The following is a 57,671-nucleotide window of genomic DNA, read 5'->3' as shown; positions in this document are numbered from 1 at the left end:
GCGCCACTGGAAGAACATGATCCCGTCGGCGCCGCGCGCGATCGACTGCGCGGTCTCGGCCACCAGGGCGCCCGGACGCTTGCCGGGATTCGCCGGACGCCAGTTCACGGCATCCGTCGCCTGTTCCCAGAGGAGCCACGGCACACCGGGCTTCAGCGAACGGACCAGGTCCCGCTGGAACGCGGCGTCGCGCACGCGGTTCGGATTCGCGGGGTCGGGGTAGCAGTCGTCGGCGATGACGTCCATGAACGGCGCCCACCGCCGGTAGTCAGCCGGCTTGAACGGGCCCATGAAGTTCGTCGTGATCGGCTGCGTGGCACCCGCCTCGAGCAGGATCTCGCGCTCCATGAGGTAGCACTCGAGCAGCATGTCGCTGGTGAACCGGCGCCAGTCGAGCATCGACGAGGGATTGTGGCTGTAGGGGGCGAGGCGCGGTGGGAAGATCTCGTCGAACGCGCCGTAGCGCTGCGACCAGAAGCTCGTGCCCCACGCGTCGTTGAGCGCCTCGACGGTGGCGTACCGGTTCTCGAGCCAGCCGCGGTACGCGTCGCGCGCGGCATCCGAGAAGTCCATCCAGAGGTGGCAGCCGAACTCGTTGCCCACATGCCACATCACCACGGCCGGGTGGTGAGCGTAGCGCTCGGCCAGGCGGCGCACCAGCTCGCCGGCCAGTCGCCGGTAGGTGGGCGAGCTCGGGGCGAAGTGCTGGCGGCTGCCCGGCCAGTACGACGCGCCGGACTCGTCGGCCGGCAGCGTGTCGGGGTAGGTCGCACTCACCCACGGCGGGGGAGAGGCGGTCGCCGTCGCGAGGTTCACGGCGATGCCGCCGGCGTGGAGCTTGTCGATGACGGTGTCGAGCCAGGCGAAGTCCCACACGTCCTCGGACGGCTGGATGCGCGACCACGCGAAGATGCCGAGACTCACGATGTTGACGCCGGCCTCGCGCATGAGGCGCACGTCGTCGTCCCACACCTCCTCGGGCCACTGGTCGGGGTTGTAATCGGCGCCGTACAGCACGTCGAGCAGCTCCTTCTGGCTGGTCTTGCTTCGAGAGGGGAGGTCAGCGGCGGCCGCGGCGCGCCGGAAGAGCGACGACCGCGAACACGGCGCAGCCGAGCCCGGCGATGATGAGCGGCGCGAGCATCCACGTCATGACGCCGACCAGCACCGCCGCGGCCGCGAGATACACGGCGGCGATCGGATCGGACGCGATGGACGACGGGATGCTGCGCACCGCCGCCCGCCAGCCGCCCTCGGGCGTCCACTCGCCCGAGGCGACCAGCAGCGCCACGGCGCCGATCACGAGGCCGGCCCAGCCGACGATCGAGATGAGGCCGCCGCCGGGGAGCGCCCCGGAGTTCGCGAGGTAGATGTCGAGCGTCAGCACGAACGTCAGGAGCACCGCGGCGAGGCCGACGACCAGGCCGCCGGGGAGCGCGCGGCGCCAGTCCTGCCAGAACGTCTTCACGTGCGACTGCTCCGCGTTCACATAGCGGCGCAGGTGACGGATGCCGGCGGCCAGCGCCGCGGGCAGCGTCACCACGAGGATCCCGGCCGCGGTGACCAGCAGGCCGGTCAGCAGCACCTCGCCGAAGAGCGCGAAGGCTCCCTTGGCGCCCGGGTAGCGGGCCGGAGCCCGCTCCTCGAGCGTCGGCCCGGCACCGGACGCGTCGGCACGACGCGCGGCGCGGAGTTCTCGGCGGTCCATCGTGTGTCCTAGCCCTTGAGGCCCTGCGTGGCCACGCCGTCCACGAGGAAGCGCTGGAACACGAGGAAGAAGAGGAGGACGGGAAGGAGCGCGATGAACGACGCGGTGACGGTGGCGCCGTAGTCGCTCACCGAGGTCTGGTCGTTGTACAGGCGCAGCGCGATCGGGAGCGGGTAGTTCTCGGGGCTCGTGAGGTAGAGGAGCGGTCCGAGGAAGTCGTTCCAGGCCCAGATGAACGCGAAGATCGAGCAGGTGATCAGGGCGGGCTTGATCAGCGGCAGGATGATCGACCAGAAGATGCGCACGTGTCCGGCGCCGTCGATGCGGGCGGCCTCGTCCATGTCGCGGGGCATCTGGCGGATGAACTGCACCAGCAGGAACACGAAGAACGCCTCGGTGGCGAGGAACTTCGGCAGCAGCAGCGGCCAGAACGTGTCGATCATGTCGAGGCGCTGGAAGATGATGTACTGCGGGATGATCACGACGTGGAACGGCAGCAGCAGCGTGCCGATCATCGCGGCGAACAGGATGCCGAGGCCCTTGAACTGGATGCGGGCGAACGCGTAGGCGGCCAGCGACGACGAGAGCAGCACGCCGATCACGGAGCCGACCGCGATGATGAAGCTGTTCAGGAAGAACCGCCACATCGGGACGCCGGCGATGCCCTCCATCACCTTCGCGTAGTTCGCGATGGTCGGGTTGTTCGGCAGCAGGCCCATGTTGGAGCCGAACTCGCTGTTGGGCTTGAACGTGGAGAAGAAGAGCCACACGAGCGGGTAGAGCACGACCGCGGTGACCGCGATGAGGACCACGAACCAGATCACGGTCTGCCAGGTGGAGCGCTTGACCTTGCGGCGCGGCTGCTGCGGGGTGGCGTCGAGCTGATTCTCGAGGGTGGCGATGGCGGGTTCGCCGAAGCTTGTGGTGCTCATCGGTTGTCTCCGGCGTAGTGGACCCAGGAGCGCTGGGTGCGGAAGAGGATCAAGGCGATGACGGCGACGACGATCAGCAGCACCCACGCGATGGCGGCGGCGTAGCCCATCTGGCCGTCCGAGAAGCCCCGCTTGTAGAGGTAGAGCGTGATGAAGTTCGTCATGCCGGCGGGACCGCCGGTGCCGTTGGAGATGATGTACGCCTGCGTGAACACCTGGAACGCGCCGATCAGGCCGAGCAGCAGGTTGAAGAAGATCACGGGCGACAGCATCGGCAGGGTGACCGCGCGGAAGCGGTGCCAGGGACCGGCGCCGTCCATCTCGGCCGCCTCGTACAGCTCCTTGGGGATCTGCTTCAGGCCGGCGAGGAAGATGACCATGGTGGCGCCGAACATCCAGATCGCCAGCAGGATCATCGCGGGGAGCACCAGCGCGGGGTTGCCGATCCAGCCGCCGAGGTTGATCCCGATGGCCGAGAGGGCGTCGTCGACGGGACCGTCGGAGGCGAACATCGCGCGCCACACGATCGCGACCGACACCGAGCCGCCGATGAGGGAGGGGGCGTAGAACGCGGAGCGGAAGAAGCCGGCGCCCTTGTCGCGGTAGTTCAGCAGCATCGCCACGCCCAGCGCGGCGGCCAGGGTGATCGGGGTGCCGACCAGCACGTAGATCAGCGTGATCTGCGCCGACTGGATGAACGCCGGGTCGTTCGTGAACATCCGGATGTAGTTGTCCAGGCCGATCCACTGGGGCGGCGCGAAGATGTTGTACTTCGTGAACGACAGGTACAGCGAGTACGCCATCGGGATGAGCGTGAGCCCGAAGAAGCCCACGAGCCACGGGACGAGGAACCCGTACCCCGCCAGCGTCTCCTTCACGGCGCGCTGGCGCTGACCCGGCCGATTGACGTGCTCAGGCCTGCTCCGGCGGAACAGGGACCGGCGTGAGGACTTCTCACCGGTCACGATGACTCTGGTCGCTGTGGTGCTCACGAGACTCTCCGATACGGGGGTGGTGGAGTGGTGTTCCGGGCCCGGGCGCATCGTACGCCCGGACCCGGAAAGCTGTCACTGGTTGAGGACGACGTCCATCTCGGCGAAGAACTGCGAGACCGCGTCATCCACGGTGACGGTGCCGAAGTTGAGTTCGGTGCCGAGCTGGCGGAACTTCTCCTCGAGCGTGCCGTAGCCGACGATCGGGACCGGCGGGGCGTCGCCGAGGCGGTCGGCGATCGAGGCCTCGTAGTCCTTGACCTGCTGGCTCAGCGGGTCGAGCTCGGCCGCGTCCAGGGCGGTCGACGAGGCCGGGAGGCCGCGGTTGGTGCCGAAGATCTCACCCGACTGGGGCGAGTTCACGAGGAAGTTGACGAGCGTGGCCGCCGCCTCGGGGTGCTCGGTGTTGGCCGAGATCGTGTGCAGCATGGACGGCTTCAGGTACAGGTCCTTCGCGCCCTCCTCGGTGACCGGCGGAGCGATGAGTCCGAGCTCGGTGTAGCCCTCGCCGAGACCGGCGAGATAGCCCGCGCCGAAGTTGTCCCACGTGAGCTCGCTCGCCGTCAGCGCGCTGTCGAAGGCGCCCTTCGGGGCGACCTCTTCGACGCGCTGCTGCGGGATGCCGATGCCGTCCTCGCGGATCGGTGCGCCGGACTCCCAGAACTCGGTGAGGCGCTTCTCGTCGAAGCCGGGCGTGCCGTCCTCGTTGAAGAGGTTCTTGCCCTCCGAGCGCAGCTGCAGCTCGAAGTTCTGGATGCGGCCGGTGTAGTCGCCGCCGCCCCAGAACTCGCCGCCGGCGCCGTCGGTGACCTCGCCCATCCAGTCGGTGTAGTCCTCCCACGAGCCGCCTTCGAACTCGTCGACGCCGGCCTTCTCGAGGAGGACGGGGTTGGTGAAGAGGCCCCAGGCGTTGGTGGAGGTCGTGATGCCGTAGGTGGTGTCGCCGACGACGCCGATGTTGAGGATGTTCTCGGGGAGCGGGTCGGTCTCGATGATGCTGCCGAGGTACGGGTCGAGGTCGAGGAGCAGGCCGTTCTCGGCATACTGGCGCAGGTACGAGTAGTCGAACTGCATGACGTCGGGGAGGTTGCCGCCGGCGGCCTCGGTCTGACGCTTCTCCCAGAACTCGGGGAAGGTGAGGAAGGTGGAGTTCACCGTGATGTTCGGGTACTCCTCGTTGAAGGCCGCGATGGCCTCGTTGTAGAGCCCGGCGCGCACGTCGTTGCCCCAGAACGCGAGGTCGAGGGTGACCTTCTCGTCCGGGTCGAATGTGGGTGCGGCGTCGGGGGTCTCGTCGCTGCCGCCGGCACAGCCGGCGAGCACGAGGGCGGCGCCCGCCGCGACCGCGGCGATGGCGAGTGCCCGCTTCTTGCTGAACATCCTTGTCCTCCTTGTGAACGTCTGCGTTCTCGGTCCCGCGACAGACGTTCGTCGTCTGTGTGTGCGGTGTAGGGGCGCTCTGTGGTGCAGATCCTGTGGTGCTGGAAAGCGCTTGCCCGCTACGGTACCTCGTCTAAAAACGTTTCGCAATACGTCCGGATGAGAATTTTGAACGATTCAGTAACACCGGCGATCTCGCGGCGATCGCGGCCTGTGCCCGGTCCCAGCCTCCCACGCGGCGCAGCCGCTCGGATCAGCGCTCGGCGACGAGCTCGCCGTCGACCATGCGCAGGCGTGCGACGTGGACGGCGCTGCGCCGATGACTGCGCTCGTCGGCGTCGGCCAGCTCGCTGCCGTCCCACCACGGGTGCGTGAAGAAGTACAGCCGCGCCTCGTCGCCGATCACGACGACCGAGCCGTGCCGCCCGATCTGGATCCCGTCCCGCGGAGCACCGCTCTCACCGAGGATGACGGCATCCCTCCCGCCTTGACGCTCCCACGTGACGGCGTCGGTGCTGCGGTAGACGGCCATGCCGCGCCACTCGTCTGTGAGGAGGAACCAGGTGCCCTCGAGCTCGAAGACGAACGGGCCCTCGTGCGGGCGTCCGCCGACGGCGGTGCCGTCGAGGCGCCAGGACTCGAGGTCGTCCGACACCGCGACCGCGGTCGTCGAGTCGGCTGCCTCGTCCTTGTACCAGAGCCGCCAGAGCCCGTCGGGGCACCGGGCCACGGCGGCATCGATCACGCGGTCGCTCGCGAGCGGGACGACCCCGCGGCGGGCCCAGGTGCGCAGGTCGTCCGAGAGGTACTCGACGATCCGGCGCTCGTGCCCCTCCCAGCGGGTGGGCACGCCGTCGATCTCGGTGAGGTACATGCGCCAGCGCGTGCCGTCGTGGATGACCTCGGGCGCCCAGTGCGTGCCGCCGACCGCGGCGGGCGGCGGTCCTCCGGCCAGGCTGAGGCCTGCAGCATCCGGTTCCAGCGTCCCGGTGTAGGTCCAGCGCAGGCCGTCGTCGCTGCGCGCGACGCCGACGCGCGTGCCGTGCACCCACGCGACGCCGTCGCCGGGATGCTCGTGCGTCGCGCGCCGCTGGGTGTAGAACAGCCACCAGCCGTCCGCGTTCCGCACCACCGTCGGATCGGTCGCGCCGTCGTAGACCGGATCGCGGTAGATCTCGCGGGGCGCCGCGGCGTCGGGATCGATCGAGGCGTCGACCGTCATCGCGCGGGACGCAGATCGATGACGGCACTCGCGAAGCTCGTGCGGTGCGTCGGGTGCGCGGCGAGGTCTGCGGGCGTCACCACCGTGCCGTCGGCATCGGCCGACGCGTAGATCGCGGCGACCAGCTCGATCGAGCGGGCCGGCGCCTCGGCCGTCGGCGGCAGCGGCGCGCCCGAGCGGAGGGCGTCGAACACGTCCCGCAGCAGGTAGACGTGGTCGCTGCGCTCCTCGGCGCCGGTGATCTCCCACGTCGCGGCCTCGGCGGCGTCCACGAAGGGCGCGGGGGTGATGCGCCAGTTCTCGTGACCGTGACCGTACAGGTGGTCGACGGTGATCGTGGCCTTCTCGGTGTCGATGCGGATCGAGCTCGTCTCGCGCGGCGACAGCGTGCTCGACACGACCTGCGCGACGACGCCGCCCTCGAACACGACGGTCGCCGTCGAGACGTCCTCGGTGTTCGTCTCGCGGTCGAGGCGCCAGAGCCGGCCCTCGACGCGCGTCCAGTCGCCGAGCAGGAACGCCAGCAGGTCGAGCTGGTGGATGGCGTGGCCGACGGTCGTGCCGCCGCCCTCGGTCTCCCACTTCCCGCGCCACGGCACCGCGAAGTAGTCCGCGTCGCGGTACCAGAGCGTCTGGCACTGCGCGACGAGCGGCCGGCCGAGCGCGCCGGAATCCAGCAGGCGCTTGACGTGCGCCGGGGCCGTGCCGGTGCGCTGCTGGAAGACCACCGCGAGCTGACGGCCGGCGGCGGCCGCAGCATCCGTCATCTGCTCCAGCTCCTCGAGGGACGGTGCCGGGGGCTTCTCGACCACCACGTGCGCGCCGGCGGCGAAGGCCGCGAGCGTCTGCGCGGGGTGGGCACCCGGAGGCGTGCAGATGTGGACGACGTCGGGGTGCTCGGCGGCGAGCAGCGCGTCGAGGTCGTCGTACACGGCGGGCGCGCCGTATGTCTCGGCGAAGGCGTCGGCCGACGCGCGGCTGAGGTCGGTGACCGCGACCAGCTCGGCGTGCGGGTAGGCGGCGATGGCTCGGATGTGCGAGTGGGCGATCGCTCCCGTGCCCACGATGGCGCAGCGGAGGGTCTCGGTCACGGTGGCTCCTTCGGGTGGATCGCGAACGGATGCTGCAGCCCCGCCGCACCCGCTCCTCCAGGGTAGGTCGTGGAACAGGAAAGCGCTATCCCGTTCTGCGGCCTCCGGTCAGCGCGGGAGGCCGGTCTGCGTCGCGTGGAGGTGGGCGTAGCGGCCGGCCGCCGCGACGAGCGCGTCGTGGCCGCCGACCTCGACGACCTCCCCGTGCTCGAGCACCATGATGCGGTCGGCCTGGCGGATCGTCGACAGCCGGTGCGCGACGACGAGCGTGGTGCGGCCCTGCATGAGGCGGTTGAGGGCCTCCTTGACGAGCTCCTCCGATTCGGGGTCGAGGGCCGACGTCGCCTCGTCGAGCAGCAGGATGCGGGGATCGCGCACCAGCGCCCGCGCGATCGCGAGCCGCTGCCGCTGTCCACCCGAGAGGCGCGCGCCACGCTCGCCGACGACCGTGTCCCAGCCGTCGGGCAGCCGGTCGACGAACTCGGCGGCGTTCGCATCGCGCAGGGCAGCGTGCAGGCGGTCGTCCGACACGTCGTCGAGGCCGTAGGCGATGTTCTCGCGGATCGTGCCTTCGAAGAGCACCGACTCCTGCGGCACGACCGACACCGACTGGCGCACGGTGCGCAGGTCGAGGTCCTGCATGTCGACGCCGTCGAGCAGGATGCGACCCGACGTCGGGCGCACGAAGCCGAGCACGAGGTTGAGCATCGTCGACTTGCCCGAGCCGGACGAGCCCACGAAGGCCACGGTCTCGCCGGGTGGGATGTCGAGCGAGACGTCGTGCACGGCATCGCGTTCCGCCTCGTCGTAGCGATGCGACACGTGCTGCAGCGCGAGGTGCCCGCCGACGTGGGCGACCGCGCGCTTGCCCTCGTTCTGCTCGAGGTCGGGCTCCTGCAGCACCTCCGAGATCGACCGCATCGACTCCATGCCGCGCGCGCCGACCGGGATCAGCATGAGCAGCTGGGTGAGGGCACCCGTCAGCAGCGTGAAATACGTCGACAGCAGCACCACCTCGCCCGGCGTGATGGGGAGGAGGCCGGTGAGCGAGAAGATCGCCGCGAGTACGAGGCATCCCACTCCCAAGAGCTGCATCGCGACCCACGAGATCGACGCGACATGGCCGTTCAGCATGTCGAGGTGCAGGCCCGCGCGGCGGACGCCCTCGGCGCCGGAGGCGACGCGCGTCACGGCGGTCTGCTCGAGGCCGTGCGCGCGGGTCACCGGAATGAGCGAGGCCATCTCGCCGACGCGTGCCGAGAGCGTCTCAACCTCGCGCCGGAACACCTCGTTGCGCTCGCGCGAGCGGTTGCGCAGGCCGTAGCGGATGCCGATGGCGATCGGGATCGCGAGCGCGTAGACCGGCAGGAACTGCGGCACGGCGATCGCGGTCATCGCGATGGCGCCGATCATGACCATGGTCGCCGACAGCAGCGGGTGGGTCACCTGCTGCAGCATGAGCTCGATGTTCTCCACATCGCGCACGACCTTGGTCTGCACGATCGACGAGCTGACGCGGGTGTGATAGCCGATCGAGAGGCTCTGCAGCCGCGCGGCGAGCGCGTTGCGGAGGTCCGCCCCGGTGTCGCGCACGACCGTCATGAAGTTGCGCGTGTAGACGATGTGCATCGGGTAGTTCTGCAGCAGCAGCACCGCCGCCACCGAGAACCAGATGAGCACCGTCGAGACCTCGCCGCCGGTCGCGACGATGTCGATGATCCGCGCGGTGACGACCGGCAGGAACCACAGCGGGATCTCTTTGCACGCGAACGCGAGGATCGCCAGCGTCATGCGGCCGGGCCGGCGCGCGAGCAGCTTCAGCACCGAGCGGCCGGGGCGGGGACTCTGGGCGATCGAGATGATGCGGATGGGCCCGGTAAACGCTTTCTGCGTCATGCCGACATGGTACTGGCGCGAACGATCAGTTCGGGCCGGTAGACCACATTTCCGGGCGCGGCGGCGGTGCCGCCACCGCTCGTGCCCGCGATTCTCGCCAGCAGCATCTCCGCGGCGGTGCGGCCCATCTCGCGGGCGGGCTGGCGCACGGAGGTCAGGGGCACGCCGGCGATGGCCGCGAACTCGATGTCGTCGTAGCCGACGACGGCGACGTCCTCGGGCACCCGCACGCCGCGCGAGATGAGGCCGTGCACGATGCCGATGGCGAGATGGTCGTTCGACGTGACGAGTCCGTCCGGGCGGTCGGCGGGGGAGCGGGCGGCGAGCTGCTCGCCGAACGCGACGCCGCGATCCGACATCGTGCGCTCGGTCCAGATCGGCTCGAGGGTCGCGCCCGGGCACGCCGCGACGGCGAGGCGCGCGCCCTGCAGCCGCTCCCGCACCTGACGGACCTCTTCGCGCGCGCCGACGAAGGCGAGCCGTCGACGTCCGGTCGCGAGCAGGTGCTCGGCGGCGAGGCGGCCTCCCGCCACGTCGTCGAACGACACCGAGGGGAGTTCCCCGGTGTCGTCGATCGCATCGACCAGGACGACGGGGATGCCGCGGCCCCGCAGTCTCTGCAGCCACGGCTCGAGGGGGCCGAACGGGCTCACGAGCGCCCCCTCGACCTGCACGCGCTCGAACAGCTCGAGGTGGTCGCGCTCCTTGGCGACGTCGTCGCTCGAGTTGCCGACGAGGACGCGCAGGCCCGCGGCCGAGGCGGCGTCCTCGGCGCCGGCGACCATGTCGGCGAAGAAGGGGTTCGCGATGTTGATGACCGTCATGCCGACGAGGCCGGAGCGTCCCGCCCGCAGCTGCTGCGCGGCCTGCAGCGGCACGTAGCCGAGCTGGTCGGCGGCGGAGCGCACACGGTCGACCAGTCGGTCGCTGACCATGTGCGGGCGGTTGAGTGCGTTCGAGACGGTGCTGATCGAGACGCCGGCGCGCTCGGCGACATCGCGGATGCCGACTCGCTTCATGTCGCCCGCTCCGTCCTGCTCGTCCCGCGCGCGGCCGGGATCGGGCGCCCCCGCGCGTCCGATCCGACTATGGTAGGCGCTTTCCTCCACGCGGGAGGCTCGCGCGAGCGCGCTCGATCGTTACCCCCGCGTTACGAGAAGACATTTGACGAATCGGCGGCTCCCGCCTACTCTTCAATCGAAGCGGTTCGAAATCGAAGCGGTTCGACGAACGAACCTCGGATCCCGCCCTCGATGGAGCGGCAGCCACGTACACGAAGGAGTGACATGGAACGTCATGCTCACCCGGCCTCAGCGGATGCCGCGAACCAGGGCACGCTCCGATGACCACGCAGGCGCAGTCGCAGGTCGTCTTCCAGGAGGCGGCGGTCCACAACCTCGACCAGAACGCGAAGAAGCGCCGCGGCCGGCGCCTCCGCCCCGCGGGCAGCCGGACGTCGTTCACGCTGTTCCTCTGCATCGTGCCGTTCCTGGTGCTCGCGTTCCTGTTCTCGTACCTCCCGCTGTACGGCTGGATCTACTCGCTCTACGACTACAAGCCGGCGCTCGGCCTCCAGGGCAGCGAGTTCGTGGGCCTGCAGTGGTTCCAGATGCTGGTCTCGTCTCCCACGCAGATGGCGCAGATCGGCCAGGTGCTCCTCAACACGCTGGCGATCAGCTTCCTCGGGATCGCGACATCCGTCCTCCCGCTCTTCTTCGCGATCCTCCTCAACGAGATCAAGGCGCCCTGGTTCCGCAACTCCGTGCAGACGCTCACCGCGCTCCCGAACTTCATCTCGTGGGTGCTCGTCTACATGATCGCGTTCTCGCTGTTCTCGAGCTCGGGGCTCGTCAACGACGTGCTCAACGACGCCGGGCTCATCACCACCCCGATCAAGTTCCTCGACAGCGACCAGAACGTCTGGATCACCATGACGCTGTGGAGCATCTGGAAGGGGCTCGGCTGGGGCGCGATCATCTACCTCGCCTCGATCGCCGGGATCGACCAGACGCTGTACGAATCGGCGCGCATCGACGGCGCCGGCCGCTTCCAGCTGATGCGGCACATCACGATCCCGCAGCTCATGCCGACCTACCTGGTGCTGCTGCTGCTGTCGATCGCGAACATCCTGAACAACGGCATGGAGCAGTACTACGTGTTCCAGAACGCGTTCAACAAGGAGTACATCCAGGTACTCGATCTGTACGTCTACAACATCGGCATGACCGGCAACAGCCTGTCGCTGGCCACCGCGATCGGCATGCTCAAGAGCCTCATCTCCGTCGCGCTCCTGCTCTCCGTCAACGCGATCTCCAAGCGCGTCCGCGGCGAATCGATCGTGTGAGAGGACCGGCGATCATGACCACCACGATGACCAAGACGCTCACCACCACCGACCGCAGCGACACCTCGGCGCGCTATCGGGGCTCGGCCGGCGACATCCTGTTCCGCATCGCGAACTACGCGCTCTTCGCGCTGTTCGCCGTCATCTGCGCGTACCCCTTCTACTACCTGATCATCAACTCGGTGAGCGCCAACGACATCTCGGCGCTCGGTGACGTGCGGCTCTGGCCGGTCGGCTTCCACCTGTCGAACTACGCGCAGGTGTTCCAGCTGCCGGGTCTGCCGATGGCGACCGTCGTCAGCATCGGGCGCACCGTGCTCGGCACCCTGCTGACCGTGCTGGCCTCCGCCTTCCTCGGGTTCATGTTCACCCAGACGCGCATGTGGGGCCGCAAGTTCTGGTACCGCTTCCTCATCATCACGATGTACTTCAGCGCGGGCCTGATCCCGGTGTTCATCATCATGAAGACGCTGGGACTCACCAACAACTTCTGGGTCTACGTGCTGCCGTTCGTCGTGCAGCCCTTCAACGTGATCCTCGCGAAGACGTACGTCGAGTCGATGCCGAAGGAGCTGCAGGAGGCCGCCGAGATGGACGGCGCGAACATCCTCCAGGTGTTCTTCCGCGTGTACCTGCCGAACATGACGCCGATCCTCGCGACCATCGCGATCTTCAGCGCGGTGACGCAGTGGAACAGCTTCCAGGACACCCTGATCTACATCACCGATCAGAGCCTGTACACGCTGCAGTACCTGCTCTACATGTTCATCAACCAGGCGTCGAGCCTCGCCCAGGCGGCGCAGAACGCCGGCGGGAACCTCGGTCAGATCGCCGGTGTGGCGACGGAGCAGACGCCCACCTCGATACGCATGACCGTCTCGGTGCTGGTCGTGCTGCCGATCATCTTCATCTACCCCCTGTTCCAGCGCTTCTTCGTGAAGGGCATCATGCTGGGCGCCGTCAAGGGTTGACGGCGGCCACGGACAACCGAGAGAACCACCAAGAAAGGAAAGCAATGAAGCTTCGAAAGAAGGTGTCCCTGGCGCTCGTGGCGCTCCTCGCCGCGGGATCGCTCGCCTCCTGCAGCGCCGGCGGCAACCAATCCCAGGGCCCGATCGAGGAGTTCCCCGAGAAGTGGGACGAGCAGATCACGATCGACGTCTTCGACGGCCTCGCGAACTACATGGGCGTGCAGCAGGGCTGGTTCGGCAAGCTCGTCGAAGACAAGTTCAACATGAAGCTCAACATCATCGCCCCGAACGTCGCGGGCGGCGGAGACACGCTCTACAACACGCGCGTCTCGGCGGGCGACCTCGGCGACCTCATCATCACCGACAAGGGGCAGAAGCTCGACGACCTCATCGAGGGCGGGCTGGTCCAGGACTCGTCGAACTTCTACCCGGCGATGGAGAACGCGGCGCGGTTCGACGCGGCCGTCGAGCACCTGAACGACGGCAAGGACGGCGTCTACGCGTTCCCGTCGTCGGTCTCGTCGCTGCTGCCGACCGAGCCCTCCGAGGGTCTCAACCCGACTTTCGGCCCCTACACGCGCTGGGACTACTACAAGGAGCTCGGCTACCCCGCGATCGACACCCTCGAGGACCTCCTCCCGGTGCTCGCCGACATGCAGGCCGCGCACCCCACCGCCGACAACGGCCAGCCGGTCTACGGCTTCTCGCTGTTCAAGGACTGGGACGGCAACATGATGGTCACGGCGAAGCAGCCCGCGACCTTCTACGGCTACGACGAGATCGGCTTCGCGCTGGCCAAGGCGGACGGCTCGGACTACCAGAGCATCCTCGACCCCGACAGCCAGTACATGCGCAGCCTCAAGCTGTACTTCGACGCCAACCAGCTCGGCCTCGTCGACCCCGAGTCGACCACGCAGAACTACGACACCCTGTTCTCGAAGTTCCAGAACGGCCAGGTGCTCTTCTCGTGGTGGCCGTGGCTCGGCCAGTCGGCGTACAACACCGAAGAGAACATGGCCGCCGGCAAGGGCTTCGAGATGGTGCCGCTGGCCGACCAGGAGATCTTCTCGTACGGCGCCGAGGCGTACGGCGGCAAGCAGGTGTTCGCGATCGGCTCGAAGGCGGAGGACCCGGAGCGCATCGCCGCCTTCATCGACTGGCTGTACTCGTCGGAGGGCGCCTACGCCAACAGCGCGCAGACCGGTGGATCCGCGGGCCCGCAGGGCCTCACGTGGGACATCAACGACGCCGGCGAGCCCGAGCTCACCGAGTTCGGCACCGAGGTCTTCCTCGGTGGGGGCGCGACGGTTCCCGAGGAGTGGGGCGGCGGGAAGTACGCCGACGGCGTCTCGGCGCTGAACCTCTCCTCCGTGCTTCCGATCGAGGTCGACGAGGAGACCGGGTACCCGCGCAGCTACACCTTCTGGCCGACCTACCAGGCGGCGACCGCCAACGCGCTGACCGATGACTGGTCGGCGAAGATGGGCGGTGCGACCTCGACGATGGAGTTCCTGCAGGCCAACGACCAGGTGCTCGTCGCCCCGGGTGCGAGCTTCGCGGTGCCCGCCGACGAGTCCGAGATCGAGACCCTGCGCAACCAGGTCAAGGAGATCATCAAGCAGTACTCGTGGCAGATGGTGTTCGCCTCGAACCCGGCGCAGTTCGAGTCGCTGCGCGATGAGCTCATCGAGAAGGCGAACGGCCTCGGCTACGAGAAGGTGCTCGAGGTCGACATGGCCAACGCCGAGTCGCAGAACGACGCGCGCCTCGCCGTGACCAAGGAGTTCGCGAACTAGTACGGGGCACAAAGCGAAGGGCTCGGGATGCGGCATCCCGAGCCCTTCGCCGTGCTCCATGGTCACGCATCCCGAGCCCGGCGCCGCCGTCTGCGGAAGAGACCTTCTCCTGGTTCGATTGAACTTCCGGTTCACACAGCCCCCAGGCTCGGGTGCGCGACGCCGCCGTCTGCGGAAGAGACCCCCTCCGGTTCCCATTGAACTTCCGGTTCACACAGCCCTCAGGCTCGGGTGCAAACGGAGAGCGACGCCGCACGGGTCATGCGCTCCGGTGCACACGCACCTGGCCGCTGGGCTATGTGAACCGGAAGTTCACTGCGATTTCTGGAGAAGTCGCGCCGGAGACGGATGCTGCGGGCCGAGGCATCCGTCACCGACAGACACTGCGCGGGTCAGGCCTCGTGGCGGGTGAAGACGCTGCGGAAGATGAAGGCCGTCGCGTAGGCGCCGACCGAGAAGCCGACGGTGGCGAGGAGGATCGCGACCGGCGGGAAGAGGATCGTGAGTGCGACGAAGGTCACGGGGATCGCGAGCACGCCGAGGGTGCGGACGGGCTCCGCCGCCGGGAGCAGCAGCGCATTCTTCAGCGTCTGGCGCACGGGGGCGGTGAGGTAGGCGACCTGCGCCATCGCGTAGAGGAACGCCGCGAAGAGGTACACCGCGCCGATCACCGCGACCACGCCGGCGACTCCCGCGAACAGGACGGGGTAGGCGAACCAGAACACGCTCGAGAACCCGAGCGGCACGGCGGGCAGCAGAAGGCACAGCATCAGCACCGTCGCGCGGCCGAAGTTCGCGCGGAACGCGGGGAAGAAGTCCTTGAGGGGTCGTCCGCTCTCGTCGTCGGAGTAGCGGATCGTGACCTCGTACAGCGCGCTCGTCGCCGCGCCGATCGTGACGATCGGCAGGCACACGAGGAGGTACAGCAGGTTGAGCCCGACGAACGTCAGGAACGTCGAGAAGCCGCCGAGAGCGCGGCTGTCGGGGTCGATCCTCATGCGCGGCTCACGGTGTCGAGGGGGCTCCGGTGAGCGCCGGCGGCAGCAGCCGTACGGCGGGCTTCGCTCCGCTCGACAGGATCTCGCAGATCATGTCGGTCGCGGCTGCGCCGATCGCCTCGGCGGGCACCGCGATGCTGTCGGCGAGACCGGGCACCGAGCGGGCCACGTCGTCGGGGCAGAGCGCGACGATCGCGGGCTCGTCCCCGCGCTGCCGGCCGCGCTGGGCGATGGTGGTCGCGACGTGGGGGAGCGCGCCCTCGTTGTGCACGAAGAAGCCGGTGATGGCGGGGTCGTCCGTCATCACGCCGTCGACCGTGGCGATGGACTCCGCCGTGCTCGGGCAGGCGTGGACGCTGCCGGTCACGCCGTTCGCCTCGCACGCGGCGAGGAAACCGCGCGCGAGCCGGTCGGCGTACGAGGTGTGGCGCGACATCACCTCGGGTGGCGAGCCGATGAGCGCGATGCGCTTGTGGCCGAGCGCCACGAGCCGGTCGACGGCGAGCCAGCCCGCCGCCTCGAAGTCGAAGTCGACGCACGGCACCTGTCGTCGGCCCTCGGGAAGCCCGATGAGCACGCTCGGGTGCCCCAGCCCCGACAGCGTGTCGATGCGCGGGTCGTCGGATTCGACGTCCATCACGAGCAGCGCGTCGACCATCGACCCCTTCGCCGCACGCTGCAGCGCCTTGGAGTCGTCGCTCGCGAGCAGCAGGATGTCGTAGCCGTGCTTGCGCGCCTGGGTCACGACGCCGGTCACGATCTGCATCACGACGTGCACGTCGACGCCGGTGCGCAGCGGCGCCTGCAGGCCGATCACGTTCGTCGAGCGCGACGCCAGCGAGCGGGCGCCCGCGTGCGGGCTGAAGCCGAGGCTGTCGATCGCCTTCTCGACGCGGTCGCGCGTCTCCTGCGAGATGGCCCGCTTGCCGCTCATGACGTACGACACCGTCGAGATCGACACGCCCGCCTTCTGCGCGACATCCGCGATCGTCACCATGAGGTTCCCCGCTCTCCTCGTTCGATCACCCGTGTGGTTCCGGGTGCGAGCTCGTGGGTTCCGAGGGAACCGTCCGGCCCGTGCACAATCATTGTCACCGCTCGCGCGCCTGCGCGAAGACGCGCCCGCACGAGTTCCCCGCCCGACCATTCGACGTCGACCGACACATCTCCCCGCGAACGGATGCCTTGTACCCGGCCTTCCGGCCATTCCGGCGGCAGTGCGGGCAGCAGCCGCAGCGTGACGCGGGCGGGTCCTGTGCCCGCCGGGGGCTCGTCGAACGACTGCACGAGGGCCTCGGCGATCGCCGCCGTCACGCCCAGGTTGCCGTCGATCTGGTACGGCGGGTGCGCGCTGAAGAGGTTGGGGTAGACACCGCCGCGATGGGCGTCGGAGCTCTCGGCCGCCGGACGCAGCGCGAGCCGCAGCTGCGCGTGCACGGCGGCGCCGTCGCCGAGCCGCGCCTGCATCGCGGCCCGCCACGCGAGCGCCCAGCCGGTCGACTCGGGACCGCGGAGGCGAATGGACTCGGATGCTGCGCGCGCGAGTCCGGGCGTCCTCTCCGGCGTGATCTGCGCCAGGGGGAAGAGCCCCACGAGGTGCGAGAGGTGGCGGTGCTCGGGCTCGGCCTCGGCGCGCTCGCGATCCCACTCGAGCAGGTCGCCGCGCGCCGACACCCGCGGATCGGGGAGGGCGGCCGTGAGCGCGGTGAGCTCCGCGATCCACGGCTCGTCGATCTCGAGCACGTCGGCGGCCACGCCGCACACCGCCGCCAGCTCGCGCAGGAGCGCGACGTCCATCGTGGCCGACACCGCGACCCCGCGCTCGCGGCCTTCGGCATCGAGGTAGTGGTTCTCGGGCGAGGTCGACGGGCTCGTCCACGCGTGCTCGCCGTCGGTCTGGATCCACGACAGCGCGAACGCCGCGGCAGACGCGAGCACGGGCCACGCCTCGTCGCGCAGGTACTCGCGGTCGCCGTCGAACGCGTAGTGCTCCCACAGGTGCAGCGCAAGCCACACGCCGCCGAGCGACCAGTTCGCCCACGCCGGGTCGCCGTGACCGGCGCCCACGGGCGCGGCGAAGGCCCACGCGTCCGAGTTGTGGTGAGCGACCCAGCCGTCGGCGCCGTACAGGTCACGGGCGACGGCCCGCCCCGTCTCCGACAGCCGCCGCGTGAACCGCAGCAGCGGCTCATGGCACTCGGCGAGGCCTGTCGTCTCGGCCGGCCAGTACGCCATCTGGGTGTTGATGTTCAGGGTGTACGCGCTCGACCACGGGCCCGGAAGCTCCGCATTCCACAGCCCCTGCAGCGTGACCGGCAGGCCGCCCGGCTGCGACGAGGCGATCAGCAGGTAGCGCCCGTAGTGGAACATCAGTGCCGCGAGCGCCGGGTCGTCGTGCTCCTGCGCGCGGGCGACACGCTCCACGGTGTCGAGCGCCTCGACGCCGTCCGGCACCGGCAGCTCGAGCGCGCACCGGGCGTAGAGCTCGCCGTGCGCGGCTTCGTGGGCGGCGCGCAGGTCGGCGGCCGTACCGTGGACATCGAAGGATCCCTGGATGCTGCGGAGCACCGCCGCGGCATGGCCCAGGGCATCGCGGGCATCGGCCGGATCACCCGGCAGCGCCGGCGCCGTGGCTGTCGCGATCGCGAAGAGGTGCGTGGTCGCGGGGGCTCCGACGAGGACCCCGTCGACGATGTCGGACGCGCCGCGGGCCTGCACGAGGATCGCGCCGTGGCGGCCGTGCTCGTCGTCGTAGCGGATGGGCTCCGCGGGACTCTCATGGCCCGGTGCGACGTCGACGGGGAGCCGCCACTCGGTGGCGAGGTCTCCGCCGGCCGAGCGCGGCGCCGAGCGGGGCCGCAGCAGCGACCCGATCTCGAGGCGCACCCGCACCGGCTCGCTCGCCGTGACCTCGTGCACGATCGCGCCGGTGACGAGGTCCGCCCATGTGCGGTGCCGCACCTCGACCCCGTCGACGGCGTACTCGTGCGTCGCGACGCCAGTGGCGAGGTCGAGCCGACGGGCGTATGGCGGTGTCGAGGACGTCGGCGCCGGAGCATCCGTCTCCACCGCAAGATCGACCCAGCCCAGCGGCAGGTACGCCTGCACCCACGGGGCCTGCAGGCGCTGCAGCAGCGCCTCGGCGGCGTCGAGGTCATCGGCGTCGATCGCGGCGCGCACCGCGGCCAGCGCCTCGGGGCCCCGGTCGGCGACCCCCTCGAGCGGGTCGGCGCCGGCGTGCCCCGACCACGCCGTGATGTCGTTCAGCCAGAGGCGTTCGCCGCCCATGAGGCCCGCGCACATCGCACCGCGCAGCCCGTTGCCGACCGGGTACGCCTCGAGCCAGCCCGTCGCCGGCGCCGCGGCGCGCAGCACGTGGAGGGCCTCGGCGGGAACCTGCGGAGCCGCCTCATCGCGGTACGTGGACAACGTCACAGTCGTAGTATACCGTCTCAGTGTTGAAGCGCTTCGAAAGTTCGACGCCCTTCTCGCCGACAATCCCATGACCGCTCGATCGAAACTCAGCGAAGAGGTTCCCCGCTCCATGGCCACCACGCCCGACCCGCGCCGCATCGACGCGTTCTCCGAGATCACCCGTGACCTCGGCATCTGCTTCGGCGGCGACTACAACCCCGAGCAGTGGCCGCGCGAGGTCTGGCGTGAGGATGCCGAGCTCATGGTGCGCGCCGGCGTGAACCTCGTGACGGTCGGGGTGTTCAGCTGGGCGCGGCTCGAGCCGTCGCCGGGCGAGTACGACTTCGCGTGGCTCGACGAGGTGCTCGACCTGCTGCACGCGCACGGCATCGCCGTCGACCTCGCGACACCGACCGCCTCGCCCCCGCCGTGGCTCGGCATCCTTCACCCCGAGACGCTCCCGGTGACCCCCGACGGCGTCCGTCTCGCCGCCGGTTCGCGCAACCAGTTCACGCCGGCCTCGCGCGTGTACCGAGAGCACGCCCTCACCATCGCGACGGCGCTCGCCGAGCGCTACGCCGCCCACCCCGCGGTGCGCATGTGGCACGTCGGCAACGAGTTCGGGCAGATCGACTTCGGCGACGAGGCGGCGCGCGAGTTCCGGCTGTGGCTGCGCGAGCGCTACGGCTCGATCGACGCGCTCAACGACGCGTGGGGCACCCTCGTGTGGTCGCAGCGGTACCGCGACTTCGACGAGATCGTGCCGCCCCGGCGCATGCCGTATCTCGTGAACCCTGCACAGTCGCTCGACTTCCGCCGGTACACGTCGTGGGCGCTGCAGCGGGTGTTCGCCGAGCAGCGCGACGCGATCCGCGCCACCGGCGCGACGCAGCCGGTAACCACCAACTTCATGGGGTTCGAGCCGCTCACCGACCTGTGGGAGTGGGCAGGCGACGTCGACGTCGTCGCCGACGATCAGTACCCCGACCACGCGTCCGCCACGTCGTCGTCCGACATCGCGCTCGTGCAGGACCTCATGCGCTCGCTCGGCGACGGCCGGCCGTGGGTGCTCATGGAGCAGGCGATCAGCGCGACCTCGTGGCGCCCGCACAACCTGCCCAAGAGCCGCGACCGCGCCCGCCTCGACTCGCTGCAGGCGGTTGCCCGCGGGGCCGACGCGATCTGCTTCTTCCAGTGGCGCCAGGCCCGTACCGGCGCCGAGCGCTTCCACTCAGCGATGCTGCCGCACGCCGGCGCCGACACCGAGGTGTTCGAGACCACGTGCGCCCTCGGCGCCGAGCTGCAGCGACTGCGGACCGTGGTCGGCGGGCGGGTCGAGGCATCCGTCGCCCTGCTCTTCGACTGGCCGTCGCGCTGGGCCGCCGACGAGCCGGGTCGCCCTACGGAGCGGCTCGACACGCTCGCGCAGGTGCAGCGGTGGCACCGCGCGCTGTGGCGCCGCGGCATCGCGGTCGACCTCGTGCGTCCGGGAGCCGACCTGTCGGGGTACGCCACGGTGCTCGTGCCGCACACGTACATCATCGAGACGGATGCTGCGGCCGCCCTCCACGCGGCGGTCGAGCGCGGCGCGAGCCTGGTGGTGGGCCCGTTCTCGGGGGTCGCCGACGGCAACGCGGCGATCCTGACCGGCCGCTCGCCGGTGCTGCTGCGCGACCTCCTCGGGGTCAGCGGCGAGGAGTGGGTGGGGCTGCCCGACGGACCCACGCCTGTCAGGGTGGAGTCGGCCTGGGCGACCGCTCCCGCGGCGGTTGAGGCATCCATTCTCGGTGAACGCCTCCGGGCCGACGGCGCCGACGTGCTCGCGCGGTTCGGCAGCGGCCACCTCGCGGGCGCCCCCGCGATCACGCGGCACCGCACGGGCAACGGCACCGCCTGGTACTTCGGCGCGGTGCTGTCGGACGACGCGCTCGCCGCGGTGCTCGACGACGCGCTCGACGCTGCGGGCGTCGCCGGCGTGCTGCCTGGCCGCGTGCTGCCCGACGACGTCGAGGCGGTCCAGCGCGGTGAGGCCCTCTTCCTTCTCAACCACGGCGATCGGGCCCGCAGCGTCACGCTGCCCGGCGCGCGCCGCGATCTCCTGTCGGATGCGGACGTCGAGGGGCAGCTGACGCTCGCCCCCGGCGCCGCCATGGTGCTCATCGAAAGGCACGCAGAGTGAAGTTCACCGATGGCTACTGGCTGACCAGGCCCGGCCTCGCGCCGCTGTTCGCGGTCGAGGTCGACGACATCCGCGTCGACGAGGCGGCGGGCACGATGACCGTGTACGCGCCGACCGCCGCGATCCGCGACCGGGGCGACACGCTCAACCGGGCGATGCTCACGATCACGTTCTCGGCGCCCGCGCCCGGTGTGGTCAAGGTGCGGGCCGAACGGCACGCGGGCGCCGTGCACCGCGGCCCCGACTTCGAGATCTTCGGTGCCGAAGGGTTCCGGCCCCGGGTCACGGTCGACGAGAACGAGGCGGTGCTCGACGCCGGTCCGCTGAAGGTGCGCGTCGCGCGCACGGCGGGGCAGTGGCGCGTCGACTTCGTCGAGGCCGACGGGCGCGTGCTCACGAGCTCCCTCCCGCGGTCGATCGGTCACTACACCGACACCACGGGCAAGAACGGCACCGCGGGCACGGCAGGAACGGCCGGCACCGCCGGCACGGCCGCCGGGGGCACGAAGCCCACGTGGGTGCACCAGCAGCTCAGCATCGAGCCGGGCGAGCGGGTCTACGGTCTGGGCGAGCGCTTCGGCGCGTTCGTCAAGAACGGCCAGGTCGTCGACACGTGGAACGCCGACGGCGGCACCTCCAGCGAGCAGGCGTACAAGAACGTGCCGTTCTACCTCACCTCCCGCGGGTACGGCGTGTTCGTCGACCACCCCGAGAACGTCTCGTTCGAGGTCGGCAGCGAGGTCAACTCGCGCGTGCAGTTCTCGGTGGGCGGCGAGTCGCTCGAGTACTACGTGATCGCCGGCCCCGAGCCGAAGGACGTGCTGCGCCGCTACACCGCGCTCACCGGGCGTCCGGCGCGCGTGCCGGCGTGGTCGTTCGGGCTGTGGCTCACGACATCCTTCACCGCCAGCTACGACGAAGACACCGTCAGCGCCTTCGTCGACGGCATGGCCGAGCGCGACATCCCACTGTCGGTGTTCCATTACGACTGCTTCTGGATGCGCGAGTACCAGTGGAGCGACTTCGAGTGGGACTCGCGCGCGTTCCACGACCCGGTCGGGCAGATCGCCCGTATGCACGAGCGCGATGTGCACGTGTCGCTGTGGATCAACCCGTACATCGCGCAGCGCTCGGCGCTGTTCCGCGAAGCGGCCGACAACGGGTACCTGCTCAAGCGCACCGACGGCAGCGTGTGGCAGTGGGACATGTGGCAGGCGGGCATGGGCCTCGTCGACTTCACGAACCCCGATGCCGCGGACTGGTACGTCGAGAAGCTGCAGGGTCTGCTCGATCAGGGCGTCGACGCCTTCAAGACCGACTTCGGCGAGCGGATCCCGGTCGAGGGCGTCGTGTGGCACGACGGGTCCGACCCGCACCGCATGCACAACTACTACGCGAAGCTCTACAACGAGGTCGTGTTCCGCGCGCTCGAGCGGCACCACGGCGTCGGCGACGCTGTCGTGTTCGCGCGTTCCGCGACCGCGGGCTCGCAGCAGTTCCCGGTGCACTGGGGCGGCGACAACGACTCGACGTTCCTGTCGATGGCGGAGTCGCTGCGCGGCGGCCTGTCGCTCGCGATGTCGGGCTTCGGCTACTGGAGCCACGACATCGGCGGGTTCGAGGGCACGCCCGACCCGGGCCTGTTCAAGCGCTGGCTCGCGTTCGGCCTGCTGTCGTCGCACTCGCGGCTGCACGGCTCGTCGTCGGTGCGTGTGCCGTGGGCCTTCGACGACGAGGCGGTCGACATCGCCCGCTCGTTCACGAAGCTCAAGATGCGGCTCATGCCCTACCTCGCCGGCGCCGCCGAGCAGGCCCATCGCTGCGGGACGCCGATGATGCGCCCGATGGCGCTGGAGTTCCCCGGCGACCGCTCGGGCTTCGACGCCGACACGCAGTACATGCTGGGTGACGCGCTGCTGGTCGCTCCGATCTTCACGCCCGACGGCAGCGTCGAGTACTACGTGCCCGAAGGGGAGTGGACCTCGCTCCTCGACGGTTCCGTCGTCGACGGCCGCCGGTGGATCTCCGAGACCCACGGCTACGACTCTGTGCCGCTGCGCGTGCGCCCGGGCACGGTGCTGCCGTTCGGCGCCGACGACAGCCGCCCCGATTACGACTGGTCCGACGGCGTCACGTTGCGCTGCTTCGAGCTGCCCGAGGGCTACGACCGCGAGACGCGGGTTCCCGGCCACGACAGCAAGGGATCCATCGACGGCGTCGGCGCGACGACGTTCCGCGTCCGCCGCGAGGGCACGGCGATCATCGCGTCGACCGACGACGCACACGCCCCGTGGGCGCTGCAGGTGGGTGACCGGATCGTCCGGGCCGCAGCATCCGGAGAACTCCGTATCGAGATCGAGGAGACCGCACGATGACCGACACGATTCAGGATGCTGCGCCCCCGTCCGTCGCCGAAGCCCAGACGCCCGTGTTCCGTCAGGTCGACCAACCGCTCGCCGCGCGCGCTCGCGACCTGCTCGACCGGCTGACGCCCGACGAGCGCATCGCGATGCTGCATCAGGCGGCGCCCGCCGTCGAGCGGCTCGGGATGCCGGCGTGGCACACGGGATGCGAGGCGCTGCACGGCGTCGCGTGGCTCGGGCGTGCGACGGTGTTCCCGCAGTCCGTGGGACTCGCCGCGACGTGGGACACCGAGCTCGTGCGTCGTGTGGGAGAGGTCGCCGCGGTCGAAGTGCGCGCCAAGCGCGCCGAGAACCCGCTGGTGAGCCTCAACGTGTGGGCGCCCGTCGTCAACACGCTGCGCCACCCGGGCTGGGGACGCAACGAGGAGGGCTACTCCGAAGACCCGCACATCACCGGAGTCTTCGGCACCGCGTACTCGCGGGGCCTCCGTGGCGACCACCCGCGCGTATGGCGCACGGTGCCCGCGCTCAAGCACTTCCTCGCCTACAACAACGAGACCGACCGCTCGGTGACCTCGTCCGAGATGTCGCTGCGCACCCTCCACGAGGAGGAGCTGCCGGCGTTCCGTGATGCGATTGAAGCCGGCGTCGCCGGCGGCATGATGCTCGCGTACAACCGCGTGAACGGCGTCCCGGCGCACACGCAGCCCGAGCTCGTCACCGAAGCCCGGTCGTGGTCGGACGAGTCGATCGCGGTGGTGTCGGACGCCGGCGCCCCGACCTTCCTCGTGACGACGCAGCGCTCGCAGCCCGATCACGTGCACGCGGCGGTGGCTCTCGTGACCTCGGGACTCGACTCGTTCACCGACAACGACGCGAACGCCGCGCCCACCATCGGGTACGTGACGGAGGCGCTCGCCGCGGGTCTCATGACCACCGACGACGTCGACCAGGCCGTGCTGCGCCTGCTCGAGCTGCGCCTGCGCACGGGCGAGTTCGACGGCGACGCCGACCCCTACGCCGGGATCGGCGTCGACGACATCGACGCACCCGGTTCCCGCGAGCTCGCTCGTGAGGCGGTGGCTCGCTCGGTCGTCGTGCTGCGGAACGACGACGGCGTGCTGCCGCTCTCCCGGGCGTCACGGGTCGCGGTCGTCGGTCCCCTCGCCGACCTCGTGCTCACCGACTGGTACGCCGGCACCCCGCCGTACGCGGTCGGGATCGGCGCGGCCGCGGCCGAGCGCTTCGGCGAGGCCGAGGTCGTGACCGGCGCCGACACGATCGCGCTCCGGGCCTCGTCGAACGGCCGGTACGTCGTGTCGAACACGGACGGCTCGGTGGTCGAGTCGGCAGGCGACGCCGCGGCAGGCGACGCCCTCTTCGACGTGACGGACTGGGGTGACGGCATCCTGACCCTCCGCTCCCACGCGAGCGGGCTGCTGCTCACCGGTGCGAAGTGGCCGATGCGCGCCGACGCCACGCGCGTCGGCGAATGGGTCGTGCAGGAGAGCTTCCGCAAGCACGTCCACGCCGACGGCACGTGGTCGCTGCTGCACCTCGGGTCGGGGCGCTGGCTGCGGGTCTTCCGCGACTCGGGGCTGCTCGCCGCCGAGGCGGTCACGCTCGACAACGCCGAGCGGTTCGGCGTGCGCGTCGTGCGGTCGGGCGCCGCGGCGGTGGCCGAGGCAGCGGGGCGTGCCGACGCCGTCATCGTCGCCGTCGGCAACGACCCCCACCTCCTCGGCCGCGAGACCGAGGATCGCCCGCACCTGCGCCTGCCGGCCGCGGCCGCCGAGGTGTGGCGCGCTGCCCGCGAAGCGAACCCGCGGGCCGTGCTCACGATCGTGTCGAGCTACCCCTACGTGCTCGAGGGTGTCGAGGCCAAGACCGTCGTGTGGTCGAGCCACGGCGGCCAGGAGCTCGGTCACGGCGTGATCGACGTGCTCTCGGGCGACGTCGAGCCGTCGGGCCGCCTCTCGCAGAGCTGGCCCGCCACCGAGGCGCAGGCCGGCGACCTGTTCGATTACGACACCCTCCGCCAGGGCGCGACCTACCGCCACCAGGCGAAGGCGCCCGCGTTCGCCTTCGGGCATGGCCTGACGTACACGTCCGTCGCGTACGAGTCGGTGTCGATTCCGGATGCTGCGACCCCCGCGCCCGCGCCGACCCACCGGCACGCCGGCTTCGCGCCGCGCGCCGACGAGTCCGTGGTGAACGCGATCGTGCAGGTGCGCAACACCGGCGACCGCGACGCCGAGGAGCTCGTGCAGCTCTACGTCTTGTCGTCCGACCTGCCGCTGCCCGCGCCGCGCCGCGTGCTCGTGGCCTACCGCCGCGTGCGCCTCGCGCCGGGTGAGTCCCGCGACGTCGAACTCTCGTTCTCGCCCGCGCGCCTCGCGGTCTGGGACGACGCCGTGCGCCTCGCGGGGGCGGTCGACGATTGGCTGCACGAGGGCGCGCTGCGCGTGCAGCCCGGGACCTACACGGTGGCCGCAGGCCCCTCGGCCTGGGACCTCCCCGTGCGGACGGAGCTCGAGGTCACGGCGGGCTGAGGCTGCGGCATCCCACCCCACCGCGCGCTCGGCAACCGCCACCACCCGTCTTCAACAGGTCAACCGGGCTTCTGCAGGGGCGTTTCGGCGCACACGCTCCTGTAGAAGCCCGGTTGACCTGTCGGAGGGATGAGGAGCGAGGGGACGGGAACGCGGTCCCGCTCGGCTACGGTGCGAGTTCCTCGGCCAGGGCCCGGGTCTCGGCCGGGGTCCAGATGCGGTCGCCGAACACGTGCCGGTGCCTCAGCGACAGCTCGGCGCCCGGCGCGAGCACGACGTACTCGTCGAACGACGGGGAGGGCGCGAGGATCGGGATCGGCTCGCTGCGGACGAACCACCGGATCGGCGGCACGCCCGTCGAGGTGCCGGCGAACGCGAGCACGGTGGCACCGCCGTCCACGTCGTCGTGCTCGCCCGAGAACGCCACCCACGGTGCGGTGCCACCCATGACCGCGTCGGCGCCCGCGTCGTCCGGAAGGCCGCCCGCCAGCACCCGGCCGCCGGTCCAGGCACGAGGCATCCGGAGCACGAAGCCGGTGTAGCCGGCACCGGGGCGTCCCTCGGTCGTGGGGCTGCCGAGCTCGAGCTCACGCGCCGAGATGTTGCGCAGCGTCGTCGTGAAGTCGAGCATCCACAGGCCGCGGTCGGTGTCGACGCCGTGGAAGCGGTGGGTGCGGGTCTCGGCGAGCCACTCTTCGCCCGCCTGCGTGATCCAGGTGAGCTCCTCGACGAACGAGACCTCGGCGCCGGCGTCGTCCACGGTCCGAAAGCCGTCGTGACGGATGCGGCCGACGTTGTCGAGCAGCGCGTAGTCGCCGTGCTCGGGACGGAAGGTGTTGCCGCCCCAGAAGTTCTGCCCCGACACGTGGGTCCAGGTCATCTGCAGGCCCTTGTGCCACCGGTGGTCCCACGGGCGGAAGCCGGTGAGCAGCGCGCCGTCGAGCGCACGCAGGGGGTGCAGGAAGGGCTTGGGGCCCTCGGAGAGCTCCCCGCCGGGGTCGAAGGCGTACCGCGCGATGTCGACGCCGGAGGTCGTGACGGTCAGGTCGTTCTCATCGAGGCGCAGGGTGAGGTCGATCACGGTTCCATTGTGGCCCAGACCATCGGAAAACGCTTGCCCGATTCGAGTGCGGACGCGTAATGTACCGCTCCCGAGCCCGGGGCGGTAGAGGCATCCCCGCGCGCAACGGCGGCGATAGCGTCTTCGTCATCTCATCAGAGGCCCCGCACCCCCCGCGGAGCCCACGGGACAGAAGGAGAGAAACATGCTCTGGACCATCCTCGGCCTCATCATCATCGGCCTGATCGCCGGCCTCATCGCTCGCGCCATCATCCCCGGCAAGCAGAGCATGGGCATTCTGCTGACGATCGTCCTCGGAATCGTCGGCTCGTTCGTCGGCGGCTTCCTCGGGTTCCTGCTGTTCGGCAGCGACCCCAACGGCGGCTTCCTGCAGCCGTCGGGCATCATCGGCTCGATCCTCGGCTCGATCGTCGTGCTCGGCCTGTACGTGCTCTTCACGCGTCGCCGCGGCGTCAACCGCGCCTGACCCGCCTGGACAGGCGCGGCGACCCGCCGCAACGGACTTCGCCCGGACCTGCGCGCTCCCTCGCGCGGGTCCGGGCGTCGCTCTGTGAGCGGGGTCAGGCGCCCGCGAGCGCCTGCGACACGACCTCGCGGGCCTCGGCCTGCACCTGCGCCAGGTGCTCGGGGCCGCGCAGCGACTCGGCGTAGAGCTTGTAGACGTCCTCGGTGCCCGACGGGCGCGCGGCGAACCACGCGTGCTCGGTCTGCACCTTGAGGCCGCCGATCGCCGCCCCGTTGCCGGGTGCGTGCGAGAGCTTCGCGGTGATGGGCTCGCCGGCGAGTTCGGTCGCGGTGACCGCCTCAGGGGCGAGCTTGCCGAGCGCGGCCTTCTGCGCGGGGGAGGCCGGCGCGTCCACGCGCTGGTAGGCGGACGCACCGAACTCGGCCTCGAGCTCGGCGTAGCGCTGCGAGGGCGTCTTGCCGGTGACCGCGAGGATCTCGGATGCCAGGAGGCACAGCAGGATGCCGTCCTTGTCAGTGGTCCACACCGAGCCGTCCTTGCGGAGGAACGACGCCCCCGCCGACTCCTCGCCGCCGAAGGCGACCGATCCATCCAGCAGCCCGGGCACGAACCACTTGAACCCGACCGGCACCTCGAGCAGCTCGCGCCCGAGCGACTCGGCCACGCGGTCGATGATCATCGAGCTGACGAGCGTCTTTCCCACCGCAGCATCCGTCGGCCAATCCGGCCGGTGCGAGTACAGGTAGTCGATCGCGACGGCGAGGTAGTGGTTCGGGTTCATCAGCCCGGCGTCGGGCGTGACGATGCCGTGGCGGTCGGCGTCGGCGTCGTTGCCGGTGAGGATGTCGTACTCCTCGCGGCGGGCGACCAGCGCCGCCATTGCCGACGGCGACGACGGATCCATGCGGATCTTCTCGTCCCAGTCGAGCGTCATGAACTTCCACGTCGGGTCGACGTCGGGGTTCACGACTGTGAGGTCGAGGCCGTGCACCTCGGCGATGAGCGCCCAGTACTCCACCGAAGCGCCGCCCAGCGGGTCGGCGCCGATGCGCACGCCGGCCGAGCGGATCGCGTCGACGTCGATGATGTTCGCGAGATCGCGCACGTACGCGTCGCGGAAGTCGTACTCGCCCAGCTTGTCGCCGTCGAGGTCCTTGAAGGGGGTGCGGGCGACGCCCTCGAGGTCCGCCGCGATGAGCTCGTTCGCGCGGTTCGCGATCCAGCCGGTGGCGTCGGTGTCGGCGGGCCCGCCGTTCGGCGGGTTGTACTTGAAGCCGCCGTCTCGCGGCGGGTTGTGGCTCGGCGTGACGACGATGCCGTCGGCACGGGTCGGGTCCGCGGCATCCTTCCCACGGTTGAAGGTGAGGATCGCGTGGCTGAGCGCGGGGGTCGGCACCCACGAGTCGCGAGAGTCGACCCGCACGTCGACGCCGTTCGCGACGAGCACCTCGATCGCACTGCGCTCGGCCGGCAGCGACAGGCCGTGCGTGTCGCGCCCGAGGAAGAGCGGCCCCTCGATGCCCTGGGCCTTGCGGTAGTCGACGATCGCCTGCGTCGTGGCGAGGATGTGGGTCTCGTTGAAGCTGGCCGACAGCGACGAGCCGCGGTGCCCGCTGGTCCCGAACGCGACGCGCTGCTCGGGGACGGCGGGGTCGGGCTTGACGTCGTAATACGCGGCGATCAGCTCATCGATGTCGATGAGGTCGGATGCTTCGGCCGGCTGTCCTGCGCGAGTCATGCGTCCCAGTCTGCCCGTCCCGGGCCCGCCGTGCACACGCTTGACGCCGGTGTTGCCCGGGCCTCGGCCGGATCCCGTTCAGGATTCAGTCTGCGCGGCCGGGCGCCGCCGCGGATTCCGCGGTGCTCGGGGGAAGGATTCCGCCCGATCTCCCGGCCGGACTGAATAATGAACGCGGATAGGCTGGCACGCGTGACTTCCGAGGTCGCCTCCGCCGAGGCATCCGTTCCCGTTCGCCGTACGTACAGCTACCTGGGGCCCGCGGGCACGTTCACCGAGGCGGCGCTGGCCCAGGTGCCCGAGGCGCGGGGCCACGAGTGGCGGCCCGTGCGCAACGTCGGCGAGGCGCTCGCCGACGTCGTCGAGGGGCGTTCCGACGCCGCGATGATCGCGATCGAGAACTCCGTCGACGGCGGCGTGTCCACCGCGCAGGACGCATTGGCGACCGTGCCGGGCCTGCGGATCGTCGGCGAGTACCTCGTGCCCGTCGAGTTCGTGCTGGTCGGGCGCCCCGGTGCGCGGCTCGAGGACGTCTCGCTCATCGCGGCCCACCCGGTCGCGTACGCGCAGTGCCTGCAGTGGCTGACGGCGACGCTGCCCGCCCACGCCCACGTGCCGGCGGCGAGCAACGTCGCGAGCGCGATGGGGCTGCTCGACGGGTCCAGCGACGCGGATGCGGCGATCGCCCCGCCCGGAATCCTCGAGCACCACGAGCTCGAGCTCCTCGCCTCGAACATCGGCGACAACGCCAACGCCGTCACCCGGTTCGTGCTGGTCGCCCGTACGGTCGTGCCGCCGCCCCCGACGGGCGCCGACAAGACCTCGCTCATCATCGAACTGCCCGACGATCACCCCGGCGCGCTGCTCGAGATGCTCGAGCAGTTCGCCACGCGCGGCATCAACCTCTCGCTGCTCGCCTCGCGCCCCATCGGCGACGAGCTCGGCCGCTACCGCTTCGTCGTCGACGCCGACGGCCACCTCGAGGACGAGCGCATGGCCGACGCGCTCATGGGCCTGCGCCGCTTCAGCCCGCGGGTCACGTTCCTCGGGTCGTACCCGCGCGCCGACCGCGCCGTCGTGCGGTACCCCGAGCGCTACGCCGACGACGTGTTCGTCGAGGCGCGAGATTGGTTGCGGGGGCTCATCTCCGGGGAGCCCGAGGTTCAGGACTAAGGGGTTCGGGCGGCGTACGGAGGCCGCCCTACCACCGGCCAGACGCGTGCGAAGTCCGGACTTCGGCGCTCTCGGGGCGTCCCATGCCTGGGTTGTCCGGACTTCGGCGGGGTGTGTCCGCACGCGTGGGCTCGGCCCGGCGTCAACGGTGACCTGCGAGGTCCGGACTTCGCAGGCTTGCGGGTTGTGCGCCCTGCGAGGTCCGGACTTCGCACAGGCGTGCACGCCAGATGATCCTGCTCCGCCGAGTTCCGCGGTGGGCGGAGGCTGGCGCCGGGTCCTAGAGGTTCAGCTGGGCGGCCAGCAGCTCGAGGGTCTGCAGGCGGCCGGGGGCGGCGTCCATCGGCTCGGCCTCGTACGAACCCGCGATCGGCGAGATCATGACCTCGTCGACGCCATGCCGGGCCGCGAAGGAGCGGAGATCGGATGCTACGACCTCGGCCGTGCCGACGAACCACTTCGCGCGGGCCGAGGCCATGAACGTGTCGCCGAGCCCGGCGAAGTCGGCCGCGTTGGCGATCGAGTGCTCCACCGTCTCGAGCGGAACCAGCGGCTTGTTGGTGCGCAGGCGCGCCGTCATCCGCAGGTTGGGCAGGGCGCGGTCCTCGGCCTCTTCCTGCGTCGGGGCGACGAGCACGTTCGCCGTGAGGAACGTGCGCGGCGCGGCCAGCGTCTCAGAAGCCACGAACGAGGAACGGTAGAGGTCGAGCGCCCGGTCGAGACCCTCGCCCGAGAAGTGGTTCGCGAACACGTAGGGCAGGCCGAGCGACGCCGCGAGCTGCGCGGAGTAGTCGCTCGAACCCAGCAGCCACACCTCAGGCGTGGTCGTCGCGGCAGGCGTCGCGTGCACGTCGTACGTGCCGCCCGACGTGAAGCGCAGCGATGCACCCTCCGGCGCGACGAGCGACATGATGTCGCGCACATGGTCGGGGAACCGCTCGACGTCGCTCGTCGTGCCGCTCTGTCGCAGCAGCTGCGTGATCACGGGGTCCGAGCCCGGCGCGCGCCCGAGCCCGAGGTCGATGCGCCCCGGCGCCAGAGCCTCGAGCGCCGCGAACTGCTCGGCGACGACGAGCGGCGAGTGGTTCGGCAGCATGACGCCGCCCGACCCGAGCCGGATGCGCGAAGTCCGCGCGGCAGCCGCGGCGGCGAGCACCGGCGGCGTCGTCGACGCGACGGCCGGCATGTTGTGGTGCTCGGCGAACCAGTAGCGCCGATAGCCGAGCCGGTCCGCCGCGTGAACAAGGGAGAGGGATGCTGCGACCGCCTGCGCGCTCGTCTGCCCGGTGCGCACCGGAACGAGGTCGAGAACGGACAGGGCCGGGGCGGGGGTCGCAGTGCTCATCGTGATCTGCAACCCCGCACCCCGGCCTCCGCATTCCGGATCCGCGTATCTCCGGAGAGGGGACGGGACCTCAGGGCAGGCGGTTCGCCTTCGCGAGGTTGTCGCGCAGCTCGTCGGCGGTCTGCGCGATGACGTACGCGGGGCGGTCGCGCTCGAGGCGCCACGACTCGCTCAGCGGGCCCGCGCTCACGGTGTCGAAGCCCAGCGCGTCGTACACGCCGGTGACGAACTCGATGGCCTCGGCGTCGTCGCTCGCGGTGCCGAGAGCACGCCGCTGCGGGTCGCCGGCCGCCAGTCCGCCCGTGTTGATGTCGGACGCGTAGAGGTGGTTGAAGGCCTTCACGACCTTCGAGGCCGGCAGGTGCGCCTGGAGGAGCCCCGACGTCGTGGCCTCGCCGCGGTCGAGGGCGTCGATGTGGCCGTCGCGCTCGAAGTAGTAGTTGTTGGTGTCGAGCACGATCTTGCCCGCGAGGGGCTCGACCGGAACGTCCTTCAGCGCCTTCATCGGCACCGTCACCACCGCGATGTCGGCGGCCGCCGCCGCGTCCGCGGCCGTCGCGGCCGTCACCTTGGGCCCGAGCTCCGCGACGAGAGGCGCGAGGCTCTCGGGTCCGCGGGAGTTCGAGATCACGACGTCGTAGCCGAGTCCCGAGAAGGCGCGGGCGAGCGCGCTGCCGATGTGTCCTGCACCGATGATTCCGATCGTGGTCATGTCGACCCGCAACCTCGGGGCGCAGCATCCCATTCCGCATCCGTCGTCGAAGGACATTCAGGAAACGTTTTCGCGATTCGGCCCGCCACCGGGTGGCGCCGTGTGACGATGTGCGCATGGAATACACCCACCTCGGACGAACCGGCACCTCCGTCTCGCGGATCGTGCTCGGAACCATGAACTTCGGCGACCGCACCTCGGAGGAGGACTCGTTCGCCATCCTCGACCGCGCGCTGGAGCTCGGCGTCAACTTCATCGACACCGCCAACGGCTACGGCGGCTCGGGTGGCCGCGGCGCCACCGAAGAGATCATCGGGCGCTGGTTCGCCGCCCGTCCCGGCGTCCGCGACGACGTCGTGCTCGCCACCAAGGTGCACTCGCCGATGGTCGATCCGACCGCCGACGGCGACGTGGTCAATGCCCGCGGCGCGTCCGCGTGGCAGGTGCGGCGCGAGGCGATCGGGTCGCTCGAGCGCCTGCAGACCGACCGCATCGACCTGTACCAGTTCCACCACATCGACCGGCACATCTCCTGGCAGGAGCTGTGGCAGTCGATGGAGGTGCTCGTCGCGAAGGGCGACGTCGTCTACACCGGCAGCTCGAACTTCGCGGCGTGGAACATCGCCCAGGCCAACGAGATCGCGGCCCAGCGCCACTTCCTCGGGCTCGTCAGCGAGCAGTCGCTGTACAACCTCACGCAGCGCTCGATCGAGCTCGAGGTGATCCCGGCGGCGCAGAACTACGGCCTCGGCATCCTTCCGTGGTCGCCGCTCGCCGGCGGACTTCTCAGCGGCGGATCGACGGATGCTGCCGCCCGGTCCGGATCCGAGCGCATCACGTCGCAGCGCGCCGAGCGCCGCGACCAGATCGCCGCGTACGAGGCGTTTGCAGAGGAGCGCGGCTGGACGCCGTCGGCACTCGGCCTCGCATGGCTGCTGCACCAGCCCGGGGTGACGGGCCCGATCATCGGACCCCGCACGGTCGCCCAGCTCGAGTCGGCCGTGTCCGCGCTCGACATCCACTTGAGCAAGGACGACCTCTCGGCGCTCGACGAGCTGTTCCCCGGCCCGGGCGGGCAGGCTCCGGAGGCCTACGCCTGGTGACGCCTCGAGCGGGTGGTGCGCTCAGGAGCGCGCGGCCCGCTTGACGTGCTCGTACGCCGCCAGCGCCGCCTTGCGCGTTTCGCCGAGATCGACGAGAGGCTCGGGCCCGTCGTCGCCCAGCGACTCCGGAGCCCACTCGCGCTGGTAGTGCTCGCCGGCATCGAACTTCTTCGCCTGCAGCTCGGGGTTGAAGATGCGGAAGTACGGTGCGGCGTCGGCGCCGGAGCCGGCGACCCACTGCCAGTTGAACGGGTTGTTCGCCTCGTCGGCGTCGACGAGCGTGTCCCAGAACCACTCCTCGCCGCGGCGCCAGTCGACGAGCAGGTTCTTCACGAGGAAGGATGCCGCGACCATCCGCACCCGGTTGTGCATGTACCCGGTCGTCCAGAGCTCGCGCATGCCCGCGTCGACGAGCGGCACGCCGGTGCGCCCCTGCTGCCACGCTTCGAGGTGCGTGGGCTTGAGTCGCGGCCACGGGAACGCGTCGAACTCGGGGCGCAGGTTCTTCGTCGCGAGGTCGGGGAAGTGGAACAGCGTGTGCCACGCGAACTCGCGCCAGCCGAGCTCCGAGAGGAACCGCCCGCCGTGCCCCGCCTCGATAGTCTCGTGCCACACGGTATACGGGCTCACCTCGCCCCACCGAAGTCGGGGCGACAACAGCGACGTCGCACCGGCGGAGGGCTCGTCCCGCGCCCGGTCGTAGTCGCCGAGGTCGTCCGCGAGGAACTCCCGCAGGCGTCGTCGCGCCGAGGGCTCGCCCGGCTCCCACGTCTCGCGCAGTCCGCCCGCCCAGTCCGGGCGGCGGGGGAGCAGTCCCCAATCGTCGAGGGAATCGGATGCTGCGCCCCGGCGCACGCCGTCGATCTCGCGCGGCTCGGGCAGCGGTGCCCGCGGCGACGGCAGCGCGAGGCAGGCGCGCCAGAACGGGGTGAACACCGAGAAATGGGTTCCGGCGCCGGTCTTCACGGTCCACGGCTCGAAGAGGAGCGAGCCGGCGAAGGACGCCACCTCGACGCCCTCGTCGCGGAGCGCAGCCTTGAGCCCGGCGTCGATCTCGCGCTCGGGCCCGCCGTAGCGCCGGTTCCAGAAGACGGCGCCGGCCGCAGCATCCGTCACGAACTCACGCACCACGCGCCCGGCCGGCCCGCGCCGCAGCACGAGGGTCGCGCCGCGCTCGCGCAGGCGTTCGCCGAGGGAGGCGAGGGAGTGGTGCAGCCACCACCGTGCGGCGCCGCCGAGCGCGCGGATGCCCGGCGACTCCTCATCGAGCACGTACAGCGCGATGACCGGCTCGCCGCGGTCGATCGCCGCGCGCAGCGCCGGGTTGTCGGCGAGACGGAGGTCGTCGCGGAACCACACGATCGAGGGGCCGGCCATGGCTCCATCCTCGTCTGCCGCGGGCGCCGACATCCGGCATTGACAAACCGCGTCAAAGCGTCGGGCTCAACACACCGTCCGACGCCCGCGGACCGGCGAAGCGCTCGATCCCGCCCGGCGGTTTGACGCCGCCCACCGCTTGCAGTGGCTTGCGGGATCCTGCAAGTTCTTGCGTACACTGAGCGCATGTCGAAGCGTCTCGCCGAAGTGGCGCGCAAGGTCGGAGTCAGCGAAGCCACGGTGAGCCGCGTGCTCAACGACAAGCCCGGCGTCTCGGAGGCCACGCGTCAGGCTGTGCTCACCGCGCTCGACGTGCTCGGGTACGAGCGGCCGACCAAGCTCCGGGGCGAGCGCGCGCGTCTGGTGGGCCTCGTGCTGCCCGAGCTGCAGAACCCGATCTTCCCCGCGCTCGCCGAGATCATCGGCGGCGGGCTCACCCAGAACGGGTACACGCCGCTGCTGTGCACGCAGAACGCGGGAGGCATCACCGAGTCCGACTACGTCGATCTCCTGCTGCAGCAGCAGGTGTCGGGCGTGATCTTCCTCGGCGGGAACTACAGCCAGGCGGATGCCGCGCACGACCACTACGACCGGCTCCGCCAGGTGAACCTGCCCACGGTGCTGGTGAACGCCCGCATCGGCTCCCTCGACTTCGCGACGGTCTCGACGGACGATGCAGCCGCGGCCGAGCAGGCGATCCAGCACCTGCACCAGCTGGGGCATCGGCGCATCGGACTGCTTCTCGGTCCGCAGGATCACATCCCGTCGCAGCGCAAGCTCGCCGCGGCACGCCCGCTGCTCGAACGCCTCGGCTCGCCGCTCGAGGATGCGCTCGTGGTGCGGGGCCTGTATTCGCTGGAATCCGGCCAGGCGGGGGCCACCCGCCTCTTCGCCGCCGGCGCGACCGCCATCGTCTGCGCGAGCGACCCCCTGGCCCTCGGCGCCGTCCGTGCCGCTCGCCGGGCGGGCCTGCGGGTCCCGGATGACGTGAGCGTGGTGGGCTTCGACGACTCCTTCCTCATGAGCTGCACCGAACCGCCTCTGACGACGGTCCGCCAGCCGATCGAATCGATGGGGCGCACCGTGATCGAGCTCCTCCTCTCGCAGATCGCCGGCACCACAGAGGCCGGGGATGAGCTCCTCTTCGAGCCCGAGCTCGTGCTCCGGTCGTCGACGGGCCCCGCCGCTCGCTGACCCATCGCTGAATCTCGGAGATCCCGCGAGATCCGGACGCTTTCGCGCCCCGACGTCCGCGTCTCGCCGGAGCCCCGGCTTTCGAGGGCGCCGCTGATCGGCCTGGATGCCCAGCGCGTTGCGCAATCGTGATCTTGCGTAAATCTGTCAATGAGTTGCGTTACTTGATAAGGCGTCGTACATTCTCTCCATCGAGACTTTCCATCGACGATGAGGAGATCCGTGGACACCGACGTCCTGACCCGCGGCGCCCGCCCCGGCTCCCCGCTCGACGACGCGCTGTGGTGGCGGTCGGCCGTCATCTACCAGGTCTACGTGCGCAGCTTCGCGGACGGGAACGGCGACGGCACGGGCGACCTCGCGGGAGTCAGGGCGCACCTCGGCTACCTCAAGGACCTCGGCGTGGACGCCCTCTGGTTCAACCCCTGGTATCCGAGCCCGCTGGCCGACGGCGGGTACGACGTGCAGGACTACCGCGACATCGACCCGCGGTTCGGCACGCTCGAGGAGGCGGAGCTGCTGATCCAGGAGGCCCTGGCCCTCGGCATCCGCACGATCATCGACGTCGTCCCGAACCACATCTCGGATCAGCATCCGTGGTTCCAGGCGGCGCTCGCCGCCGGACCCTGCAGCCCCGAGCGCGAGCGCTTCTGGTTCCATCCGGGCAAGGGGCCGAACGGCGACGAGATCCCGACGCACTGGGTGTCGAGCTTCCAGGGCGAGACGTGGACGCGCACGACGAACCCCGACGGCACGCCGGGGGAGTGGTACCTGCACATGTTCACGCCGGAGCAGCCCGACCTGAACTGGAATCACCCCGACGTGCGCCGCGAGCACGAGGACATCCTCAGGTTCTGGTTCGACCGCGGCGTCGCGGGCGTGCGCATCGACTCGGCCGCGCTGCTCATCAAGGATCCCGAGCTGCCGGAGGTCGGCGAGAAGCAAGGCCCGGGCGAGCACCCCACGGAGGACCGCGACGAGCTGCACGACGTGTACCGCTCGTGGCGTGCGATCGCCGACTCGTACCCGGGCACCCGTGTGCTCGTCGGCGAGATCTGGGTGCCCGACATCGTGCGGTTCACCCACTACCTGCGTCCCGACGAGATGCACACCGCGTTCAACTTCGACTTCCTCGCGCGGCCCTGGGGCGCGGCAGCCTTCCGCCAGTCGATCACCGCGACGCTCGAGGCGCACGCCCCTGTCGGCGCGCCGAGCACCTGGGTGCTCAGCAACCACGACGTCACACGCCCCGTCACCCGGTACGGGCGTGAAGACACCGCGTTCGCGTTCCTCAAGAAGCGGTTCGGGGTGCCCACCGACCCCGAGCTCGGTCTGCACCGTGCTCGCGCAGCAGCACTCCTCGTTGCCGCGCTGCCCGGCAGCCTCTACATCTACCAGGGCGACGAGCTGGGCCTTCCCGAGGTCGAGGACCTGCCCCTCGACCTCATCGAGGACCCGATGCACTTCCGCTCCGGCGGCACGGATCCCGGACGGGACGGATGCCGCGTCCCCCTGCCGTGGTCGGGCGACCACGCGCCGTTCGGCTTCAGCCCCGAGGCCACGCGCACGTGGCTGCCGCAGCCCGAGGGCTGGAGCGGGCTGACCGTCGCCGCGCAGGAGGCCGACCCGGCGTCGACCCTCAACCTCTACCGCGACGCGCTCCGCCTGCGCCGCGAGCTCCCCGAGCTCGGCGACGGTCCGCTCGAGTGGTGGGACGCCGGCTGGCCGGACGCGGCGGCGCCCGCCGCGAACGGCGTGCGGCCCGACCTCCTCGCCTTCCGGCGCGGCGACGGCTTCGCGTGCGTCGTCAACACCGGCGACGACCCGGCCGCGCTTCCCCCCGGCGCGGCCGTCCTCCTCACGAGCTCGCCGCTCGACGGCGGCCTCTTGCCCGGCAACGCCGCCGCCTGGCTGCGACTCGAGGGCGCAGCATCCGGTTTCGAATCCCACACCCGCACCAACAACCCGGAGCCGTCCGCGCCGAGAGGCTGACGCGGAACTCCCCCAGAAAGGAAAGACGATGAAGTCACCAGCAAGGGTCCTGCTCGCCGGCGTCGCCGCTCTGGCGACCGTCGGCGCCCTCGTCGGCTGCTCTGCGGCCGGCGGCGACGAGAACAGCGACGGCAAGCTCGAGCTCCGTGTCGCGACCTTCCCGCCCGGCGCCGACGCCGCCGCGTACGAGGCGTTCGCCACGCAGGAGGAGCAGTTCGAGAAGGAGCACCCCGACATCGACATCATCGGTGTCGAGTACGAGTGGGAGGGCCCGACGTTCGCCGTGCAGCTCGCCGGCGGCAGCCTTCCCGACGTGTTCACCGTGCCGTTCACCGATTCCAAGACGCTCCTCGAGAACGACCAGCTCATGGACGTCACCGCCGAGGTGAAGGAGCTCGGCTACGAGGACAGCTTCAACCCGATCATCCTCGACGGCGTGAAGGACGCCGACGGCGACATCTTCGGCTTCCCGCGCCAGGCGTATGCCATGGGTCTGCACTACAACCGCGACCTGTTCGAGCAGGCGGGGCTCGACCCCGATCAGCCCCCGACCACGTGGGACGAGGTGCGCGAGTACGCGAGGAAGATCCACGACGCGACCGGCAAGGCCGGCTACGCGCAGATGGCGATCAACAACACCGGCGGCTGGCAGCTGACCGCGCAGACCGTCGCCCGCGGTGGTCGTACGCAGACCGATGAGGCCGACGGCAGCGCCACCTCGACGATCGACAACGACGCGACCAAGGCGACGCTCGAGTTCCTGCACGACCTCCGCTGGGAGGACGACTCGTTCGGCGCGAAGGTCGACCTCGACTGGGGCACGATCAACCAGGAGTTCGCCGCCGGCAACATCGGCATGTACACGTCGGGCTCGGACGTCTACACCGCTCTCGTGCGCGACTTCGGTCTCGACCCGGCGGTGTACGGCCTCGGGGTCGTGCCGGTCGAGGGCGACGACCCCGGCACCCTCGGCGGCGGCGACATCGCGGTGATCAGCCCGACCGTCGACGACGCGACCAAGGAGGCCGCGGTCACCTGGATCGACTGGTACTACATGCAGAAGCTGCTGAACGAGGACGCCGCCGTGCAGGACGCGAAGGCCCTTGCCGAGTCCGACCAGGCCGTCGGAACGCCGGTGCTGCCGGTGCTGAGCCGCGAGCTCTACGAGGAGTCGCTCACCTGGATCGAGCCGTACATCAACGTGCCGCGCGACCAGATGACGTCGTTCACCGACAACATCTGGGACCAGACGCCGGTCGGCGAGCCGAAGAAGTCGACCCAGGAGGTCTACGCACTGCTCGACACGGTGGTCCAGACGGTGCTCACCGACGAGAACGCCGACATCGACGCCCTGCTCGCGCAGGCGCAGACCGAGGCGCAGGCGCTGCTCGACGAGTGAGGAACGGCTAGAAGCTGCGGCCCGGCCTCGCCGCCGGGTCGCAGCATCCATCCCCCTGAAACGCCCGTGCACCCGACACAGCAAGGTTGACGATGACCGCCACCCTCCCGGAGCGCCCGGCCCCCGCGGCGGCGCCCCCACCCGCAGCCCCGCCGGCGAGACGCAGGGCCCGGCGCACCCCGCTCACGTGGTACCGCGGCGGAGGCCTCACGAACCTGCTGTTCGTGCTGCCGATGGTGTTCGTGTTCTTCTTCTTCTCGTGGTCGCCGATCGTGCAGTCGGTGATCATGAGCCTGCAGAAGACGAACCTGCTCGTCTCGGAGTGGGTCGGCCTCGACAACTACGTGGCGGTGCTGACCGACCCGCAGCTCGGCCGCGCGGTGATCAACACCGTCTACTTCGCGCTGCTGGCGCTGCTGCTCGGCTTTCCGCTGCCGCTGTTCGTCGCGGTGCTGATGAGCGAGGTGCGCCGCGGCAAGGGGCTGTACTCCGCACTCGCCTACCTCCCCGTCGTGATCCCGCCGGTGGTCGCCGTCCTGCTGTGGAAGTTCTTCTACAGCGCCGACCCGTCCGGCGTCTTCAACACCGTGCTCAGCTGGTTCGGCATCCCGCCGCAGCCGTGGATCTCCTCCGCCGTGCAGGCGATGCCGTCCCTCGTCCTCGAGGCGACGTGGGCGGCCGCCGGCGGGTCGATCATCATCTACCTCGCCGCGCTGCTCTCGGTGCCGCCCGAGCTGTACGACGCGGCGGAGGTTGACGGCGCCGGCATCTGGCGCAAGGTCTGGCACGTCACGCTGCCGCAGCTGCGCGGCATCCTCTTCATCATGCTGATCCTGCAGGTCATCGCGACCGCGCAGGTGTTCCTCGAACCGTTCCTGTTCACCGGCGGCGGCCCGGCGGGCGCGACCAAGACGATCCTGCTGTACATCTACGACAAGGCGTTCCGCAACAGCCTGGGCGGCGACTACGGCGAGGCCACCGCGGTGTCGGTGCTGCTCGCGATCGTGCTCGCGATCCTGTCCTGGCTGTACTTCAAGCTCACGAACCGCTGGAGCACCTCATGACCACGTCGATCACGAACGCCGAGCGGCGCGAGGGCATGCGCGGCTTCCTCTCGCGGCGAGGGACCAGCGGCGGACGCAAGCGCGACTCCGTCGACGACCTGGCCGAGCGCTCGATCGTCTCGGCCTCGGAGCGCCGGCGTCCCGGCACGCGGTTCGGGATGTCGCTGACCCACGCCTTCCTCTTCGTCACGCTCACGATCGCCGGCCTCGGGCCGATCCTGTGGCTCGCGAAGTCCGCCGTCACCCCGACGCAGGACACCCTCCAGCAGCCGTTCGCGCTGTGGCCGAACGGCATCGACTGGGCGAACCTGTCGACGGCGTGGAACGACATCCACATCGACCAGTACTTCTGGAACACGATCGTGATCGCGGCCGGCGCCTGGTTCTCGCAGCTGTTCATCGCGACGACGGCGGGATACGCGCTGTCGGTCCTGCGGCCGAAGTACGCGCCGGTGCTCAACGCACTGGTGCTGGCGACCCTGTTCATTCCCGGGATCGTGCTCCTGGTGCCGCTGTACCTCACGATCGTGTCGCCGCCCCTCCTCGGCCGTGACGCGAGCATGCTCAACAGCTACCTCGCCGTATGGCTGCCGATGGCGGCGAACGCGTTCAACATCCTGCTGGTCAAGCGGTTCTTCGACAATCTGCCGCGCGAGGTGTTCGAGGCCGCCACGACCGACGGGGCCGGCCCGTTCCGTCTCTTCTGGTCGATCGTGCTGCCGATGTCGAAGCCGATCCTCGGCGTGGTCTCGGTGTTCGCGATCATCGCCGCCTGGAAGGACTACCTCTGGCCCAAGCTCGTGCTGCCCGACCCCGCGGTGCAGCCGCTCTCGGTGCGCCTTCCCGACGTGCAGTCGCAGACCGAGCTCGACGTGTTCCTGGCGGCGCTGGCGATCGCGACCCTCATCCCGATCGCGATGTTCCTGCTGTTCCAGTCCGTGTTCCTGCGTTCCGCGGGACTGGGCGGCGCCGTCAAGGGCTGACGCCGGGAAGACGGATGCTGCGGCCCGCAGCATCCGTCATCCTCAGAGTCCGTCGGTGGTGTGGCCCTTGGGCACCACGACGACCAGCGCCGACGGCTCGACGCGGGTCTTGACCGAGAGGGCTTCGCCGAACTCGTCGCCGTCGAGCTGGACGGGGCGGGCCTCGTGGGTCGCGAGCTCGATGCCGGCGCCGCGCGAGTAGACGACCGCGTTGTCTTTGGTGCGCAGCGACAGCACGCGGCGGCCGGCGCGGAAGCGGCGGAGGAAGCTGTTGTCCCACGCGACGCGGCGCCACACGAACAGCCAGCCGAAGAGGCCCTTCGGCTGGAAGATCACGATGTCGAGGGCACCGTCGGCGACAGATGCCTCGGGGATCAGGTCGAGGCCGGCGGGGAGCTTGCCGCAGTTCGCGAACAGCACGCTCTGCACGCGCGACGAATGCAGGCGGTGCCCGGGCAGCTCGTAGACGACGCGGAACGGCTTCGCCGTCGGCAGCGCCCGCGCGGCGCCGTCGACATAGGCGACCCAGCCGACCGTCTTCTTCAGCTGGGGGTTCGTGTTGGCGATCATCGCCGCGTCGAGGCCGATGCCGCCCATGACGACGAACGCGTGCTCGGCGGTGGTGCCGTCGGGGCGCGCGAGCTCGGTCCAGCCGACGTCCATCGCGAGCGTGTCGCCGTCGAACACCGCCTGCACCATGGCGTCGGGCTCGGTGAGCGGCAGCTTGAGGTTGCGGGCCAGCAGGTTGCCGGTGCCGCTCGGCACGATCGCGAGGGGAACGCTGCTGCCGCTCATCGCCTCCGACACCGCGCGCACGGTGCCGTCGCCGCCGGCGACGAGCACGGCGTCGACGCCCTCGTCGAGCGCCTGCCGCGTGACGTCGTCACCGAGGTCGTCGACGGTCGTCTCGTAGAACAGCGGCTCCGACCAGCCGGCCTGCGCCGCGTGCCGCGCGACCGTGTCGCGCAGCGCGTCGGCGTCGACCTTGATCGGGTTGTAGACCAGCGCCGCCTTCGGCGACGGGCGCTCGCCATTCTCCGACATCGGGCGAGTTCCGCCCTCCGGGCCGACGCGGCGCGCGTGCCCGCTCTCGTCCTCGGCGGTGTCGGGCTCGACGTCGCCGGGCTGGCGGATCACATGGTCGGGCTCGGCGGCCCGCGCGGGGTCGGGTGCGCCGGCGCGGGACTTCGACGCGGGCGCCGGGGGCCCAGCATCCGTCCCCTCCTGCACCTCGGCCAGGTTCAGCTCTGAAGTCGCGGGACCGTCGGCGTAGATCTTGTCGGCGGGGTGCGGTGCGAGGTCGTCGGGGCGTTCGTCGTCACTGGATCCGGATGCCGCCGCCATGAGGTACAGCGTAGGCCCGGCGCGCGCGGCGGGTGCGCACGACGTGGACTTACCTGATCGGGTGCCGGTTCGCGGGCGCCGACTAAGCTTGCAGGGTGATCGATCCCGTGCTGCTTCGCGACAATCCCGAGCTGGTCAAGCGCTCGCAGGAGGCGCGGGGCGAGTCACCTGACACCGTCGACGCCGCAGTGGAGGCAGATCGCGCCCGGCGCGCGGCCATCACCGCCTTCGAGGAGCTCCGTGCGGCGCAGAACGCGCACGGCAAGAAGGTCGCGCAGGCGCCGAAGGAGGAGAAGGCCGCGCTCGTCGCCGAGGCCAAGGATCTCAGCGAGCGGGTCAAGCAGGCCCAGCACGCGGTCGCCGCGGCGGAAGAGGCATCCACCGCCGCGTTCGGGGCCCTCGAGAACATCGTGATCGACGGCGTGCCCGCGGGCGGCGAAGACGACTTCGTCACGCTGCGCACGCACGGCGAGGTCCCGGCGTTCGGCTTCGAGCCGCGCGACCACCTCGAGCTCGGTGAGATGCTCGGCGCCATCGACATGGAACGCGGCACCAAGGTGTCGGGCAGTCGTTTCTACTTCCTCACCGGCATCGGCGCGCGCCTCGAGATCGCCCTCATGAACCTCGCGCTCGACCGCGCGCTGCAAGCCGGGTTCACCCCGATCATCCCGCCGACGCTGGTGCGTCCCGAGGTGATGCGCGGCACCGGGTTCCTCGGCAAGCACGCGGCCGAGGTCTACCACCTCGAGGACGACGACCTCTACCTCGTCGGCACCAGCGAGGTGCCCCTCGCCGGCTACCACATGGACGAGATCCTCGATCTGACCCGCGGCGCCAAGCGCTACGCCGGCTGGTCGACCTGCTACCGCAGCGAGGCAGGCTCGTACGGCAAGGACACCCGCGGCATCATCCGCGTGCACCAGTTCAACAAGCTCGAGATGTTCGTCTACACCACGCCCGAAGCGGCGGAGGCCGAGCACCTGCGGCTGGTCGAGATGCAGGAGCGGATGCTGCAGGACCTGGGCCTCTCGTATCGCGTCATCGACGTCGCGGCCGGTGACCTCGGCTCGAGCGCCGCCCGCAAGTACGACGTCGAGGCCTGGGTGCCCACGCAGAACGCGTACCGCGAGCTCACCTCGACCTCGAACTGCACGACGTACCAGGCGCGTCGCCTCGACATCCGCTACCGCCCCGAAGGTGGCAAGACGCAGCCGGTGGCGACCCTCAACGGCACGCTCGCGACCACCCGCTGGATCGTGGCGCTGCTCGAGACCCACCAGCGCGAGGACGGCTCGGTCACGGTGCCGGAGGTGCTGCGACCCTTCCTCGGCGGACTCGAGGTCATGGAGCCGATCGCGTGAGCGAGGCGCACCTGCCCAAGACCGGCTCCATCAAGGTCGTCGCACCGAAGAAGGCCGCGAAGCTCGTCGAGCAGGTCGCCCGCGACACCGAGAACCCGGCCGTCGCCACCGAGCAGCTGCTCATCGCGCTCGACATCGACGGCACCGTCCTCCTCGAGGACGAGTCGCTGAGTCCCGGCGTCGTCGACGCCGTGGAGCACGCGCACCGCGCCGGACACGAGGTCATGGTCGCGACCGGGCGCAGCTGGGAGGGCACCCGCGGCATCGTGCGCGTGCTCGGCATCGCGCCCGAGTTCGTGGTGTGCTCCAACGGTGCCGTGGTGCTCAAGCGCCTCGAGGCCGACGAGCTGAGCTACGAGCGCTGGCACGTCGAGACCTTCGACCCGCGCGAGGTGCTCGAGCAGCTGCGTGTGCACCTGCCCGACGCCCGCTATCTCGTCGAGCTCGCGGACGGGCAGCGCCTGTACACGGAGTACCTCGAGGACTGGAACCTCGTGCACGCCCGTCGCGTGCCGTTCGAGGAGCTCGGCGCCCAGCCGGTGTGCCGTGTCGTCGTCGTCTCGCCCGATCAGGGCGAACAGGACTTCGTCGAGCTCGTGAAGCGCATCGGGCTCAACCACGTCTCGTACGCGGTCGGCTGGACGGCGTGGCTCGACATCGCCCCGAAGGGCATCGACAAGAGCACCGGCCTCGAGCTGGTGCGCACCGAGCTCGGCATCGACCCCGCGCACGTGCTCGTGATGGGCGACGGCCGCAACGACGTCGGCATGTTCCGCTGGGCCCTCGACAACGGCGGCCGCGCGGTCGCGATGGCGCAGGGGCCGCAGGAAGTGCGCGATGCGGCCGGCGAGATCACCGACTCGGTGCACGACGGCGGCGTGGCCGCTGTGCTCCGCCGCCTCTGAGCCGGTCGGCTAGACTCGACGCTTGTTCGACGGATGCCTCCTCCCGGGGTCGCATCGGTCGGGAGGGTTGTCCGAGCGGCCGATGGACCTGGTCTTGAAAACCAGTGGGCAGCAATGTCCCGTGGGTTCGAATCCCACACCCTCCGCAGTGTGATCCCCGCGGTGCTCAGCCGATCTTCGACAGCCGCACGTTGTGGGAGCCTTCGGGGCTCGCGAAGAGCGAACCGCAGTTCGCGTCGACGGTGACCTCGGTGTGGTTCGGGCCGGGGGAATGCCGCAGCTCGAGCGGGCCGAGATCGCCGTCCGGCAGCTGAACCTCGTACGAGATCGTCTTCTTCTCGCCCATCTCGAGCAGCAGCGTCCTGCTGAGGGCCGTGTTGTCGTGGTCGACGCCGGACCGGTCGCGGAAGCGGTTGCCCTGCCAGTTGGCGGAGTCCTGCCAGTCGCCCCGCTTGGGGTCGGTCGAGAGGATCTCGGCTCCGGGAGGAGCGAAGAACAGCACGTCGAGCATCATCGTCCGCGGGTCGATGCCGCGGAACTGGTTGCGCAGTCCGAGGGTGTACTCGCTCTTGATGTCCTCGGTCATGCGGCTCTCGAGATCCATCGTGACAGTGATCGTGCGCTCCTCCACGTTGCAGGTCGCCCGCTGCGAGTAGTCCAGCCAGTAGTTGAGCTTGCCCACGGTGTAGTCGTTGAAGTAGATGCCGAGCTGCGTGGCCTCGGTGTTGTCCTCGCGCAGGATGCCGTCGAGCCCGTACTCGTGGGCGAGCGCCTGGAGGCCGTCGTCTTCGAACCAGGCGAAGACGCGGCCCTCTTCGGCGCTGCGCACGAGCTGGTCCCACATCGCGCCGATCTCCCACTCGCCGCCGGTGAGGGCGTCGAACATGACCGTGGTCACCTCGCTGAAGTACGCGTCCATCGCGGCGTTGTCGGTGCCGAACCGCTCATAGGGCTCGCTCATCAGCAGCGACCCGGTGTTCTCCGCGTTCACGACCTCGCCGGAGGCGAGGGTGAGCGGGCCGGTCGCCTCGAGCATGTGCGCGAGCACGATCGGATCGATCGAGATCACGCCGTCGAATTCGGGCTTCTCGGTCCACTTGCGCGTCGCCTGGAAGAGCTCGACGGCGCGGGGGAAGTGCGGCGTCATCGTGAAGTTCGACGACCAGTTCGCCAGCTCGAAGGGGTAGAGCGAACGCGTCTCCGCGGGCAGCTTTATGAGCGACCCGTTCACGGTGTCGAATCCCTGCTCGGGCAGCTCGGTGTACATCAGGTCGACGCCGTTCTCCTGGCCGAGCATCTCCATCCGCCCGTTCTCGACCTTCATCACCAGCCAGTGAGCGGGCCCGCCGCCCGTCGCGCGGATCTCGGCCGGCGTCTGGATCACCAGCTGGTAGAGCATGGGCTTGTCGGCGCCCGCGGCGTGCAGGATCGCCGGCAGGTGCTCCTCCACCAGGTTCAGGGTGGGAATCGCCACGGTGATGAGCTCGACCATGCCGTCGAGCGGCTCGTAGACGGCCGGCAGGACCCCGGTGCGGTCCATGCCCGCCGCGATCGTCGACGCCTCCTCGAGGGACGAGATGATCGTCGGCAGAACGGGCCCTGCCCCGAGGAACGGCCGGAGGTCGATCCCGAGGCTCGGCTCAGCGCCTTCCTCCTTGTCGGCGGCGGACACCATGGCGACGATCGGCGGGAGGGACTGCGTCGTGATCGTGTTGACCACCTCGGCCACCGTCCGCACGGCGATGACGTTGTTGCCCACCTGGGGGAGCTGGGCGGCGAGATCCCACAGCACGCCGTTCGAGGTCGCCTGCGCGCGCTGGGTGCGGGTGACGACGTCGGCGCTGGCCTGCTCGAGGAGCGGAACGTCCATCGACACCGCGGCGCCGGCGAGCACCTTCAGCTGCTCCTTCGCGACTTCCATGTCGTCGCGGACCTGCAGCACCTGCTGCACGAACGCCCCGACCGAGAACAGCGCCACGAGAAGCACCGTGGCGATCGGGCCGCCGACCAGGCACAGTGCGAGGTAGCGGCGCCGACGGCGGAGCTGGGCCTTCGTCTCGCGGGCGGCGTGCCGGGCGAGCGGTTTCCTTGCGGCATCGCGATTTCGGGCAGGAGGGACGGTCGTGGCTGGGTGCAGTGCCGGCGAGGGCCCAGAGACGGTCACGCGGGGATGCTACCGGGTGGGGATGAAGAGTCCCTGACCGGCCGAGCTCGGGCGCGTCGTCGGAGCGCGCCCTCAGCCCACCCTCAGGGGGGTGTGGGAGGATACCGCGATACTTCGGCGCCGGTCTGATGTGTCCCGAGCGAATCACGGAACGACTGTGGAATTCTTGTCTACGGTGACGTCCCGCAGGTGAACACATCACGTCTTCCGCGGTGTCACAGACCCCCTTGAAAGGATCCGAGTGAGCTCGACGCACAAGCCCGCGAGGCGCGGCCGCCGCACGGTGGCCCGTCACGGTGAGCTGTCGTCTCCGAGCCCGTTCGGATTCATCCTGAAGCTCATCGGCATCGTCGCCGCCGTCGTGCTGGTGTCGGGTGCCGGTGTCGCCGCGTACGCCGCGACGGATTTCACGTCCAGCTTCGCCGAGGGCGCCGTCGACCTCGAGGGACAGGGCCCCGTCCCGCCCGACATCGGGGCGATCGAGGGCGGCGTCGACGTGCTCCTGGTCGGCACCGACGAGTGCGAGGAGGAGTACGCGTACCTCTTCGGCGATCGGTGCACCGGAGCGGACGCCGCGGGGCAGCTGAACGACGTCAACATGCTCGTGCACATCTCCGACAACCCGCGCCGTGTGACCGTGGTGTCGTTCCCGCGCGACCTGATGGTGCCGATCCCTTCGTGCACGCGCGAGGACGGCTCGACCACGTCGGCGATGAGCAAGACGCAGATCAACTCCGCCTGGGGCTACGGCGGGCTCTCGTGCGTCGCGAAGACGATCAAGGAGCTCAGCGGCCAGAACATCCCGTTCGCCGCGAAGGTGAGCTTCGGCAACGTCATCAACATCACCGACGCGATCGGCGGCGTCGACGTCTGCATCGGCAACGGCGGCATCAAAGACAAGTACACCGCCATCAACTGGCCGGCCGGCCCCCGAACGATCCAGGGCGTCGAGGCCCTGCAGTTCCTGCGCACCCGCCACGGCCTGCAGAACGGCAGCGACCTGGCGCGCATCTCGAACCAGCAGCAGTACATGTCGAGCCTCGCGCGCAAGCTCGTGAGCGACGAGGTGCTGTCGAACCCCGCGACGCTGTACAAGCTCGCGGCGACCGCCGTCGACAACATCACGCCGAGCAAGTCGCTGACCAACCCGATGACGCTCGTGCAGATCGCGCTCGCGGTCAAGAACGTGCCGTTCGAAGACATCGTGTTCGTGCAGTATCCGGTGCTGACCGACCCCGCTGACGTCAACCGCGTCGTTCCCGACTACGACTCGGCGAAGGAGCTGTGGGCGGCGCTCGCGGCGAACGAGTCGATCGAGGTCACGCACGACCAGGACCTCACCGGAGGAGTGATCGTGGCCGACCCGCAGCCCACCGAGGCGCCGCCCGCCGAGCCCGCACCCGACGCGACCGCCGACCCGTCGGCGACGCCCGCACCCGGTGAGACCCCCGTGGCGCTTCCGAACAACATCCCGGGCCAGAGCGCCGCCCAGCAGACCTGTTCCGCCGGCAACGTCAGGGCCAACGGCTGATGGCATCGGTGAACCGGCCCTCGAGAGGGGGCCAGGCGCCCCTCGCGCGCCACGGAGTGCTGAAGTCGCGGCATCCGTTCATGACTCTCGTCGCGATGCTGGGCGTCGTGCTCGGCGTGTTCGGTGTGAGCGCGGCCGGCATCGCCGCGTACAACCTGTTCGACGCCACTCAGACGATCACCGCGAACGCCGTCGTGCTCGACGAGGAGAAGCCGCTGCCGCCGTCGCTCGGGGCGATCGAAGGCGGCGTGAACATCCTCATGGTCGGCACCGACTCGTGCGAGGGGGCGAACGCCGCGCTCTCGGGGGCGTGTCAGGCCAAGGCGACCGAGGGCGAGCGCAACGACGTCACGATGCTCGTCCACATCTCGGACGAGCCGCGCCGCGTCACCGTGGTGTCGTTCCCGCGCGACATGCTCGTGCCGATCCCGTCGTGCCCGAAGGAGGACGGCAACGGCAGCTACTCGGCGATGTCGTCGCAGATGCTCAACGCGTCGTACCAGTACGGCGGCCTCGCGTGCACCGTGCTCACGATCGAGTCGCTGATCGACGACCAGATCGACTTCGCCGCGGCGATCCGCTGGACCGGCGTCATCAACATGTCCGATGCCATCGGCGGGGTCGACGTGTGTGTCGCCGGCGATATCAGCGACTCGCACACCGGACTCAAGCTGACCGCAGGGACCCACACCCTGCAGGGTGTCGAGGCGCTGCAGTTCCTGCGCATCCGCCACGGCATCGGCGACGGGTCCGACCTCGGCCGCATCTCGAACCAGCAGCAGTTCATGTCGTCGATGGTGCGCAAGCTCCAGTCCGACTCCGTGCTCGCCAACCCGGCGACGCTGCTGAACCTCGCGACCACCGCGATCAGCCAGGTGCAGCAGGAGCAGCTCGTGCTGAGCTCCGGCCTCACGAACCCCACGCTGATGGTGCAGATCGCGATGGCCGTCAAGGACGTGCCGTACGAAGACATCGTCTTCGTGCAGTACCCGACGCGTTACGCCGCGGGTGACGGCGCCAGCCGGGTGATTCCGGTGAAGGATGCTGCGACCGTGCTCTTCGACGCCCTCAAGGCCAATCAGCCGCTGACGCTCACCGGCGACGCGAGCCAGGGCTACGGCGTCGAGGTGACCGGCGAGGCAGTCAAGCCCGAGGCGGCTCCGACCCCCGCCGCGACCGAGCCCGCCTCGGCCGAGCCCGCCGCCGGCGAGACGCCGGTGGCCGAGGCGCCTGTCACCGAGACCCCGACGCCCGAGACGCGCGTCGAGCTGCCGTCGGCGATCGCGGGGCAGACCGCGGCGCAGACCACCTGCACGCAGCCCGAAGGTCGATAGCGGTCGCCCTACACGGGGTGGCCGAGGTCGTCGGTGCGGTCCGACTGCGTCGAGAACTTCGAGATGAACACCAGCCAGGTGCCGTCGGCCTGCTGCGTCGCGACGGCGCCGTCCTGCCAGATCCCGTTCTCGGGGAACCATTGCGATCCAGCGGGGTCGCCCTGGTTCTGATGGACGTTGTGGATGCCTTGCACCGACGCCGGCGCCGCGCCCTCGGGGAACGGCTCGCCCCAGACCAGCGTCAGCGCGCCGACCTGCAGGGTCGCCTCCAGCGCCTCTGACGCCTGGAGCTGATCGCCCGAGCGCCAGGGCCGGAGGAAGCCGACCCAGAACGGCGAACGGCCGGAGGGCACAGCATCCCGTGCACGGAAGAGCCACTGCAGGAACCAGCGGATGCCGACGATCCGCAGTTCGCGGTGCCGGATGACGTCGAGGGCGCCCGAGGTGGCGGTGGAGACGAGCTTCGAGAACGCGGGCGCCGGCGGTGCCGGCCAGCCGAGCTTCGCGAGGGTGGTGCGGACGGTCTTCCACTGCACGCCGGCGGCGGAGTTCTTGCTGTCGACGTCGACGGCGACGCGGTACTCGCGCGCCCCGCTGCGGACGGTGAGGTTGACATGCCACCAGCGCCCGAACTCGTCGGGGTCGTCCCGCACATGCGACACGAGGGTTCCGCTGAGCACTCCGTACTGTGTGAACGGCATACCGGGATGAGCGGACGGCGGCCGTGGGTGATACCCGGCGGGTGCAAGAAGCGGTCGCGGTCTCGGTTATGATTGCTGGGTGCATCCGCGCCTTCGCGGCCGGATGCCTGGAGACGTCGCATAGTCAGGCCTAGTGCACCACCCTGCTAAGGTGGAGTCCTCGCAAGGGGACCGAGGGTTCAAATCCCTCCGTCTCCGCACTAGCTTCTCGCCCGAATCTGTTGATTTTCCGCGGGTTTTCGGCCACCTTCCGGTCCCTCGATTGAGGCCTGCCCACCGCCATTGCGTGGACGCCGGGCAGGCGCTTGGCCCAGCCAGCCGGGCTGAGGTCGCTGTCGGCAAAGGCGGGGCGCGGAACCGTCGGGCGCTCGCGTCGAACACGTCCACATTGGCCGAGACGAGGTGATCCAGCAGCACGCCAACCTCTTGGGCCGTCTGAGCGATGCGCGCCTCGGTTCCTTACAAAACGATGGATCGCGTATCTCAATCAGCGGCCACGCCGTTGCGAGGCGCCGGGCGGCCAATCTCAGTAGCCGACCCGACGGTGGCGAACACGAACGAGCCATACCCGGCCCCTCCGGGCCGGTCGAAGACTCACGACGCCCTCGATCCGCGCCCTTTCACCGCAAGGAACACCAACGGGCTGCTGGAGTTGTCCCCGAAAGCGGGACACCAAGTCTCCGAGGTGCGACGCGTTCGGTGGTGCGTCACCGGATCAGAGCACCTCGCCGGCGCCTCGCCGATCGAGCTAAGCGTCTGAGCCCGAGTGGTGCCCAGTCGCCTGGATCATCTGTCGGTCCTGCATTGTCAGGCGGGAGTCCCGAGTCCACAAGCTAACGGCTGAATGAGGAACGCATGCCTCCCTTTGCTGGATCAGTTTGTGCTCCAACCCGGAGAGGAGCTGAGACGTTCTGCGTCCCCGTTGATGCGCGATGTGGGCGCGAGGTCGCTGCTAAGCGACGTTGCTGACGGTGCCTTCGAACGCCTCGGGCACCGTCGATTCGAAGAACAAGCGCATCGGTCGACTCATATCGGCTGAGGGGTCGATCAGCCACTGTAACTGCACGCCATCCCAGGCTGCGATCAACAGACGGCTCAGGTTATGCGGATCGCGGCTGCGGTTGATCCGACCCGCTCCCTGGTCGAACGCGAACGCGGCGGCAAGCTCCGCAGACTTCCTCTGGTATCGAAGAGCGAACCACTCGTGCGCCGGATGGTTTGGCGCGGACGACTCAGCAGCCAGGATCGCAAACAACCTGAGCAACTCGGGGCGCTCGACGCTCGTGCGCACTCTTTCGATCGTCGCGAAGACAACGCCGTGATCCGCGCATGCGGCATCGAAATCGAAGTCCTCGTCCCCCGCCGTCGTTCTGTCGGAGCGCTCCAACACCGCCTCAAGCAGCTCGTACTTGCTGCCGAAGTGGTGGACGATGCTCGTCAAACTGACATCGAGCTGACGCGCAATATCCCGAAGCGAGCCGCCGTGATAGCCGTTCGTCGCGAACACGGTAGTCGCAGCGTCGAGGATGTCGATCGAGCGCTGCGCTGACTTCGCGTACGGACCTCGGGTGCCGCTCTTCTTCGGTTCGCTCATCCTCGTGACACTACCCATCTCAGGCCGCTCCGTCATCTATCCGCCGCACCTGTCAGCTTGACTGAAAATGTAGCATGTGTACCGAATTCGGTGTATGGTTTCCAATCACCAAGGGTGGCTCGAGCCCGAGCCTCGCCATGTTCACAAGGAGGTAGACATGACCGCACGCGCATCTCGCGCTCGACGTACCGCGATCGCGGTGAGCAGCTTCGTCGCAGCATCCGCGCTTCTTGCTGGATGCACCGGAGGAGGCGGCACCGCCGGTTCTGGTGATATCAAGCTCGACGTCATGATGGGCGCTCAGGACCTGACCGATGAGCAGAAGGCTGCTTTTGAGGCCGACAACCCGGGCATCAAGGTCAACATCATCGCCTGGGATCCGACCCGGCTGAACACCATGCTCGCGTCCGGCAACCCGCCGGACGTCGCGTTCGGCAACGCCGTCGGCAGCGCAAACTTCAACGCGCGCGGTCTGGCTACCGACTTGACCCCGTACCTCGCGGACAGCGACGTGCTGACCGAAGATGACCTTCAGCCGGTCAACGACGCGTTCCGATGGGACGGCAAGCGCAGCGGGGAGGGCCCGATCTACGGCATCGTGAAGGACTGGAGCCAGGACAACGCGCTGTGGTACAACACTGCTCTGTTCGACGCCGCGGGCGTCCCGTACCTCAGCGACACTGAGGCGATCAGCTACGACGAGCTGCTCGAGATCTCCAAGAAGCTCTCGGTCATCAACGGCGGCACCACCGAGGTGTACGGCCTCGGCATGGAATGGGCGTGGACGCTCTACGGGCCGATCGCAGCGATGGTGGAGCAGCAGGGTGGCAGCCTGTTCAATGACGACCTGTCGGAGATCGACTTCACGACCCCGGAGGCGCAGAAGGCGCTGCAGTGGTTCGTCGACTACGGCCAGTCGGGCGCTGGCCCGACGTCGCTGAACCCTCTTCCCGACGGCTCGGACTACTCCACCTTCGCAGCGCAGCGCATGGCCATCAGTCAGGACGGCTACTGGTTCGGCGGAAACTTCGCGGCTGATGACGCGATGAAGACCGTCCGGTTCGCGCCGGCACCCACAATGGGCGACACTCCTGTCGCGATGAGCTTCGGCGGCGCCGGGCTGTGGATCCCGGAACAGTCGGATGCGAAGGACGCCGCGTGGAAGTTCATGGAGTACTTCCTGGGCGGGGAGCCTGCAGAACAGCGTGCGTCCAGCGGATGGGGCCTTCCGTCGCTGAAGTCGCTCGCCGACAAGCTGCCGCAGGAGCAGGACTACCAGAAGCAGGCCTATGAGGTCGTGCAGAACCAACTGCAGTACACCGCGCCGCTGCCCGACTCGCCGTACATCTCGGCACAGCTGCTGCAGGACACGATCGACAAGTACCTGCAGCAGGCGATCAAGGGAGACCTGACCGTTGAGGAAGCGGGCGCCCAGCTGACCGACGAGTTGAACGCAGCCCTGGCGCAGGGCGTGGATCAGGTCGGCTGACCTAAGCCGGCGAAGGAGAAGTACCGATGGCTCGCAAGTGGACTCGCTATCCGAAACGGACGTTCTACGCGTTCGTGGCACCCTGGGCGGTGGGATTCTTGCTGCTCACGGCAGCGCCCATGGTGTACGGGTTCGTTGTGAGCCTGACCAACTTCGATGGTGTCTCACCCCGCTATAAGTGGGTGGGGTTCGACAACTACATCGAATTGTTCCAGGACCCCGACGTGTGGGCGGCACTTGTGAGGACGCTGGTATTCACGGCCATCGTCGTGCCGCTCACCGTCGGGGGGTCGCTCGGGCTCGCGGTCATTATCAACCGGCGGCTGCGAGCGGTGGGGCTGTGGCGCACCATATTTTTCCTGCCCTCCGTGGTCCCGGTCGTCGCCATGGCGATCATGTGGAAGCTGGTCTTTAATAAGGACGCCGGAATCCTCAACGCGATGCTCGGCCTGGTCGGCATCCCGCCGGTCGGCTGGCTCGTTGACCCCATGGTGTTCTACTCCCTCATCATCTTGATGCTGTGGGGCCTCGGCGGAGGGATGATCATCATGCTTGCCGCCCTGCAGGGAGTGCCGCAGGAACTCGAAGAGGCCGCCATCGTCGACGGCGCCGGACGATGGACCGTCTTCCGGCACGTCACGATCCCGATGATCTCGCCGATTCTGTTCTTCCAACTCGTCACTGGCGTGATCGTGGCCCTGCAGGTGTTTGTGCAACCGCTGCTGCTCACCAACTCGGCGGGCATCTCGCAGGCCGGAGGGGTGCCAGACAGCACCACCCTGTACATGGTGCAGGTCTACCAGGAGTTCTTCCTCAGCGGGCGTTTCGGCTACGGCTCAGCGATGCTCTGGGTCTTCTTCCTCATCATCCTCGGCCTCACCTTGGTTCTACTGCGCTCCAGCAAGTCCTGGGTCTACTACGAAGTCGATACCGATGCCGAACGCGAAGGAGCCGTCCGATGACGCTCACCGAAAACTCGATCACCGAGTTCCCCACGCTGACACCTCCGACCTCTCGGAGACGCAAGAAGGCGAACAGATCCGCGTCGGGCAAGCGCCCCAGCGCGTGGCTGTACATCATCATCCTCGCGCTGACCGCCTTCTTCATCGGACCCTTCCTCTGGCTTGTGCTCGCCGCGCTGAAGACGCCGGCCGAGTGGGCCTCGCTACCTATCCAGATCCTCCCCGAGCAGCCGCAGTGGAACAACTTCGTCGACGCGCTCACAGACATGGACTTCATCGGGTACGCGGGCAACTCGCTGTTCATCGCGACGACGTACTCGGTCCTCATCACGCTGTCCAGCGCAGCGGTGGGCTTCGGGTTCGCCCGGCTGCGCGCCCCCGGTAAGAACTTCCTCTTCCTGATCGTGCTGGCCACGATGATGATCCCGCAGATTCTCACGCTGCTTCCGACGTACATCATGTTCGCCCGCATCGGCCTGCTGAACACGTACTGGCCGTGGGTGCTGTGGGGGCTGGCCGCATCCCCCTACATGGTGTTCCTGTTCCGGCAGTACTTTTCCTCGCTGCCGAAGGAGCTAGAGGACGCCGCGATCATCGACGGCGCGGGTTGGTTCCGGATCTTCGCGACGATCTTCCTTCCGTTGTCGCGACCGATTCTGATCACATCCTTCCTGCTCTCGTTCACCTGGACCTGGGGCGACTACATTGCGCCGGCGCTGCTGCTGGATCTTGACCGCACCACGCTGGCTGTGGCCATCACCGCGTTCTACCTGGACCCGAACGGCAACGCCATCCCCACAGTTCAAGCGGCCGCCGCTGTCATGTACATCATCCCGGTGCTACTCATCTTCTTCTTCGCTCAGCGGTACTTCGTGCAGTCGAACGTCTCGTCCGGCATCAAGGGGTGATGCCTCCCTCAACCCGACGGCGCTGAAGCGCCGTCTACAGCTCTCGCCACCGGGCACTCGTTCAGCTACGCAGCTTGGTGTGCCGCGCGTGGCCTCCTTCGTGCCGCCACCCCACCGAACATCAAGCAGCCCAGACCCGCCAACGACAGGATCAATCAATGTACGACCGGCTTCTCCAAAGCGGAGAGCTCACCTTCCCGTCTTCGTTCACTCTGGGCGCGGCCACCGCCGCCTACCAGATCGAGGGAGGTGTCAGGGAGGGCGGACGAGGTCCATCGATCTGGGACACCTTCAGCCACACCCCTGGGAAGATCGAGGGCGGGGCTACGGGAGACGTTGCCGCAGACCACTACCACCACGTCGACGAAGACCTCGATCTGATGGCGTGGCTTGGTCTCGACGCTTACCGCTTCTCCATTTCGTGGCCTCGAGTGATGCCCTCAGGCGAGGAAGTGGTCAATCAGGAGGGCCTCGCCTTCTATTCGCAACTCGTCGACAGCCTGCTGCATCGCGGGATACAGCCCGTCGTAACACTTAACCACTGGGACCTTCCCCAGGCGCTCGAGGACAAGTACGGCGGATGGCGAGGGCGTGAAACGGCCTTCGCGTTCGAAAAGTACGCCGAGATCGTCGGCGCAGCGCTGGGGGACCGTGTCGCGATCTGGTCGACTCACAACGAGCCGTGGAACAACTCGTTCTCCGGCTACGGAAGCGGAGCCTTCGCCCCCGGCGGCACGAACCATGCTGACGCACTGAAGGCTGCCCACCACCTGAATCTTTCGCATGGTCTCGCTGTCAAGGCACTTCGGCGCACCGTCACTCGAGAGGACGCGCGCATCTCCGTGGCGCTGAACATCTTCCGAATCGAAGCGGACAGCCCGGCTGACACGGAGGCGGCGCGACTGTTCGACGCGGTCGCCAACCGCGTCTTCACTGGCCCCATGCTTCGCGGCGAATACCCAACCGACCTCCTTGAAGACACCCGGCAATTCACCGACTGGAGCTTCGTGCTCCCCGGCGATCTAGCGATCTGTCACCAACCCCTCGATCTGCTCGGTGTGAACTACTACGAGGTCATGCACGTACGCCTCAACCCGTCGTTTGATCCTGACACGGAGAAGATCGGCGGCACCGCGTTCCCTGGTTCGGAGCGAATTGAGTTCGTGCGCCGAGCTGAACTCGATCGCACCGGCATGGACTGGGGCATCGAACCGCGAGGACTCGAAGACCATCTGGTGGCACTGTCCGCGGAATTCCCCGCGCTTCCCATCATGGTGATGGAGAACGGAGCGTCCTTTCCGGACACCGTCGTGGTGATCGATGACAGACCAGCGGTCATGGACCTCGACAGGACGAAGTACCTCGAGGCTCATGTGAGGGCCACTCACCGTGCCCTGACGCGGGGCGCTCATGTCGTCGGTTACCTGGTTTGGTCCCTGCTGGACAACTTCGAATGGGCTGCAGGCTATGGCCCGCGATTCGGGATCATCCATGTCGACTACGAGACGTTGAAGCGTACCCCGAAGCTCAGCGCCTACTGGTTGAGGACGCTCTGCGCGACCAGGGCCACCCCGGGCCTCACGCAGGGTCCGGGCGAGCGAGAGTATGGCACTGCCGTCGCCGACTGGCCCGTCATCACCGGCTGAGTCGGTGCCGCGGCACGGCCTCGTGCCGCGGCATCCGTGTCTCCCCTCGAAAGGAAGCCCGTGACCGACGCGACCGCGCGGCTCGACCCGCACCACGAGATCGCCGACATCGATCGCCGCCTGTTCGGCGGCTTCGTCGAGCACCTCGGACGCCACATCTACGACGGCATCTTCGAGCCGGGGCATCCGTCGGCCGACGCCGACGGGTTCCGCACCGACGTGATCGAGCTCGTGAAGGAGCTGGGCGTCTCGACGATCCGCTGCCCG

At 69.4% G+C, this 57,671-nt stretch carries 43 protein-coding genes, 2 tRNA genes and 1 pseudogene (1 of these 46 running past the window's edge); 25 read left to right on the top strand and 21 right to left on the bottom strand.

What is annotated here, in order from left to right:
- The 9 genes from ACFC1I_RS20615 to ACFC1I_RS20575 all read right to left on the bottom strand — a co-directional run.
- Window positions 1-1,017 carry the 5' end (the start) of a beta-galactosidase gene (locus tag ACFC1I_RS20615; RefSeq protein WP_376013900.1) on the bottom strand. It extends 1,059 nt beyond the left edge of the window, so only the first 1,017 of its 2,076 coding nucleotides appear in the window; the start codon lies at window positions 1,015-1,017; the stop codon falls past the left edge of the window.
- A 43-nt stretch (window positions 1,018-1,060) separates the two neighbouring features.
- Window positions 1,061-1,708 carry a DUF624 domain-containing protein gene (locus ACFC1I_RS20610; RefSeq protein WP_376013898.1) on the bottom strand — a complete coding sequence of 216 codons (648 nt, stop codon included), beginning with the start codon at window positions 1,706-1,708 and terminating at the stop codon, window positions 1,061-1,063.
- An 8-nt stretch (window positions 1,709-1,716) separates the two neighbouring features.
- Window positions 1,717-2,640, bottom strand: coding sequence for a carbohydrate ABC transporter permease (locus tag ACFC1I_RS20605; protein WP_376013896.1), 924 nt, complete (start codon window positions 2,638-2,640; stop codon window positions 1,717-1,719).
- Window positions 2,637-3,632 (bottom strand): carbohydrate ABC transporter permease, encoded by a 996-nt coding sequence (locus ACFC1I_RS20600; RefSeq protein WP_376013893.1) that lies wholly within the window; start codon window positions 3,630-3,632, stop codon window positions 2,637-2,639. Before ACFC1I_RS20600 ends, ACFC1I_RS20605 begins: the two co-directional genes overlap by 4 nt.
- 75 nt (window positions 3,633-3,707) lie before the next feature.
- Complete coding sequence (locus ACFC1I_RS20595; protein WP_376013891.1) at window positions 3,708-5,012, bottom strand: ABC transporter substrate-binding protein; 1,305 nt, start codon at window positions 5,010-5,012, stop codon at window positions 3,708-3,710.
- A 253-nt stretch (window positions 5,013-5,265) separates the two neighbouring features.
- On the bottom strand, window positions 5,266-6,234 hold the full coding sequence (locus tag ACFC1I_RS20590; protein WP_376013888.1) for a hypothetical protein: 969 nt from the start codon (window positions 6,232-6,234) through the stop codon (window positions 5,266-5,268).
- A complete protein-coding gene (locus ACFC1I_RS20585) occupies window positions 6,231-7,325 on the bottom strand; it encodes a Gfo/Idh/MocA family protein (protein ID WP_376013886.1) in 1,095 nt (364 codons plus the stop codon). The genes ACFC1I_RS20590 and ACFC1I_RS20585 overlap by 4 nt, the downstream gene beginning before the upstream one ends.
- A 108-nt stretch (window positions 7,326-7,433) precedes the next feature.
- Window positions 7,434-9,221 (bottom strand): ABC transporter ATP-binding protein, encoded by a 1,788-nt coding sequence (locus ACFC1I_RS20580; RefSeq protein WP_376013883.1) that lies wholly within the window; start codon window positions 9,219-9,221, stop codon window positions 7,434-7,436.
- Window positions 9,218-10,240 (bottom strand): LacI family DNA-binding transcriptional regulator, encoded by a 1,023-nt coding sequence (locus tag ACFC1I_RS20575; protein ID WP_376013881.1) that lies wholly within the window; start codon window positions 10,238-10,240, stop codon window positions 9,218-9,220. The genes ACFC1I_RS20580 and ACFC1I_RS20575 overlap by 4 nt, the downstream gene beginning before the upstream one ends.
- A gap of 323 nt (window positions 10,241-10,563) precedes the next feature.
- Here ACFC1I_RS20575 and ACFC1I_RS20570 point away from each other — a divergent pair, with 323 nt between their 5' ends.
- From ACFC1I_RS20570 to ACFC1I_RS20560, 3 genes are read left to right on the top strand one after another with little or no spacing between them, the layout of a single operon-like run.
- Window positions 10,564-11,565 carry an ABC transporter permease gene (locus tag ACFC1I_RS20570; RefSeq protein WP_376013878.1) on the top strand — a complete coding sequence of 334 codons (1,002 nt, stop codon included), beginning with the start codon at window positions 10,564-10,566 and terminating at the stop codon, window positions 11,563-11,565.
- A 14-nt stretch (window positions 11,566-11,579) separates the two neighbouring features.
- Entirely contained in the window at window positions 11,580-12,536 is a 957-nt protein-coding gene (locus tag ACFC1I_RS20565) for a carbohydrate ABC transporter permease (RefSeq protein WP_376013875.1), read from the top strand.
- 44 nt (window positions 12,537-12,580) lie between these two features.
- Window positions 12,581-14,332, top strand: a complete 1,752-nt coding sequence (locus tag ACFC1I_RS20560) for an ABC transporter substrate-binding protein (protein WP_376013872.1) — start codon at window positions 12,581-12,583, stop codon at window positions 14,330-14,332.
- Between the two features lie 392 nt (window positions 14,333-14,724).
- On the opposite strand, the gene ACFC1I_RS20555 is transcribed toward ACFC1I_RS20560, so the two are convergent.
- Genes ACFC1I_RS20555 through ACFC1I_RS20545 form a run of 3 tightly spaced genes read right to left on the bottom strand, consistent with a single transcriptional unit; the run spans window position 14,725 to window position 18,765 of the window.
- A complete protein-coding gene (locus tag ACFC1I_RS20555) occupies window positions 14,725-15,330 on the bottom strand; it encodes a YesL family protein (protein WP_376013869.1) in 606 nt (201 codons plus the stop codon).
- Window positions 15,331-15,337: 7 nt separating this feature from the next.
- Window positions 15,338-16,327 (bottom strand): LacI family DNA-binding transcriptional regulator, encoded by a 990-nt coding sequence (locus ACFC1I_RS20550; protein WP_376013866.1) that lies wholly within the window; start codon window positions 16,325-16,327, stop codon window positions 15,338-15,340.
- Complete coding sequence (locus ACFC1I_RS20545; protein WP_376013864.1) at window positions 16,321-18,765, bottom strand: glycoside hydrolase N-terminal domain-containing protein; 2,445 nt, start codon at window positions 18,763-18,765, stop codon at window positions 16,321-16,323. The genes ACFC1I_RS20550 and ACFC1I_RS20545 overlap by 7 nt, the downstream gene beginning before the upstream one ends.
- Before the next feature lie 109 nt (window positions 18,766-18,874).
- Between ACFC1I_RS20545 and ACFC1I_RS20540 the strand changes: the two genes are divergently transcribed.
- From ACFC1I_RS20540 to ACFC1I_RS20530, 3 genes are read left to right on the top strand one after another with little or no spacing between them, the layout of a single operon-like run.
- Complete coding sequence (locus ACFC1I_RS20540; RefSeq protein ID WP_376013861.1) at window positions 18,875-20,923, top strand: beta-galactosidase; 2,049 nt, start codon at window positions 18,875-18,877, stop codon at window positions 20,921-20,923.
- Window positions 20,920-23,298 carry an alpha-xylosidase gene (gene yicI / locus ACFC1I_RS20535; RefSeq protein WP_376013858.1) on the top strand — a complete coding sequence of 793 codons (2,379 nt, stop codon included), beginning with the start codon at window positions 20,920-20,922 and terminating at the stop codon, window positions 23,296-23,298. The genes ACFC1I_RS20540 and yicI overlap by 4 nt, the downstream gene beginning before the upstream one ends.
- Window positions 23,295-25,838, top strand: a complete 2,544-nt coding sequence (locus ACFC1I_RS20530; protein ID WP_376013856.1) for a glycoside hydrolase family 3 C-terminal domain-containing protein — start codon at window positions 23,295-23,297, stop codon at window positions 25,836-25,838. The genes yicI and ACFC1I_RS20530 overlap by 4 nt, the downstream gene beginning before the upstream one ends.
- A 166-nt stretch (window positions 25,839-26,004) precedes the next feature.
- Here the strand turns inward: ACFC1I_RS20530 and ACFC1I_RS20525 are convergent, their stop codons facing one another.
- Window positions 26,005-26,919 carry a PmoA family protein gene (locus ACFC1I_RS20525; protein WP_376013853.1) on the bottom strand — a complete coding sequence of 305 codons (915 nt, stop codon included), beginning with the start codon at window positions 26,917-26,919 and terminating at the stop codon, window positions 26,005-26,007.
- A 184-nt stretch (window positions 26,920-27,103) separates the two neighbouring features.
- Between ACFC1I_RS20525 and ACFC1I_RS20520 the strand changes: the two genes are divergently transcribed.
- A complete protein-coding gene (locus ACFC1I_RS20520) occupies window positions 27,104-27,385 on the top strand; it encodes a GlsB/YeaQ/YmgE family stress response membrane protein (RefSeq protein WP_376013850.1) in 282 nt (93 codons plus the stop codon).
- A gap of 94 nt (window positions 27,386-27,479) precedes the next feature.
- Here ACFC1I_RS20520 and pgm read toward each other — a convergent pair whose 3' ends face one another.
- The gene (gene pgm, locus ACFC1I_RS20515) at window positions 27,480-29,123 is read right to left on the bottom strand and encodes a phosphoglucomutase (alpha-D-glucose-1,6-bisphosphate-dependent) (protein WP_376013847.1); all 1,644 of its coding nucleotides are present in this window, start codon (window positions 29,121-29,123) and stop codon (window positions 27,480-27,482) included.
- A gap of 192 nt (window positions 29,124-29,315) precedes the next feature.
- Here pgm and pheA point away from each other — a divergent pair, with 192 nt between their 5' ends.
- Window positions 29,316-30,296, top strand: a complete 981-nt coding sequence (gene pheA / locus ACFC1I_RS20510) for a prephenate dehydratase (RefSeq protein WP_376013845.1) — start codon at window positions 29,316-29,318, stop codon at window positions 30,294-30,296.
- A 280-nt stretch (window positions 30,297-30,576) separates the two neighbouring features.
- Here pheA and ACFC1I_RS20505 read toward each other — a convergent pair whose 3' ends face one another.
- Together ACFC1I_RS20505 and ACFC1I_RS20500 are read right to left on the bottom strand one after the other, a co-directional pair.
- The gene (locus tag ACFC1I_RS20505; RefSeq protein WP_376013843.1) at window positions 30,577-31,641 is read right to left on the bottom strand and encodes an LLM class flavin-dependent oxidoreductase; all 1,065 of its coding nucleotides are present in this window, start codon (window positions 31,639-31,641) and stop codon (window positions 30,577-30,579) included.
- Window positions 31,642-31,711: 70 nt separating this feature from the next.
- A complete protein-coding gene (locus ACFC1I_RS20500; protein WP_376013842.1) occupies window positions 31,712-32,353 on the bottom strand; it encodes an NADPH-dependent F420 reductase in 642 nt (213 codons plus the stop codon).
- 116 nt (window positions 32,354-32,469) lie between these two features.
- On the opposite strand from ACFC1I_RS20500, the gene ACFC1I_RS20495 reads away from it, so the two are divergent.
- On the top strand, window positions 32,470-33,456 hold the full coding sequence (locus tag ACFC1I_RS20495; RefSeq protein WP_376013839.1) for an aldo/keto reductase: 987 nt from the start codon (window positions 32,470-32,472) through the stop codon (window positions 33,454-33,456).
- A gap of 21 nt (window positions 33,457-33,477) precedes the next feature.
- Here ACFC1I_RS20495 and ACFC1I_RS20490 read toward each other — a convergent pair whose 3' ends face one another.
- Entirely contained in the window at window positions 33,478-34,833 is a 1,356-nt protein-coding gene (locus ACFC1I_RS20490) for a cryptochrome/photolyase family protein (RefSeq protein WP_376013836.1), read from the bottom strand.
- A 186-nt stretch (window positions 34,834-35,019) separates the two neighbouring features.
- Between ACFC1I_RS20490 and ACFC1I_RS20485 the strand changes: the two genes are divergently transcribed.
- The 5 genes from ACFC1I_RS20485 to ACFC1I_RS20465 all read left to right on the top strand — a co-directional run bounded on the left by ACFC1I_RS20485 (window position 35,020) and on the right by ACFC1I_RS20465 (window position 41,465).
- Window positions 35,020-36,027 (top strand): LacI family DNA-binding transcriptional regulator, encoded by a 1,008-nt coding sequence (locus tag ACFC1I_RS20485; RefSeq protein WP_376013833.1) that lies wholly within the window; start codon window positions 35,020-35,022, stop codon window positions 36,025-36,027.
- Between the two features lie 210 nt (window positions 36,028-36,237).
- Window positions 36,238-38,019: a glycoside hydrolase family 13 protein gene (locus ACFC1I_RS20480; protein ID WP_376013830.1), complete on the top strand. Its 1,782-nt coding sequence runs from the start codon at window positions 36,238-36,240 to the stop codon at window positions 38,017-38,019.
- Between the two features lie 28 nt (window positions 38,020-38,047).
- The gene (locus ACFC1I_RS20475) at window positions 38,048-39,418 is read left to right on the top strand and encodes an ABC transporter substrate-binding protein (RefSeq protein ID WP_376013827.1); all 1,371 of its coding nucleotides are present in this window, start codon (window positions 38,048-38,050) and stop codon (window positions 39,416-39,418) included.
- A 92-nt stretch (window positions 39,419-39,510) separates the two neighbouring features.
- Window positions 39,511-40,482 carry a carbohydrate ABC transporter permease gene (locus ACFC1I_RS20470; RefSeq protein WP_376013825.1) on the top strand — a complete coding sequence of 324 codons (972 nt, stop codon included), beginning with the start codon at window positions 39,511-39,513 and terminating at the stop codon, window positions 40,480-40,482.
- Entirely contained in the window at window positions 40,479-41,465 is a 987-nt protein-coding gene (locus tag ACFC1I_RS20465; protein WP_376013822.1) for a carbohydrate ABC transporter permease, read from the top strand. Before ACFC1I_RS20470 ends, ACFC1I_RS20465 begins: the two co-directional genes overlap by 4 nt.
- A 42-nt stretch (window positions 41,466-41,507) precedes the next feature.
- Here the strand turns inward: ACFC1I_RS20465 and ACFC1I_RS20460 are convergent, their stop codons facing one another.
- On the bottom strand, window positions 41,508-42,809 hold the full coding sequence (locus ACFC1I_RS20460) for a diacylglycerol/lipid kinase family protein (RefSeq protein ID WP_376013819.1): 1,302 nt from the start codon (window positions 42,807-42,809) through the stop codon (window positions 41,508-41,510).
- 95 nt (window positions 42,810-42,904) lie between these two features.
- On the opposite strand from ACFC1I_RS20460, the gene serS reads away from it, so the two are divergent.
- The 3 genes from serS to ACFC1I_RS20445 all read left to right on the top strand — a co-directional run bounded on the left by serS (window position 42,905) and on the right by ACFC1I_RS20445 (window position 45,221).
- Window positions 42,905-44,170, top strand: a complete 1,266-nt coding sequence (gene serS / locus ACFC1I_RS20455; protein ID WP_376013817.1) for a serine--tRNA ligase — start codon at window positions 42,905-42,907, stop codon at window positions 44,168-44,170.
- Entirely contained in the window at window positions 44,167-45,075 is a 909-nt protein-coding gene (locus tag ACFC1I_RS20450; RefSeq protein ID WP_376013814.1) for an HAD family hydrolase, read from the top strand. The genes serS and ACFC1I_RS20450 overlap by 4 nt, the downstream gene beginning before the upstream one ends.
- A 61-nt stretch (window positions 45,076-45,136) precedes the next feature.
- A tRNA-Ser gene (locus tag ACFC1I_RS20445) sits at window positions 45,137-45,221 on the top strand.
- Between the two features lie 20 nt (window positions 45,222-45,241).
- On the opposite strand, the gene ACFC1I_RS20440 is transcribed toward ACFC1I_RS20445, so the two are convergent.
- The gene (locus ACFC1I_RS20440) at window positions 45,242-47,239 is read right to left on the bottom strand and encodes a DUF4012 domain-containing protein (protein WP_376013812.1); all 1,998 of its coding nucleotides are present in this window, start codon (window positions 47,237-47,239) and stop codon (window positions 45,242-45,244) included.
- A gap of 241 nt (window positions 47,240-47,480) precedes the next feature.
- Here ACFC1I_RS20440 and ACFC1I_RS20435 point away from each other — a divergent pair, with 241 nt between their 5' ends.
- The gene (locus tag ACFC1I_RS20435; protein ID WP_376013809.1) at window positions 47,481-48,770 is read left to right on the top strand and encodes an LCP family protein; all 1,290 of its coding nucleotides are present in this window, start codon (window positions 47,481-47,483) and stop codon (window positions 48,768-48,770) included.
- An 80-nt stretch (window positions 48,771-48,850) separates the two neighbouring features.
- Window positions 48,851-50,104 (top strand): LCP family protein, encoded by a 1,254-nt coding sequence (locus ACFC1I_RS20430; protein WP_376013806.1) that lies wholly within the window; start codon window positions 48,851-48,853, stop codon window positions 50,102-50,104.
- Window positions 50,105-50,112: 8 nt separating this feature from the next.
- Here the strand turns inward: ACFC1I_RS20430 and ACFC1I_RS20425 are convergent, their stop codons facing one another.
- Complete coding sequence (locus ACFC1I_RS20425; RefSeq protein WP_376013803.1) at window positions 50,113-50,805, bottom strand: DUF2278 family protein; 693 nt, start codon at window positions 50,803-50,805, stop codon at window positions 50,113-50,115.
- 109 nt (window positions 50,806-50,914) lie between these two features.
- Here ACFC1I_RS20425 and ACFC1I_RS20420 point away from each other — a divergent pair.
- Window positions 50,915-51,003, top strand: a tRNA-Ser gene (locus ACFC1I_RS20420).
- 754 nt (window positions 51,004-51,757) lie between these two features.
- On the opposite strand, the gene ACFC1I_RS20415 is transcribed toward ACFC1I_RS20420, so the two are convergent.
- Window positions 51,758-52,399 carry a TetR/AcrR family transcriptional regulator gene (locus ACFC1I_RS20415; protein ID WP_376013801.1) on the bottom strand — a complete coding sequence of 214 codons (642 nt, stop codon included), beginning with the start codon at window positions 52,397-52,399 and terminating at the stop codon, window positions 51,758-51,760.
- Between the two features lie 157 nt (window positions 52,400-52,556).
- On the opposite strand from ACFC1I_RS20415, the gene ACFC1I_RS20410 reads away from it, so the two are divergent.
- The 5 genes and pseudogenes from ACFC1I_RS20410 to ACFC1I_RS20390 all read left to right on the top strand — a co-directional run.
- Entirely contained in the window at window positions 52,557-53,888 is a 1,332-nt protein-coding gene (locus tag ACFC1I_RS20410; protein ID WP_376013798.1) for an ABC transporter substrate-binding protein, read from the top strand.
- Window positions 53,889-53,914: 26 nt separating this feature from the next.
- Window positions 53,915-54,850: a carbohydrate ABC transporter permease gene (locus tag ACFC1I_RS20405; protein ID WP_376013795.1), complete on the top strand. Its 936-nt coding sequence runs from the start codon at window positions 53,915-53,917 to the stop codon at window positions 54,848-54,850.
- On the top strand, window positions 54,847-55,758 hold the full coding sequence (locus ACFC1I_RS20400; protein ID WP_376013793.1) for a carbohydrate ABC transporter permease: 912 nt from the start codon (window positions 54,847-54,849) through the stop codon (window positions 55,756-55,758). The genes ACFC1I_RS20405 and ACFC1I_RS20400 overlap by 4 nt, the downstream gene beginning before the upstream one ends.
- 158 nt (window positions 55,759-55,916) lie before the next feature.
- Window positions 55,917-57,404 (top strand): GH1 family beta-glucosidase, encoded by a 1,488-nt coding sequence (locus ACFC1I_RS20395; RefSeq protein WP_376013791.1) that lies wholly within the window; start codon window positions 55,917-55,919, stop codon window positions 57,402-57,404.
- A 60-nt stretch (window positions 57,405-57,464) separates the two neighbouring features.
- Window positions 57,465-57,671 (top strand): annotated as a pseudogene (locus ACFC1I_RS20390) (alpha-L-arabinofuranosidase); the annotation flags it as partial.

The organism is Microbacterium sp. NPDC056044, assembly GCF_042267145.1.
Taxonomy (GTDB): domain Bacteria; phylum Actinomycetota; class Actinomycetes; order Actinomycetales; family Microbacteriaceae; genus Microbacterium.
This window is presented reverse-complemented; position numbering and strand designations above follow the sequence as displayed.

Coding starts and splice junctions, on each gene's coding strand:
- ACFC1I_RS20610 (WP_376013898.1), bottom strand. CDS start 1,708: ATGGACCGCCGAGAACTCCGCGCCGCGCGTCGTGCCGACGCGTCCGGT.
- ACFC1I_RS20605 (WP_376013896.1), bottom strand. CDS start 2,640: ATGAGCACCACAAGCTTCGGCGAACCCGCCATCGCCACCCTCGAGAAT.
- ACFC1I_RS20595 (WP_376013891.1), bottom strand. CDS start 5,012: ATGTTCAGCAAGAAGCGGGCACTCGCCATCGCCGCGGTCGCGGCGGGC.
- ACFC1I_RS20590 (WP_376013888.1), bottom strand. CDS start 6,234: ATGACGGTCGACGCCTCGATCGATCCCGACGCCGCGGCGCCCCGCGAG.
- ACFC1I_RS20580 (WP_376013883.1), bottom strand. CDS start 9,221: ATGACGCAGAAAGCGTTTACCGGGCCCATCCGCATCATCTCGATCGCC.
- ACFC1I_RS20575 (WP_376013881.1), bottom strand. CDS start 10,240: ATGAAGCGAGTCGGCATCCGCGATGTCGCCGAGCGCGCCGGCGTCTCG.
- ACFC1I_RS20570 (WP_376013878.1), top strand. CDS start 10,564: ATGACCACGCAGGCGCAGTCGCAGGTCGTCTTCCAGGAGGCGGCGGTC.
- ACFC1I_RS20565 (WP_376013875.1), top strand. CDS start 11,580: ATGACCACCACGATGACCAAGACGCTCACCACCACCGACCGCAGCGAC.
- ACFC1I_RS20560 (WP_376013872.1), top strand. CDS start 12,581: ATGAAGCTTCGAAAGAAGGTGTCCCTGGCGCTCGTGGCGCTCCTCGCC.
- ACFC1I_RS20555 (WP_376013869.1), bottom strand. CDS start 15,330: ATGAGGATCGACCCCGACAGCCGCGCTCTCGGCGGCTTCTCGACGTTC.
- ACFC1I_RS20550 (WP_376013866.1), bottom strand. CDS start 16,327: ATGGTGACGATCGCGGATGTCGCGCAGAAGGCGGGCGTGTCGATCTCG.
- ACFC1I_RS20540 (WP_376013861.1), top strand. CDS start 18,875: ATGGCCACCACGCCCGACCCGCGCCGCATCGACGCGTTCTCCGAGATC.
- ACFC1I_RS20530 (WP_376013856.1), top strand. CDS start 23,295: ATGACCGACACGATTCAGGATGCTGCGCCCCCGTCCGTCGCCGAAGCC.
- ACFC1I_RS20520 (WP_376013850.1), top strand. CDS start 27,104: ATGCTCTGGACCATCCTCGGCCTCATCATCATCGGCCTGATCGCCGGC.
- pgm (WP_376013847.1), bottom strand. CDS start 29,123: ATGACTCGCGCAGGACAGCCGGCCGAAGCATCCGACCTCATCGACATC.
- ACFC1I_RS20505 (WP_376013843.1), bottom strand. CDS start 31,641: ATGAGCACTGCGACCCCCGCCCCGGCCCTGTCCGTTCTCGACCTCGTT.
- ACFC1I_RS20500 (WP_376013842.1), bottom strand. CDS start 32,353: ATGACCACGATCGGAATCATCGGTGCAGGACACATCGGCAGCGCGCTC.
- ACFC1I_RS20495 (WP_376013839.1), top strand. CDS start 32,470: ATGGAATACACCCACCTCGGACGAACCGGCACCTCCGTCTCGCGGATC.
- ACFC1I_RS20490 (WP_376013836.1), bottom strand. CDS start 34,833: ATGGCCGGCCCCTCGATCGTGTGGTTCCGCGACGACCTCCGTCTCGCC.
- ACFC1I_RS20485 (WP_376013833.1), top strand. CDS start 35,020: ATGTCGAAGCGTCTCGCCGAAGTGGCGCGCAAGGTCGGAGTCAGCGAA.
- ACFC1I_RS20480 (WP_376013830.1), top strand. CDS start 36,238: ATGAGGAGATCCGTGGACACCGACGTCCTGACCCGCGGCGCCCGCCCC.
- ACFC1I_RS20475 (WP_376013827.1), top strand. CDS start 38,048: ATGAAGTCACCAGCAAGGGTCCTGCTCGCCGGCGTCGCCGCTCTGGCG.
- ACFC1I_RS20470 (WP_376013825.1), top strand. CDS start 39,511: ATGACCGCCACCCTCCCGGAGCGCCCGGCCCCCGCGGCGGCGCCCCCA.
- ACFC1I_RS20465 (WP_376013822.1), top strand. CDS start 40,479: ATGACCACGTCGATCACGAACGCCGAGCGGCGCGAGGGCATGCGCGGC.
- ACFC1I_RS20460 (WP_376013819.1), bottom strand. CDS start 42,809: ATGGCGGCGGCATCCGGATCCAGTGACGACGAACGCCCCGACGACCTC.
- ACFC1I_RS20430 (WP_376013806.1), top strand. CDS start 48,851: ATGACTCTCGTCGCGATGCTGGGCGTCGTGCTCGGCGTGTTCGGTGTG.
- ACFC1I_RS20425 (WP_376013803.1), bottom strand. CDS start 50,805: ATGCCGTTCACACAGTACGGAGTGCTCAGCGGAACCCTCGTGTCGCAT.
- ACFC1I_RS20415 (WP_376013801.1), bottom strand. CDS start 52,399: ATGAGCGAACCGAAGAAGAGCGGCACCCGAGGTCCGTACGCGAAGTCA.
- ACFC1I_RS20410 (WP_376013798.1), top strand. CDS start 52,557: ATGACCGCACGCGCATCTCGCGCTCGACGTACCGCGATCGCGGTGAGC.
- ACFC1I_RS20405 (WP_376013795.1), top strand. CDS start 53,915: ATGGCTCGCAAGTGGACTCGCTATCCGAAACGGACGTTCTACGCGTTC.
- ACFC1I_RS20400 (WP_376013793.1), top strand. CDS start 54,847: ATGACGCTCACCGAAAACTCGATCACCGAGTTCCCCACGCTGACACCT.
- ACFC1I_RS20395 (WP_376013791.1), top strand. CDS start 55,917: ATGTACGACCGGCTTCTCCAAAGCGGAGAGCTCACCTTCCCGTCTTCG.